The organism is Saccharicrinis sp. GN24d3, assembly GCF_052400645.1.
Taxonomy (GTDB): domain Bacteria; phylum Bacteroidota; class Bacteroidia; order Bacteroidales; family Marinilabiliaceae; genus Saccharicrinis.
In genome coordinates this window covers 1-57,671 of record NZ_JBQTGI010000010.1, presented here as the reverse complement: position 1 = coordinate 57,671, position 57,671 = coordinate 1, and the positions used below count along the sequence as shown (strand labels likewise).

General features: G+C 38.4%; 47 protein-coding genes and 1 tRNA gene (1 of these 48 running past the window's edge). 21 read left to right on the top strand and 27 right to left on the bottom strand.

Features of this window, described 5'->3' with window-relative positions; genetic code table 11:
- The 3 genes from ACT29I_RS13055 to ACT29I_RS13045 form a co-directional block, all read right to left on the bottom strand.
- Positions 1 to 2,255, bottom strand: the 5' portion of a protein-coding gene (locus ACT29I_RS13055; RefSeq protein ID WP_444793634.1) for an alpha-ketoacid dehydrogenase subunit alpha/beta. Its footprint begins 214 nt before the window's first position; the window shows 2,255 of its 2,469 coding nt (coding positions 1-2,255); it begins with the start codon at positions 2,253 to 2,255; its stop codon lies off the left edge, out of view.
- Between the two features lie 153 nt (positions 2,256 to 2,408).
- Positions 2,409 to 3,773 (bottom strand): dihydrolipoyl dehydrogenase, encoded by a 1,365-nt coding sequence (gene lpdA / locus ACT29I_RS13050; RefSeq protein WP_430933860.1) that lies wholly within the window; start codon positions 3,771 to 3,773, stop codon positions 2,409 to 2,411.
- Between the two features lie 94 nt (positions 3,774 to 3,867).
- Positions 3,868 to 5,187, bottom strand: coding sequence for a dihydrolipoamide acetyltransferase family protein (locus ACT29I_RS13045; protein ID WP_444793633.1), 1,320 nt, complete (start codon positions 5,185 to 5,187; stop codon positions 3,868 to 3,870).
- Between the two features lie 487 nt (positions 5,188 to 5,674).
- On the opposite strand from ACT29I_RS13045, the gene ACT29I_RS13040 reads away from it, so the two are divergent.
- Complete coding sequence (locus ACT29I_RS13040) at positions 5,675 to 6,394, top strand: GntR family transcriptional regulator (RefSeq protein WP_430933857.1); 720 nt, start codon at positions 5,675 to 5,677, stop codon at positions 6,392 to 6,394.
- A 68-nt stretch (positions 6,395 to 6,462) separates the two neighbouring features.
- Here the strand turns inward: ACT29I_RS13040 and ACT29I_RS13035 are convergent, their stop codons facing one another.
- From ACT29I_RS13035 to ACT29I_RS13015, 5 genes are all read right to left on the bottom strand, one after another.
- A complete protein-coding gene (locus tag ACT29I_RS13035; protein WP_430933856.1) occupies positions 6,463 to 7,617 on the bottom strand; it encodes an iron-containing alcohol dehydrogenase in 1,155 nt (384 codons plus the stop codon).
- Positions 7,618 to 7,691: 74 nt separating this feature from the next.
- On the bottom strand, positions 7,692 to 8,984 hold the full coding sequence (locus ACT29I_RS13030) for a class II aldolase/adducin family protein (protein ID WP_430933855.1): 1,293 nt from the start codon (positions 8,982 to 8,984) through the stop codon (positions 7,692 to 7,694).
- Positions 8,985 to 8,994: 10 nt separating this feature from the next.
- Positions 8,995 to 10,293 carry an L-fucose:H+ symporter permease gene (gene fucP, locus ACT29I_RS13025; protein WP_430933854.1) on the bottom strand — a complete coding sequence of 433 codons (1,299 nt, stop codon included), beginning with the start codon at positions 10,291 to 10,293 and terminating at the stop codon, positions 8,995 to 8,997.
- 6 nt (positions 10,294 to 10,299) lie between these two features.
- Positions 10,300 to 11,772, bottom strand: a complete 1,473-nt coding sequence (fucK, locus tag ACT29I_RS13020) for an L-fuculokinase (RefSeq protein ID WP_430933853.1) — start codon at positions 11,770 to 11,772, stop codon at positions 10,300 to 10,302.
- A gap of 145 nt (positions 11,773 to 11,917) precedes the next feature.
- The gene (locus ACT29I_RS13015) at positions 11,918 to 13,705 is read right to left on the bottom strand and encodes an L-fucose isomerase (protein WP_430933852.1); all 1,788 of its coding nucleotides are present in this window, start codon (positions 13,703 to 13,705) and stop codon (positions 11,918 to 11,920) included.
- Between the two features lie 156 nt (positions 13,706 to 13,861).
- On the opposite strand from ACT29I_RS13015, the gene ACT29I_RS13010 reads away from it, so the two are divergent.
- The gene (locus ACT29I_RS13010; RefSeq protein WP_430933851.1) at positions 13,862 to 14,758 is read left to right on the top strand and encodes a helix-turn-helix domain-containing protein; all 897 of its coding nucleotides are present in this window, start codon (positions 13,862 to 13,864) and stop codon (positions 14,756 to 14,758) included.
- A 1,467-nt stretch (positions 14,759 to 16,225) separates the two neighbouring features.
- Here ACT29I_RS13010 and ACT29I_RS13005 read toward each other — a convergent pair.
- The 8 genes from ACT29I_RS13005 to ACT29I_RS12970 form a co-directional block, all read right to left on the bottom strand.
- Entirely contained in the window at positions 16,226 to 17,470 is a 1,245-nt protein-coding gene (locus ACT29I_RS13005; protein ID WP_444793632.1) for a hypothetical protein, read from the bottom strand.
- Positions 17,471 to 17,628: 158 nt separating this feature from the next.
- A complete protein-coding gene (locus ACT29I_RS13000) occupies positions 17,629 to 18,621 on the bottom strand; it encodes a hypothetical protein (RefSeq protein WP_444793631.1) in 993 nt (330 codons plus the stop codon).
- 235 nt (positions 18,622 to 18,856) lie between these two features.
- Positions 18,857 to 20,626 carry an arylsulfatase gene (locus ACT29I_RS12995; RefSeq protein ID WP_444793630.1) on the bottom strand — a complete coding sequence of 590 codons (1,770 nt, stop codon included), beginning with the start codon at positions 20,624 to 20,626 and terminating at the stop codon, positions 18,857 to 18,859.
- 181 nt (positions 20,627 to 20,807) lie between these two features.
- Entirely contained in the window at positions 20,808 to 22,229 is a 1,422-nt protein-coding gene (locus ACT29I_RS12990; RefSeq protein WP_430933845.1) for a T9SS type A sorting domain-containing protein, read from the bottom strand.
- A gap of 613 nt (positions 22,230 to 22,842) precedes the next feature.
- Positions 22,843 to 25,245 carry a T9SS type A sorting domain-containing protein gene (locus ACT29I_RS12985; protein WP_444793629.1) on the bottom strand — a complete coding sequence of 801 codons (2,403 nt, stop codon included), beginning with the start codon at positions 25,243 to 25,245 and terminating at the stop codon, positions 22,843 to 22,845.
- A gap of 1,383 nt (positions 25,246 to 26,628) precedes the next feature.
- Positions 26,629 to 26,865: a hypothetical protein gene (locus ACT29I_RS12980; RefSeq protein WP_430933843.1), complete on the bottom strand. Its 237-nt coding sequence runs from the start codon at positions 26,863 to 26,865 to the stop codon at positions 26,629 to 26,631.
- 107 nt (positions 26,866 to 26,972) lie between these two features.
- Positions 26,973 to 27,188, bottom strand: coding sequence for a hypothetical protein (locus ACT29I_RS12975; RefSeq protein WP_444793711.1), 216 nt, complete (start codon positions 27,186 to 27,188; stop codon positions 26,973 to 26,975).
- A 194-nt stretch (positions 27,189 to 27,382) separates the two neighbouring features.
- Positions 27,383 to 27,457 (bottom strand) — tRNA-Pro (locus tag ACT29I_RS12970).
- A 295-nt stretch (positions 27,458 to 27,752) separates the two neighbouring features.
- Between ACT29I_RS12970 and ACT29I_RS12965 the strand changes: the two genes are divergently transcribed.
- The 12 genes from ACT29I_RS12965 to ACT29I_RS12910 all read left to right on the top strand — a co-directional run bounded on the left by ACT29I_RS12965 (position 27,753) and on the right by ACT29I_RS12910 (position 41,793).
- A complete protein-coding gene (locus ACT29I_RS12965) occupies positions 27,753 to 28,343 on the top strand; it encodes an RNA polymerase sigma-70 factor (RefSeq protein WP_444793628.1) in 591 nt (196 codons plus the stop codon).
- Positions 28,344 to 28,441: 98 nt separating this feature from the next.
- The gene (locus tag ACT29I_RS12960) at positions 28,442 to 28,588 is read left to right on the top strand and encodes a hypothetical protein (protein WP_430936757.1); all 147 of its coding nucleotides are present in this window, start codon (positions 28,442 to 28,444) and stop codon (positions 28,586 to 28,588) included.
- 44 nt (positions 28,589 to 28,632) lie between these two features.
- Positions 28,633 to 29,610: a FecR family protein gene (locus ACT29I_RS12955; protein ID WP_430936755.1), complete on the top strand. Its 978-nt coding sequence runs from the start codon at positions 28,633 to 28,635 to the stop codon at positions 29,608 to 29,610.
- A 74-nt stretch (positions 29,611 to 29,684) separates the two neighbouring features.
- On the top strand, positions 29,685 to 32,309 hold the full coding sequence (locus ACT29I_RS12950; RefSeq protein ID WP_430936753.1) for a TonB-dependent receptor: 2,625 nt from the start codon (positions 29,685 to 29,687) through the stop codon (positions 32,307 to 32,309).
- Between the two features lie 10 nt (positions 32,310 to 32,319).
- Positions 32,320 to 33,252, top strand: a complete 933-nt coding sequence (locus ACT29I_RS12945; protein ID WP_430936751.1) for a DUF4249 domain-containing protein — start codon at positions 32,320 to 32,322, stop codon at positions 33,250 to 33,252.
- A 134-nt stretch (positions 33,253 to 33,386) separates the two neighbouring features.
- Positions 33,387 to 34,382: a thioredoxin-disulfide reductase gene (gene trxB, locus ACT29I_RS12940; RefSeq protein WP_430936749.1), complete on the top strand. Its 996-nt coding sequence runs from the start codon at positions 33,387 to 33,389 to the stop codon at positions 34,380 to 34,382.
- Positions 34,383 to 34,563: 181 nt separating this feature from the next.
- Positions 34,564 to 34,809: a PqqD family protein gene (locus tag ACT29I_RS12935; protein WP_430936747.1), complete on the top strand. Its 246-nt coding sequence runs from the start codon at positions 34,564 to 34,566 to the stop codon at positions 34,807 to 34,809.
- Between the two features lie 2 nt (positions 34,810 to 34,811).
- Positions 34,812 to 35,861 (top strand): ATP-grasp domain-containing protein, encoded by a 1,050-nt coding sequence (locus ACT29I_RS12930; protein WP_444793627.1) that lies wholly within the window; start codon positions 34,812 to 34,814, stop codon positions 35,859 to 35,861.
- A gap of 163 nt (positions 35,862 to 36,024) precedes the next feature.
- A complete protein-coding gene (locus ACT29I_RS12925) occupies positions 36,025 to 37,383 on the top strand; it encodes a hypothetical protein (RefSeq protein WP_430936743.1) in 1,359 nt (452 codons plus the stop codon).
- Between the two features lie 100 nt (positions 37,384 to 37,483).
- The gene (locus ACT29I_RS12920; RefSeq protein ID WP_444793626.1) at positions 37,484 to 39,724 is read left to right on the top strand and encodes an urea transporter; all 2,241 of its coding nucleotides are present in this window, start codon (positions 37,484 to 37,486) and stop codon (positions 39,722 to 39,724) included.
- A gap of 120 nt (positions 39,725 to 39,844) precedes the next feature.
- On the top strand, positions 39,845 to 41,179 hold the full coding sequence (locus ACT29I_RS12915; protein WP_444793625.1) for a tetratricopeptide repeat protein: 1,335 nt from the start codon (positions 39,845 to 39,847) through the stop codon (positions 41,177 to 41,179).
- Complete coding sequence (locus tag ACT29I_RS12910; RefSeq protein ID WP_444793624.1) at positions 41,167 to 41,793, top strand: tetratricopeptide repeat protein; 627 nt, start codon at positions 41,167 to 41,169, stop codon at positions 41,791 to 41,793. The genes ACT29I_RS12915 and ACT29I_RS12910 overlap by 13 nt, the downstream gene beginning before the upstream one ends.
- Positions 41,794 to 42,463: 670 nt before the next feature.
- On the opposite strand, the gene ACT29I_RS12905 is transcribed toward ACT29I_RS12910, so the two are convergent.
- The 3 genes from ACT29I_RS12905 to ACT29I_RS12895 form a co-directional block, all read right to left on the bottom strand.
- Complete coding sequence (locus ACT29I_RS12905; protein ID WP_444793623.1) at positions 42,464 to 43,762, bottom strand: bacteriohemerythrin; 1,299 nt, start codon at positions 43,760 to 43,762, stop codon at positions 42,464 to 42,466.
- A 542-nt stretch (positions 43,763 to 44,304) separates the two neighbouring features.
- Positions 44,305 to 44,748: a helix-turn-helix domain-containing protein gene (locus ACT29I_RS12900; RefSeq protein WP_430936733.1), complete on the bottom strand. Its 444-nt coding sequence runs from the start codon at positions 44,746 to 44,748 to the stop codon at positions 44,305 to 44,307.
- A 20-nt stretch (positions 44,749 to 44,768) separates the two neighbouring features.
- Positions 44,769 to 45,101 carry a type II toxin-antitoxin system HigB family toxin gene (locus tag ACT29I_RS12895; RefSeq protein WP_430936731.1) on the bottom strand — a complete coding sequence of 111 codons (333 nt, stop codon included), beginning with the start codon at positions 45,099 to 45,101 and terminating at the stop codon, positions 44,769 to 44,771.
- A gap of 542 nt (positions 45,102 to 45,643) precedes the next feature.
- On the opposite strand from ACT29I_RS12895, the gene ACT29I_RS12890 reads away from it, so the two are divergent.
- The 4 genes from ACT29I_RS12890 (at position 45,644) to ACT29I_RS12875 (ending at position 50,055) form a co-directional block, all read left to right on the top strand.
- A complete protein-coding gene (locus ACT29I_RS12890) occupies positions 45,644 to 47,638 on the top strand; it encodes a hypothetical protein (protein WP_430936729.1) in 1,995 nt (664 codons plus the stop codon).
- A 155-nt stretch (positions 47,639 to 47,793) separates the two neighbouring features.
- Complete coding sequence (locus ACT29I_RS12885; protein WP_444793622.1) at positions 47,794 to 48,132, top strand: hypothetical protein; 339 nt, start codon at positions 47,794 to 47,796, stop codon at positions 48,130 to 48,132.
- A gap of 270 nt (positions 48,133 to 48,402) precedes the next feature.
- A complete protein-coding gene (locus ACT29I_RS12880; RefSeq protein ID WP_430936725.1) occupies positions 48,403 to 49,326 on the top strand; it encodes a sensor histidine kinase in 924 nt (307 codons plus the stop codon).
- On the top strand, positions 49,327 to 50,055 hold the full coding sequence (locus ACT29I_RS12875) for a LytR/AlgR family response regulator transcription factor (RefSeq protein WP_444793621.1): 729 nt from the start codon (positions 49,327 to 49,329) through the stop codon (positions 50,053 to 50,055).
- Positions 50,056 to 50,844: 789 nt separating this feature from the next.
- Here the strand turns inward: ACT29I_RS12875 and ACT29I_RS12870 are convergent.
- Positions 50,845 to 51,744, bottom strand: a complete 900-nt coding sequence (locus ACT29I_RS12870) for a 3-keto-disaccharide hydrolase (RefSeq protein ID WP_444793620.1) — start codon at positions 51,742 to 51,744, stop codon at positions 50,845 to 50,847.
- Between the two features lie 198 nt (positions 51,745 to 51,942).
- Between ACT29I_RS12870 and ACT29I_RS12865 the strand changes: the two genes are divergently transcribed.
- Positions 51,943 to 52,470: a VOC family protein gene (locus ACT29I_RS12865; RefSeq protein ID WP_444793619.1), complete on the top strand. Its 528-nt coding sequence runs from the start codon at positions 51,943 to 51,945 to the stop codon at positions 52,468 to 52,470.
- 73 nt (positions 52,471 to 52,543) lie between these two features.
- Here ACT29I_RS12865 and ACT29I_RS12860 read toward each other — a convergent pair whose 3' ends face one another.
- From ACT29I_RS12860 to ACT29I_RS12835, 6 genes are all read right to left on the bottom strand, one after another.
- Positions 52,544 to 53,110 carry an ATP-binding protein gene (locus tag ACT29I_RS12860; protein ID WP_444793618.1) on the bottom strand — a complete coding sequence of 189 codons (567 nt, stop codon included), beginning with the start codon at positions 53,108 to 53,110 and terminating at the stop codon, positions 52,544 to 52,546.
- A gap of 17 nt (positions 53,111 to 53,127) precedes the next feature.
- The gene (locus ACT29I_RS12855) at positions 53,128 to 53,907 is read right to left on the bottom strand and encodes a Mu transposase domain-containing protein (RefSeq protein ID WP_444793617.1); all 780 of its coding nucleotides are present in this window, start codon (positions 53,905 to 53,907) and stop codon (positions 53,128 to 53,130) included.
- Between the two features lie 4 nt (positions 53,908 to 53,911).
- Positions 53,912 to 54,181 (bottom strand): hypothetical protein, encoded by a 270-nt coding sequence (locus ACT29I_RS12850; protein ID WP_430937226.1) that lies wholly within the window; start codon positions 54,179 to 54,181, stop codon positions 53,912 to 53,914.
- 11 nt (positions 54,182 to 54,192) lie between these two features.
- Positions 54,193 to 54,657 carry a hypothetical protein gene (locus ACT29I_RS12845; RefSeq protein WP_430937224.1) on the bottom strand — a complete coding sequence of 155 codons (465 nt, stop codon included), beginning with the start codon at positions 54,655 to 54,657 and terminating at the stop codon, positions 54,193 to 54,195.
- A 360-nt stretch (positions 54,658 to 55,017) separates the two neighbouring features.
- Positions 55,018 to 55,560: a DUF2284 domain-containing protein gene (locus ACT29I_RS12840; RefSeq protein WP_444793616.1), complete on the bottom strand. Its 543-nt coding sequence runs from the start codon at positions 55,558 to 55,560 to the stop codon at positions 55,018 to 55,020.
- A 28-nt stretch (positions 55,561 to 55,588) separates the two neighbouring features.
- Complete coding sequence (locus ACT29I_RS12835; protein WP_430937220.1) at positions 55,589 to 55,945, bottom strand: winged helix-turn-helix transcriptional regulator; 357 nt, start codon at positions 55,943 to 55,945, stop codon at positions 55,589 to 55,591.
- A gap of 96 nt (positions 55,946 to 56,041) precedes the next feature.
- Here ACT29I_RS12835 and ACT29I_RS12830 point away from each other — a divergent pair, with 96 nt between their 5' ends.
- Positions 56,042 to 56,221 (top strand): hypothetical protein, encoded by a 180-nt coding sequence (locus ACT29I_RS12830; protein WP_430937218.1) that lies wholly within the window; start codon positions 56,042 to 56,044, stop codon positions 56,219 to 56,221.
- A 45-nt stretch (positions 56,222 to 56,266) separates the two neighbouring features.
- Positions 56,267 to 56,662: a pyridoxamine 5'-phosphate oxidase family protein gene (locus ACT29I_RS12825; protein ID WP_430937216.1), complete on the top strand. Its 396-nt coding sequence runs from the start codon at positions 56,267 to 56,269 to the stop codon at positions 56,660 to 56,662.
- Positions 56,663 to 57,023: 361 nt separating this feature from the next.
- Here ACT29I_RS12825 and ACT29I_RS12820 read toward each other — a convergent pair whose 3' ends face one another.
- Complete coding sequence (locus ACT29I_RS12820; RefSeq protein WP_430937214.1) at positions 57,024 to 57,518, bottom strand: hypothetical protein; 495 nt, start codon at positions 57,516 to 57,518, stop codon at positions 57,024 to 57,026.
- Positions 57,519 to 57,671: the final 153 nt, after the last annotated feature.

The following is a 57,671-nucleotide window of genomic DNA, read 5'->3' as shown; positions in this document are numbered from 1 at the left end:
GTAATTTTCTGGGCCATATCTTTCAAGAACGATCCTCTTTCGTTGGCATCACTCGTCAACAGAATACGCCCTGTTTTTTTCAGTGAAGCAATAACCGGCTCAAAATTAAACGGTACAATACTTCTGGCATCGATGACCTCGGCAGACATCCCATATTTCTCCTCCAATTCATCAGCGGCTTCCAGTGCCCGATATACGGTGGCACCTATGGATAAAATGGTTATATCGCTACCTTCCTTTTTCACATCCGGTTCTCCAAACGGAATCTCGTAATACTCCTCCGGAACACCACCTTGGTGGAATTGCTCACCTATGTCATAGATTCTTTGGCTTTCGAAGAAAACCACCGGATCTGTGCCCTGAAGCGCCGTATTCATCAAACCCTTGGCATCATATGGCGTGGCCGGGAAACAAACTTTTAACCCTGGAATATGTGCCACCAACGATGACCAGTCCTGAGAATGTTGCGCCCCATACTTGGAACCTACCGAAACCCTGATAACGACAGGCATCTTGATCACATTCCCCGACATAGCCTGCCACTTTGGTAATTGATTGAACACCTCATCTCCGCATCGGCCCAAGAAATCGCAATACATAATTTCGGGAATCACCCTGCCCCCGCACATGGCGTATCCAATGGCTGTTCCAACTATCGACGCCTCCGAGATTGGCGAATTAAATAAACGTTGATACGGCAAGGCTTCCGTCAAGCCGCGGTAAACAGCAAAAGCTCCACCCCAATCACGGTTTTCCTCGCCATAGGCCACTAAAGTCGGATCTTTATAAAAACGATCTACAATGGCTTCGAACAAGCCATCTCTCAATTGATATTGCTTAATTTTCGAATATGGTTTTCCATTCTTATCAAACGCGAAACGTTCTTTTTTCGCAATCTGCTGTACCCTTGGGTTTTCCGCCATAGGATGGTTCACTTCAACCTGGCGATCTTCCATCTTGTCCAGGCTTTCGTTGGAGAACATCATATCCCCAATTATTTCCGGATGTTTTACCAGGTCCATACGAGGGGAAACTTCTTCGTCGATAGCCAAGGTCATGGAATATTTCATTAATTCCACGATATCCGCCTGAATGGCATCCAAATCTTTCTGGGTGGCAATTCCTGCCTTCACCAATTCATTACCATAAGAGGCAATACAATCTTGTGCTTCCCAGGCTTCAATTTCTTCTTTTGACCGGTATGATGAAGCATCGGATGGCGAGTGCCCACTGTAACGATAGGTTAGCACATCCAACAATACAGGCCCTTTCTTCTCCTTCAACAATTCCATTTTGCGTTTGTAGGCATCGATAACCGCCAAGGGGTTATAACCGTCCACACGTTCAGCATGCATGTTATCGCGATTTACTCCTGCCCCGATACGTGCGGCAATATCGTATCCCATGGTCTCACCGCAGGTCTGACCGCCCATACCATACTGGTTGTTCATGATATTAAAGATGATGGGCAATCCTCCCTTATAGGCACCTTCCCACAATTGCTCGAACTGATCCATAGAGGCAAAAGCCAGACCTTCCCACACCGGACCACAAGCCATAGAAGCATCACCAATGTTGGCCACCACAATACCTTCTTTCCGGTTTACTTTTTTATACAGGGCAGCACCCACCGCAATATCGCCCGATCCACCAACAATGGCGTTGTTGGGATATACTCCGAAAGGTGTGAAAAAGGCATGCATTGAGCCGCCCAGTCCTTTATTGAACCCCGTTTCACGAGCAAATATCTCCGCTAATGTTCCATATACCAAGAATTTGCGCGCCAAAGATTTAACATCGCCTTTGTGATTTTTTGATACGATCTCCAAGATGGTTCCCCCAAAAAAATTGCTCATCATACCCGACAGGTCATCGTCTGACATTTTTGCAATGGCCGACATACCCTTGGCCAGGATCTCACCATGTGAACGGTGCGAACCAAAAATAAAATCTTCCGCACCCAGATGGTACGCCATACCCACAGCGGCCGATTCCTGACCAATAGAAAGGTGGGCAGGCCCGGGATGGTTATATTCAATCCCTTCATACTCGCCACGAATCTTGATCATGTTCAGCATGGTTTCGAACTGACGGATCAAAGCCATATCGTGGTAAATCCCAATCAGTTGTTCTTTGGAAAAATTTACTTTTTCCTCTTCGATGGTTTTCTCATACTGATTTACCGGAATATCTTTAATCTCAACTTTTCCTGATTTTCTGACCTGCGTAGGGTCAATAAATTGCGACTTTGGCATTTTTATTAGATTTTTAGATAAGAGATAAGGGACTTTGGACGATTTACATGCTGTTTAAAATTCTCATGTTACCATTTGTCTTTGTCCGATCTATCTACTCACTGAATTTATTTTTTCAACAAACTACTTATAAACTTATTGCTTCACAAACTACTAATGGTGCCCGAAATCGAACACCGTTTCTTTAAATATCTCGGAAACGGTTGGGTGCGGGAATACCACTTCTTCCAGCTCCTTCAGGGTTAGTTCTGCTTCAATGGCCATACAGGCACCATATATCATTTCACTGGACGGGTTGCCCAACATATGCACACCTAACACTTCGCCATATTTAGCACCTACCAGCACTTTACACAGTCCTGAGCCCCCTTCGTTCTCGGCAATAAAGCGACCTGCATAGGCCATGGGCAGTTTGGCTATTTTATACTCGATACCTTTAGCTTTGGCTTCCTCTTCTGTGAGTCCCACTCCTGAAATTTCAGGATTGGTATACACAACTCCGGGAATGGCATTGTAACGCATTTGATCCTTTTTTCCGCAAAGGTTGTTGACAACCACCTCTCCCTCACGGCTGGCTGTATGTGCCAACAATGAAAACCCGGTCACATCGCCGGCGGCGTATACATTGGGTATATTGGTTCTCATTTTTTCATCTACCTTAATGCCTCCTTTGAATAATTCGACTCCCAGGTTTTCAAGACCAAAGCCCTCGGTTACCGGCTTACGCCCCACACTTACCAATATTTTATCACCTGATACCGTTGTTACCTTTCCTTCTTTCTCAAAGGTGACCGTATTTCCGTCTACCTTTGTCACTTTGGACGAAAGATTAAAATCGATACCTTTTTTGGCATACATCTGACGCAGCATTCCGCTCATTTCCAAATCTATACCACCAAGTATCTCATCCATCATTTCCACCACGGTTACTTTGGTCCCCAAGCTGTTGAAGAAACTGGCAAACTCCATCCCTATAACGCCACCACCTATGATGACCAAAGACTCCGGTCTTTGCTTCAATTCCAAAATTTCACGATTGGTCAAAATCGTATCGTTGGGTTCTCCTAAGCCCGGAATAGGAGGTATAAAAGCTTCCGAGCCCGTACAGATTAACAGGTTGGAAGCTATTATCTCTTCTTCAGCCGTGGCAATCTCGATACCCCGTTGGGTACGACCTTTTATTACAGCTGTATCTTTAATGGTTTTCACCTTAAACATTTTCATTTTTGCTCCAACGCCTCCCACCAACTTTTTCACCACCTTTTGTTTGCGGCTCATCATTTTTGAGAAGTCAAAAGTGACCTCTTTAGCTTCAATGCCGTATTTGCTCCCGCCAATAGCGTTATCATAAAGCTTGGCGCTATATAACAGGGTTTTGGTAGGTATACATCCCTCATTCAAACAAACCCCACCAAGCTCTTTCTTCTCAATTAAAACCACTTTTAATCCTTTGGCACCGGCTCGCTCCGCAGCTACATAACCACCCGGACCACCACCTATTATTGCTAAATCATACATATTTTTCACCTTTCAGTTTGCAGGCCAAAAGAAAAGGAGCGTCTGTTAAATAACTCCTTTTCCAATGTGCCCATCTTTCTAAAAACTATATTAATCAAAAATCTATTTCCAGGTTTTCCATCTCTATGGCAATCTGCTTCAAAAATCTAGTAGCCATGCCGCCATCCAGTGCCTGATGATCGTATGTAAGACTTAATCCCATATAAGGAACGAAACCATAAACACCTCCGCCTAAATCAGCAGGTCTCGGAACTATGGTGTTTACGCCCAGAATTGCAACCTGTGGCAAATTAATCACCGGGGTAAACATTTCCACCCCATAATTGCCCAGGTTCGAAACCGTGAATGAAGCCGCCTCCGACGACAACAGTTCAGGATCGATACTCCCTTGGCGACATGACTCTGCCACCTCCTTGAATTGACGCGACAAGCCGGCAATAGATAAATCATCGGCATTTTTAATAGCCGGAACCATCAGGCCGCGATCGGTATCTACTGCCAATCCCAAGTGCACCTTATTAAAATACTTGACACTATCACCCAGGAAATGAGCATTGGCATCAGGGAATTGCTTTAAGGCTTTGATAACAGCAAAACACACCATATCGTTGATGGTAATATTTGGGGCTCCTTCTTTGGCCTTCACCTGTTGCCTCAGCTCCATGATACGACGGGCATCCGCACCTAAATGGTGTGTTAATTGCGCCGAGTTTTGCAAAGAAGCGTGCATAGCTTTGGCGATTAACTTTCTGATATGCGGCAATTTCTTAATTTCAAAATCCTCGGCATAAACAGGATTAGATGCAGTAAGGTCGGCAGCTTTTACAGAACCGCCCAAACCAGTTCCTTGCTCCGCCACTTGCAGGCCTTCTTCCTTGGCAACTTCTTTTGCCAGAGGTGTCATTTTGGGTTTGGAAGCCATATAAGCTTGTATATCTCTCTCTATTACGCGGCCTTCTGGCCCTGTCCCAACAATAGTTTCATAAGGTACTGCCTCTTTAATAGCGAGTTTTTTTGCCCTGGGCGAAATCTTCACGCTTGCACCAACCTCAACCTTCTTGGTCTGGACCGTTACAGGCTCTTCGGAAACGGTTTCCTCAACTGCTGAAATTTCCTCAACCGCTTCTTCCTTTGCCCCGGAAGCATTTCCCGGCTTGAACTCATCGATGCTTTCCCCGGCTTTACCGATTACACCGATATTTTGCAGAACAGGTACCTCGTCCCCTGCTTCGCAAAATACACCTAAAAGAATGCCATCCTCGGCGGCTTCCTCTTCAAAAGATGCCTTATCTGTTTCATACGCGAACAACATGTCGCCTTTTTTAACTTCGTCTCCTACTTGTTTAAACCATTCGGTGAATATGCAGGATTCAACGGACTGCCCTTGACGGGGCATTATAACAACTGTAGCCATTTTCAAAATATTTTAGTTCAAAAATAATTCTATCAACTTGTATTTACAAGTTAATTTGTTAAAATAGCTTAATGATTTGTATTTATGCTCTTTACAACCTTTTACAAGTTACTTGTATATACATTTAAAATTACTTATCTTTACAAAAAAGATAATTAATCATAGACAAATAAGCATGGTGAAACCTTAATTTTCTTCATAAATCACAGTCCTAAAGGGAGTGACACAAAACAATCACATCCGGAAGCTGTTGGATGGATGTAAAACCAATTATTTTTAAATCGGATTATGCATTAGAACTTCGTCATGAACATTGAAAGGGCAATCGAGTAAAGCTTTTCTGAAACGGGTCATAGCATGGTTCCGGTGAGATGAAGTGAAGTAATTAAGTGTTTTGTTTTGAAGCAATTTCAATATGCAATAGATTTCCTGATACATATTGGGTGTTTAACATGCTTTAAAGCGGATATTCAGAAAAAAAACAAACATGGTCAACAAGAAAGAATTGCCCCCGTACAAAGTCCTCTACGAAATGCTTCGAAGAAGAATTACGGATGGCTTATACACAAAGGGCGATATCCTGCCATCGGAAAACGAGCTTTGCACCACGCAACATGTTACGCGCCCAACGGTTAGAAAAGCACTGGACAGGCTTGTTCATGAAGGTTACATCAGAAAAAAACAAGGAAAAGGAAGTATTGTACAAGGGCAACCACAGGGTGTAGGAATATTATCGCTATCCGGAACCACCTCGGCTATTGGGAAAGAGAACCTGCAAACCAAAATAATTATCAAACCATATCTGACACAATTCGATGACGATGCTTTTGGTTTTCCGGTACAGGATATTGAAAAAGAAGTAGGGTGTTACCGACTGGAACGCTTGCGGATTGTGAACAAACTACCTGTATTTTATGATATAACCTTGGTTCCCAATATTAACACCCCTCGCTTTGCCAGCCGAAATTTCGAGAACCGTTCCTTATTTGAAATTATGCGTACTGCCTATCAAATTGAAGTAACCGGAGGTGAGCAAAAACTATTGGCCATTACTGCAGACGATAAACTGCAGGAATATTTTAAACTTAAACCAGGACATCCCATACTCAGGCTCGACCGCAAAATGGAAACCAACAAAGAAGGTTTCTTCTTTTACAGCCAGGTATATTGCAATACGGCAGATTATGGTTTATACGGTACTTTTTAAGTGCACACAATAAATTAAAGTGCATTATAAATATAAGGAGTCAAAAGAACTCCTTATATTTTTATCATTTACATGGCATTTTCATAAATAGCCACAGCATCATCAAAGCTCACCTCTTTGGGGTTACCGCCTGTACAAACATCAGCCAGCGCATTTTTCGCCATTAGTTCAAAATCTTCAGGTTTGGCTCCCAATTCCTTAATTCCGGAAGGAATTCCAACATCTTTTGATAATTGAGAGATAGCATCTAACGCGGCTTCTGCTGCTTCCTGAACGCCCATGCCAGAAATATCAACCCCCATCGCCTGGGCAATCTTTGCAAATTTCTCCGGACAAGACGAAAGGTTAAATCTTTCAACATGGGGCAATAAAACAGCATTGGCTACCCCATGGGGAGTATTGTACAACCCACCAAGCTGATGAGCTGCTGAATGAACAAAGCCCAATCCACAATTAGAGAAAGCCTGACCGGCTATAAACTGTGCCCAGGCCATCTTACTGCGAGCCTCCAGGTTGCTGCCATCCGCAACTGCATCTCTTAAACTTTCACTTATCAGCTGTATAGCGTATAGTGCCATATGGTCCGACCAATGGAATGCACCAGCTGTAACATATGCTTCAACAGCGTGAGTAAGTGCGTCCATACCTGTTGCAGCAGTTAGTGGAGCTGGCTTGTTCAACATTAATTCCGGATCATTAACGGCAATTGAAACCAAGCAGTTCTTATCAACCATCACCATTTTTAACTTACGCTCCTCATCTGTGATCACATAATTAATCGTCACTTCACTGGCCGTGCCGGCTGTTGTATTGATGGCAGCTATTGGTGTCGATTTTTTCTTAGAGACATGAATTCCTTCATACTCCTTAATATCTCCACCATTTGTGGCTAATATCCCGATTGCTTTGCCACAATCCTGGGGAGATCCTCCCCCAATTGTTAGAATATAGTCACAATTATTTTCTTGAAAAATAGCTAAACCACTATTTACATTAGCGCAGGTAGGGTTAGGTTGAACCTCATCAAAAATTACATATTCAATGGATTGATCATCCATTAGGTCTGTGACTTTTTTAACAACACCCAACTCATTTAAAATTTTGTCGGTTACGATTAGAACTTTATTGCATTCCAGGCCTTTTAGCTCCTCCACAAGGTCGGCAATCACGCCGGGGCCAACTAAACTCAACGGGGGTAGATAGATTCTTCTCTTTTCTAACATGTCTAATATTTTGTTTCTGGTTTAAAGTAAAAGAAAAAGGTCTTTCGCTGGGGAAAGACCACGTGGTAGTTATTTTAAAAAAATGCTTTTCTCAGATCTTCAATTTCTCCTTCGTCCATCGGGGCAAAGTTACCTAATGAAGTTCCCATCACCAATGATTTGGCACTGAACTCAGCCACCTCAAGACGGTCGAATGCTTGAAGCAAAGAGCTCCCGGTCATTAGCACCGAATCATTTTCTATAATGACGCCCGGATTTTCTTTGGATATCAGGTTCGGGATTGTTTCGTTATTCGCAAAGTGAGATCCAAAAGGTACATTCTCCATATCCTGCAAAAAGATCCAACTTTCCGGAATAGTCCTTACATCCAGCTTCTTATGGGTAACACCATACGCCATCAGATATTCCGGCTGTGTTAATATAATGGCATTAATTTCCGGGTGTAATTCGTATATTTTTTGGTGCAACCAAGTTGAACGGCTCGGTATTTTATTGGGTTCGCATTTCCCGTCTTTGACCTGTACAATATCACCGGCCTGCATATCCCATCTTGTAGCTTTGGTTGGCGTAATCAGAAAATCATTTACCCCCCATCTAACTGAGATGGTTCCATATGTACTCATCATCAATCCCTGGTCACAGGCACGACGAACCATTTCCTTAATCTGCTGACGTATCTCTTTTTCATCGGAAAAATACCTTACCTCTGCCATTTTAGGATGGTCCTTTGGTATTTGATTGTTGAAAGAATATATCTGTTCCTCGGTAAGGAAATTTGGTTCTCCAATGATCTTAGAATTAATCAGCGTTCTACAGGCAAATTCCAGCGTTTCAAAACGTTCGTAAGCCTTGATCACGTTTTTCCCTCCTACCACGGCGCCATGGTTTTCCATGATCACGGAGTCAAATCCCTTTTTAAACTGTTCCGAGATCGAATCACCTAAATCGTTACTCCCGGGGATATGGTATTTAGCATAGCCTATGGGGCCACACACTTGTTTTACCTGAGGAATTACGTTAGTATTGGGTATTTGACGAACAATACTAAAGGCCACCAATGCAGGCGGGTGGGCATGCACTACCGATTTAATATCCGGACGTTCCACATAAATCGCCTTATGAAACGGATATTCCATAGAAGGTTTATGCGGACCAACAATGGTACCATCTGCCTTTACGCACATGATATCAGCGGGTTTTAGCGAACCCTTATCTACCCCTGATGGAGTAACCCACATATCGCCACTCTCATCCATAATGGAGATATTTCCTCCTGATGTAGTTGTCAATCCTTTTTGGTATATCCTGTTGATGATCATTATAATCTGATCACGAGGATGTAATAAATTCAAATTTCTAACAGACATAGTCTCTATTTTAAATATTTATTTTTTGTGTTTTGTATGATCTATATGCGTATATCGTAATAACCAGAAAGCTGATCAGCGGTAAGATGAACGAAAAATTAACCGCTGCTAAAAAACCCACTTGCTCCATATCAATGATAGTACCTTGCAATGGAGGCATTAATGCTCCGCCAACGATAGCCATTACCAGACCGGCAGCACCCAACGTGGCATCCTGCCCAATTCCCTCCAAGGCAATACCGTAAATAGTTGGGAACATCAAGGACATAAAAGCCGATGTGGCAACCAAACAATAAAGACCAGGCATCCCTTCAATAAGTATAGCTCCACTAACAGTACACATTCCGCCTATTGCAAAAAACATGAGCAGTTTACGGGAATTAACATACTTCATTAAAAAGGTACTGATAAAACGACTACCTAAAAATATTCCCATAGCCACAATGTTGTACATTTGTGCCGTGGCCTTATCGATACCTAAATTATCTGCATACTGAATAATAAACGTCCAACACATTATTTGTGCAGCCACATAAAACACTTGTGCAATTACCCCTTCGCGATAAGTCTTATTCTTGATTAACCGTTTAAAAGAATCCAGCGGATGAATGTGCGTTGCATGTCCTGTTTGAGGCATTTTTGCGAAAGCAATAACAACAAGCATTACAATTACCACGATTCCCAAAGCCACATATGGATTGCGAATCACCATCAGGTCATTAGCGCGCATAGTTGCTTTTGTTACTTCATCCAGCGATGAAAAAATTAATTCTCCAGCTGCATTTCGCTGCTTATCAGATTCCAGTGAGGCCAGTACTACTTTTGAAGCCACATACATGCCCAATAAAGATCCCATTGGATTAAACGCTTGTGCCAGGTTTAACCTTCTGGTAGAGGTTTCTTCGCTACCCATGGATAGGATATAAGGGTTTGATGTAGTTTCTAAAAAAGCCAATCCGAAAGTGAGTATGTATAACGAAACCAGGAAAAAACCAAAAGCCTGATACTGAGCAGCAGGCCAAAACAACAAAGCCCCCGTCGCATATAAGGCAAGTCCCAGTATAATTCCCTTTTTGTAACTAAATTTTTGCACGAACAGTGCCGCCGGTATGGCCATGGTTGCATAGCCGCCATAAAATGCAAATTGCACCAAGGAGGCCTTCGCGTTGGATATTTCCATGACTGTTTTAAATGCAGCTACCATTGGATTAGTAATATCATTGGCAAACCCCCACAAGGCAAACAAACTGGTAATAAGGATAAATGAGATCAGGTATTTCTTTTCTACAACTTTTGTTTGAGTTGACATGTCTTTTTAATTTCTTTTAAAGTTTAGATAGTTACGATAAAGTTGATCGTATACTTTTCTGTTATTGGAAGGATAAATAATCTGAGGATTATAAGATATTTTATTACGTGCTGCTTTGGCCGATTTATACACGCCAGCTCCGGCAAACACAAACATAGATGCCCCTAATACCGTGGTTTCTTTTTGGTCGATTAACTGAATAGGGACGTTACAGATATCGGCTCGCAACTGGTTCCACAACCTGTTTTTCGAACCACCTCCTACACAAATAATTTTTTCGGCCTTAAATTGGCCTGCCGTTTCCAATGCTTCCAGTCCCTCGCGAAGTCTAAACGCCAGGCTTTCAAGAAATGCTCGATACAATTGACTTCTGCTCGTATTAATGGTTAAACCGGTAATCGTCCCGCTATTGGTACTTGAACCATCATCGTAAAAAGTCGAATCCACCATTACGCCCTGTGCTCCTGGCAACACTATCTCAGCCTCTTTAATCATGGTATCATAAAGTTCGTCACCATTTAATTCTGGATAGAAATGTTTCGAAAACCATTCCATCACGCCAGAACTCAACCAGTTTTGTCCTATGTTGAATATACCGGGTTCGGCGTCTAACTCGGTGGTTAAATTGCCCTCTAACTCTTTGGCAGAAGCAGTAAAAGAAGTACTTCGAGACATTAATATTTCCCAGGTACCGGAACTCAGCACAGGTTGATTTAATTGAGCACCTGAACCAAAAATGGCAAATTGGGTATCGTGTCCGGCCACAAAAACCGCTGTTCCTTCAGGAATTTTTGTAAGATTTGAAGCAGCATTATTTATTTCTCCCACCTTGTCACCTGGCTCCGCGATTGAGCCAAACACTTTTTTGTCTATTCCAATTGCATTTAATACCTTTTCGGAAAAATCTCTTTTCGCAAGATCAGCCATCATGGCCGTACCCATCATGGTAGCATCATTTTGCATAACACCGCTTAACTTATGAATGATCAGGGAAGGGATGAATAGAAAACGATGTGATTGCTCTATGATTTCGGGCCTGTTTTCCTTAAACCATATCATTTTATTGATGGTATTGAAAGCATAAGGGTAGACCCCACTAACTTTATATACTTCTTCCAGGGGAAGATATTTTTCAATGTTGTCCATGATAGATACCGTGCGCTCACATTGCCATGAAATAACCGGATAGAGAAGATCGCCCAACTCATTCACAAAGGCACCATCAACCCCAAAAGTAGTGACCGTAACTCCAACTATTCGGTTAGTATCTATTTGAGAAGTAACCACGTTGGCCGCACCACAAAGCTTCTCCCATAATTTGTCCAGATCCCAGATCCTTCCGCCCGGAGTATATGGATCTTCGTCTGTTTCATTTGGCTTTGATTGAGAAGCCAATATCGAACCATGTTTATCCATGGCAATTACTCTAACATTGGTTGCACCACAATCAAAAACTATGGCGATATCTTTTTCCTGCATGAATCGTTGATTAAAAAGGACTTTCTTCAGAACAAAAATCAATTCCCTATTCTTGATCTAAAAGAATCAGAATTTACCTTAGTACCTTTGGAGATATACTTGCCTAAAGAAAGTCCATTGTTTATATGTAATCTGGTTTTTAGTGTTATTTTATGCCATACAGCGGACCATATGTAGAACAAGCCCTATAATCTGAGCCCTCTTTATCTTCTCCAAAGGCAGACCATGCACTTGGACGGAAAATATTATCCTCAGAAACATTATGCATGTTAACCGGAATACGCAACATTGAAGCAAGTGTAATTAAATCCGCTCCAATATGGCCATAACTGATAGCACCATGGTTTGCCCCCCAGTTGGCCATAACCGTATACACATCCTTAAAAGCTCCTTCTCCATTTGTTCTGGGCACAAACCATGTGGTTGGCCAGGTAGGATTGGTTCTCTCATCTAAAACACTATGAATTTCTTCCGGCAGTTCCGTGGTCCACCCTTCCGCAATCTGAAGTACAGGTCCCATTCCTTTTACCATATTTAAACGGCACATGGTAACAGGCATTTCGCCTTGCGTTTTGAATAAAGAAGAGAATCCTCCGCCTCGAAAATAACCGTGATCAGCCGGTGGCCAAACGGTATTGTCCAAACAACTTTGAGCTTCCTTCTCGGTAATATCCCAATATGGTTTCATTACTGGATTACCTTCGGCATCTTTTTGTTGCGCTGTGGCATCCAAGGTGGTAGAACCTGAGTTTATGAGATGAATGACACCTCCTTTTGCCAGTCCGCTTAGTTCTTTTCCTGTAACTCTTTTTACCGCATCAGGACTCCAGTATGTTCTTACATCCGAGAATATTTGTGATGTATTGGTTAACAGATGCCCAAACAACATACTTACACTATTTAAGCTGTCGTTCTCCGTGGCAAAAACAAAAGCTTCTCGGATTCCATTCCAGTCAAATGAAGAATTCAATATGGCCTCTGTGAAATCAGCGTTAGGTTGGTAGTCTGTCCATTGACGTTGCCCCTGAAAACCACCTAAGATGGCATTTCTACCCAAGCCCTCTTCTCTAAAGCCCTTATTTATTAACTTTTGATTGCCGACCATCATGTCACGACAAATCATTGTCATTTTAATTACCGTTTCCCACTGAGCGTCTTTACTTGCCTGATCAGATTGTTCTTCCGGTTTGTTTCTATCCTCACCTTCCTTACAGTTTTCTTTGGTCCAGGCTAGCGCTTTCTGGAATTCTTCTTCGTCGTAAATACCTTCATCAATTCTCCGAAGGATTTCTACGGATTCCACAAACTCCGTGCGTATTCCTAAATATTCCTGAAAAAAGTTGGTATCTACCATGGATCCTGCAATACCCATTGAACTATAACCCAGCGAAAGGTAGGACTTACCATTCATTTGAGCAACTGCAAGTGCCGACTTCACGAAACGCAAAAGTTTCTCCTGAACATCATGGGGAATGCTGGTATCACCGGCATCTTGTACATCGCGACCATAAATACCAAAAGTCGGTAATCCTTTTTGCGTATACCCGGCCAATGCAGCAGCCAAATAAACAGCTCCCGGACGTTCCGTTCCGTTGAAGCCCCAAACAGCCTTAGGCAACAATGGGTCTGTATCCATGACCTCGGTACCGTAGCACCAGCAAGGGGTAACGGTAAGGGAAACACCTACACCCTCTTTCTTGAATTTGTTTGCACACATGGCTGCTTCAGCCACTCCTCCAATACAAGTATCAGCAATAACACATTCTACTTTTTCTCCACTTGGAAACCTTAAATGATCTTCAATAAATTTAGCTGCTGCTTTCGCCAGCTCCATTACTTGTGATTCCAATGATTCTCTTACTCCATTTTCTCTTCCGTCGATTACCGGTCTGATTCCTACTTTCGGTAAATCTCCTATTAACCTGTTTGCCATTATCTTATTTTTTAATTCTTAATTTATCAATAGTTCTCAGCATAATCCTTTAGTTCAATGCTGGATGAAATATTCACATTACAAATATGCGTTTCCTTAAAATAATTTAAAATGTTTATTTATATTATATTTGTATCTGTTTTAAACATCGCGAATATGAAACTTATCAAAACTAAACCTGACAAAGGCGATCCTTCAGAAATATCACAGCATTTTCCAAGATTTGATTTGCAATTACATTGTTGCAGATATTGGTGGTTGCAACACTGGGAGTTCGGGGAACTATCCTTCCCCTTCTGGAGAATATATCACAATAATTACCAAGGAGGTGTAATTATCTACGAAGGTAAAGAATATACATTAACCCCCGACAAAATTGTAATGATTGCCCCGAATACTTCATACGCCACTCGATTATATAATCATCAAATCCCTAACTCTGGATTCTTGATAAAGGGCAATCGTGTGAATGCAGGACTTCCCGTTAAAAACAATTACATACTTCACCTTTTTATCCATTTCAATCTAGGAATCCCATACGACAACATCAAACCTGGTTTATTTTCGTTTGAATTGACGGATCATATAAAAGAAAAACTGGACATTATCATAAAGCACTTAAATTACGAACATACCAAGTTTAGCTTTTACCCAACCTTGGTTATTCAATCTCTTATTACTGATATGCTTAGTTTTCTGCCAGAAGAAAGTTGGAGTTTAATTACTGAGGATACCAGGCTATTGAAAACACTAAGGTTTATCGAAGAAAATGTTTGCGAAGACTTGTCAAATACTATATTAGCCAACCAGGCCAAGTTGGCAACAAATGCATTTACACGATTATTTACTCAAGAAATAGGCAGTTCGCCGCAAAAATATGTCAAAAAGAAAAGAATTGGCAAGGCCTGTGTTTTACTGCACCACTCAGATAAATCAATAGATGAAATTGCTTTCCGTTGTGGTTTTTCAGACAGGTATCATTTTTCCAGGATATTTAAACAAATCACGAATATTTCACCTGCCAGTTACAGGAAAAATTTCTTGATTAGTTAGGACATTTACTCCATCCTTTTTTTTCAGCCCTCGGCAACAGCTGTATATCCGCACTGGGGATGGCAATTCACTCCCAAGTTCAAAAAAGCTGCCATCGAACCTTTTGTCAAAACGAACATTCAGCTCTCGAGAGTATATTGGAGTCAGCTCATGTCCAAACATAGATAAAACCCGGTTGACTTTATATAGGTTCAAATTAGTTTTGCCTTGTTTAAGGCATACGAATGAAAGTTAACACCCTATGTTCCTTCTGCCAGTTCTTTTTGATTGCGATAAAATGCTTTCCCCAATTCTTTAACCAACTTGCTAAATACCGCAATGGCCTGGCAACGTAAAAAACTTACCATTGTAACCCGCAGATTCTTTCCGAAGCAAATACCATTTTACTGGAAGAATTCCAGAAATTTTTCATCTCATACAGCAAAAAGCTTTCTGAATCCGCGAGCAATTCTATTTCTCCTTACTCTCCTTTTTTTGATTTAATACCAACCGGGGGCCAAACTGTTAAAAAACTTTTTCTACTGGGCATGAAATAACGCTGAATTGATTGGATCACCATTATCCAATGCGACAATCCTGCCATTTCCTGCAGGTAGGGCATCAGTCTGGCTTTTAGCCGGATTATCGTACCAAAGAGATTGTGAACGATCTGCATATTATATCCATTCGGGGAAACCTAATGCCAAAACCAAAAGAATAGCTAAACGGATAAGATTGTCTTTTTGTCGATTATTTTATGATATTATATATTCATTACTTATTTAATAATCAACAACTTAATTCCATCATCTGCTCACATTGCTCATCCATTTGTCTTGTTCTTTGATCGCCAGTAACATGGCTGAATCAAAACTTGGGCATATAAAATTCCGAGAGGCTTTTTCAAAACGTTCACTTGCTGAACTTTACTTTCTTTGGAATGGGATATTGCTCAATCTTACTTAAATAGTCGTCTCGTATCCATTCTGTCTCCTTATTTTCGGGCAGAGACTTCCAATCCAAAACATTACCATTGCGAGTGCATACCACCATTCCCATCTATCATATATTCTTTAGACCTGACGGTTCGCTGCTTATTCAGATAACTAAAGATGTATTCGCTGCCATGATAATTTTGACCTGATCATAATGGACTAAAGCTCTTCTCCATTGCTTATAATTCTGCAGAAGCAAATGTTTTATCAAACACAAGACTAGTCCCTTCTGTGAATTAAATAACAATCGGAAATTCACACCCCCTTTGGCCTTTTACTCCTCGACAAGCCTACACGCAGTTTCCACTAAACAGAGAAACATTCAAATAATTAGCAACATTTCCACTTAACTAACGAAATTGGTAGTACCAGTAATAAAATAGTTCTGCTTATCAAGGTACCATCACATATTGCGGGGTAAATGCGCAAAATGCATTCACAAAATGCCTGGCTATTCGGAATAACCAGGCATTTATTATTCTTGAATATTGTTTTAGTAATCTACCACATTAACGATAACCGTACTTGCGTTTAATATATTTGGTTTATCACTGTTAACAGGTCTGATATCGGCAGTTAAGGTATAGGGTATTTTTTTGCTTAACTTTTTGTTGAGATTAAAATTATATACTTTATTGGCATAACCAGCGTAGGCTGTAAACATAGTTGATGCTACCTTTTTACCTTCCGCATCTTTTAAAGTAAAATGTATTTCCCGGTCTTGGTTGGCTTTGTAGCATACTGGTATCTGCAAAGTTTTACTAGGTGTTGCTTCTATGGTAGCAGCGTCGAGCATCACATCCTCATAATAGAGATTAATTTCTTTTTCGGGGGGTGTTTCTCCGGTGCCAATTGGATCATCGGCATCTACTAATTTATAGCCGCGAACCCAATCGTAACGCACCACATTTTTAGCAGTATCAGCCAATTCTTCATCGCTTGGTAAAGAAATCCAAGGAAAGGGATAAGTCTCACATACCAATCGCATGAACATGGGCTGGTCGAAGGGTTTCTTGCTTACTTTATTATAAAACTTCTGGTACTTAGGCTCACCGTTGTCATAGTAATAACTGGCCATGGTTTCATCATGCCACCAACCTCCGTATACATGAAAATCCTTAGAGGCTAGATCCCTGTCCTCAAATTTCACCTGAGGTGCCCTGTAGTCGTGCTTTTCTCCTTCACAATCAGTATACCAGTAATGTGAGTTGGAATGCATACCGTTAGCAAAATAACTTCCTTTGAAATCCCCGTTTCTTCCAATACACTCCTGAATATCCCATTCCAGTCCATATTGGTCACAACCGTTAGGAGCGTCATATCCTTTCCCCGATGAAAACCAGAAAGTAGTTGACATGGTTGTTGCAGCTGCCTTCACACAACATTCGTAATAACCCAGAAAAACGGACTTTTTGGATACAACAGCACCTCCTTTTATATTATATGTCAGGTCCTTTCCATAAGCATGAATAACGGTATCCTTATCCATTTTTTCGCCTCTGATTTGCAAATAACCATCGGCAACTGATATTTGCGAGCGCATAAACAACCCAGGTTCCCTTCCTCTCCAGGTTGGATGATGGTCGAGCCATTTGGAGGTATCTAAAGCTGAACCATTAAATTCGTCGGAGAAATCCCTGTTCATTACCCAACGCTTGCCTTTAGGCGGCTTTGGAGGGTCAGCAAGTAAGTACGTTGATATTGAAACCAATAATAGAAACGTAATAATCTTTTTCATTTTTGTAGAATTTGTTTTTATAAAGAGATTGATATATTTATTCAAAATGTATGGTGACAAATTATTGTATATTTAAAAAATGGAAGAGGCTTTTTATGTAAAAAAAGAGGGGAACATCCAATTATATAACCTCTGAATGTTTTTTCTATTCACATAGATTACTGTAATTTTTCTTCCCAGGTTAATTTATCAATACTTACACCCATATCAGGATAAACAACACTGGAAATATACCATTGTCCATCTTCACCCTTAAATACCTCGGGAGCATGAGAATTTAATATGGTAATCTGCTTTTCTTCATCAATCCCAAAATCATTTATATTATCCGATAAATACACGTGCGCTTTGTGCGTATACGCACCCATTAAGTTTTCCCTGTCCCACTGAGCGTCTTCCCAAGAACATACAAATAGATAAAATGAGTTGTTATGAAAAATTACTGACGGTGATTCCGGATCGAAATTATTGGTCGTAAGAATGGTTTTGGCATCACTCCAATGGATAAGGTCTTTTGAGATTCTCGTCCGCACACACTTATCGGAACAATAGGTAATATAATAGATTCCTTTATGAAAAATTAAATTAGGATCACGTGCCCCTTTTTCTTCAACAAAAAGATTTCCTTTTGGCGTCCAATTATATAAGTCAGTAGAGGTAGCCAACCGAATTGGGCTATGACCATAAACCATATAATATAAATCTTGTTTTTTCACAATATATGGGGCATGATTGGCCGCTATTTCACCTGGTCTCTCATTTGGTGGAAGTACTTTAGGTAGTTCAGAATAATGATGCTCCCTAATCGTTTCGTGAAATGCCGTAGCGGATGACACCGCATGAAACGAAGCATACTCCCCTTGATGAATATTCCCTTTTTTAGGATCTGTATAAGGATGTGTAATTCCGAAAATATGCCATTTCCCATCCTCTGCTTTTATAAAGCAATGGTCGTTTGGGATCCACCTGTCGTACCACTGGCTTTCTTTTAACAGCTCAGTATCCGGGCCAAAGAAATAATCCCCCGAAGGTTTATATATGCATGTATATTGATTGGCTTGCCTGGGAACTAATATTTTTTTTGAGTTTGACTGTTTACACTGAGCTAATAGTAAGATTACTCCCAATGATAAAATTATTATGTATTTCATCTGTTTAAAAATCATCATATCACTGATATTCCGTATTATATATATAATAACCCACCTGTGTGGCCTGATTATTTGCTCCGGTCATGCCGGTTTCTGTTTAAAAATTAGACAATACCTGCCCGGCGCAGGCGGGGACTACGAACAGAATATACTGAGCGCAGAGTTTTTCGTATTCATTCCCGAATCAAGTTGGGGAAAGGCTATTGCGATAAGTCAAGTGGCTTTCAGCTCATTTTTAATTAGAGGATTTTCGAACATAAGTATAATAGACACCATAGCTTTCCTCCCCTTCAACAAAGTCATTGGTCAGCATTGTCTTTCCTTTCTTCAAACTCACTTTAAATATTACCTCTTCATCCTCCTTGCCAATCTCTTTCTCAAAAACCTGCTCGGCAATTTTAATTCTTACTTTATTAGCATGGATGGCTTCATAGTCAAACCGGTTTTTAGGGTTTACATCAGGAATGCCTGCCACTGGACCGGGACACTCTTTAGGCCATCTGCAACAGGAAATAATATACTCACCATCTTCCTCTATTTTTAAAACATGGGTATTGTTTTTGTTTTTCATCCCTGCTGCCACCTGTTCACATTTCCAAATTCCGCCATCCTCGCCAATAGCATGCTGAATGGTTAGCTTGATTTCCGTTTGAGCATCATTCCCGACAATTTGCACAGGCAACTCTTTATATTCAGGATAAGTTTTAGAGACTTTTAGGAAAGAAGCATTATCTTTTAACAGTTGCCGTACCACTTCGGGGTAGTATTGGGCCACATTGTTTTTCTGCTTGGGATCTTTTATGATATCATACAGTTTCGTGCCATTCACCAAGCGCCATGGGCCTTTTAGAACGCACGTTTCATCTACATCCTTGGGTTGGCGCCAGTCCTGTCGGTGGTGAACAAACACGGAACGGTTTGGAAGTTTTTTGTTGCTATCGGTTAATAGCGGAGAAAAATCCACTCCATCCAACCTAACTTTTTCGGGAATTTTCAAATCGCATAATCCTGCCAAGGTTGGAATCAAATCAACATGAGCTGCCAGCTCGCCGACATCCTTTCCGCCTTGTATTTTTCCATTGGGCCAGCGGATAAAAAACGGAACAATATGACCGCCTTCATGCTTACTTCCTTTTATTCCTCTATAACCTTTGTTGTATCCCAATTTGCCATTATAACCATAACGGGTTCCATTATCGCTCATATAAATGAGAATGGTATTTTCAGCTAAGTCTTTCTTTTTCAGAAACTGGTCGAACTTCCCGAAATTCTCGTCTATATTGGCAATCATGCCATATAAATTGGCATCTATAATTTTATCCCCCTCCAGGTGTTTGTATGGTACAGCATATTTTTCGGCAACAATTAAGGGGTCGTGAGGAGCATTGGTAGGCAAATAGATAAAAAATGGTTTGTCTTGGTTTTTATCAATAAACTTCATGGTTTCGTTGAACCAAATATCGGTACAATAACCCTCAAACTGCCGGGGCTCGTTATTCACATAATACACATCATCAAAGTAACTGTTTCCCCAATAATCGGACAGTTCCCCAACACCTCCGGCTAAATGATGAATGGCGGTATCAAAACCACAATCGGTAGGACGGGTTGGGTAATTATCGCCCAGATGCCATTTGCCAAACAATGCGGTTTTATAACCGTTTTGCTTAAAGATATCAGCCATGGTTAGGCAATTTTCCGCTAAAGCATCTCTTCCTTTAAAGGTAGCCCAAGCGCCATTGTTGATAGGATATTGCCCGGTCATTATTGCTGCACGCGTTGGGGTACAAAGCGGGCTAACATGAAAATCGGTCATGCGAACCGCCTCATCGTAAAAAGCGTCGATATGGGGTGTTTTTAACCACGGGTTACCATGACATCCCAGATCTCCAATTCCCTGGTCGTCGGTTAAGATTAATACTACGTTGGGAGGTGTTTGTATTTTAGTTTCCGTGCAGGAAAGTAGTAAAACAGAGGTCAGTAGAATTAATAAGTTTTTTATCATGGTTTTATTTAAGATTTAACACCATTGCATTGAAAACACAAATAATCATTAAGAAATAAGAAGGAATAATTTGAAGTTATCCAACTATCATCCCCCCATCCCCACTTCTTTAACGTGGTACTTCCCCCTTGCCTATGGTCAAAGGGAAGATCATAAAATATTATTATCTAAATATTTGAGATTATATTTTAATCAGTTTCAGCGATGCGATATTGTTACCAGATTTTAATTGAAGGATATATGTACCAGACGACAAGTCTGATATATCAATTTTAGAATCTTTTTCGCCTGTTATTCCTCTATTTAATAACTTACCTGTAATGGCATATAATTCAAAGTCAGTTGGAGAATCCAATCCTTTAATAAACATGACCTCTCCAGCTGGATTAGGGGCAATTCTAACCGTTTGAGCACCTAATTTCCCCACCGCCGTATCGTGGTTGATTTTCAGACTAAACTCTGCTGTATTTAAAACAGAATGGTCACTATTACTAATTAAAGACACTGCAGCAATATAAGTTCCGTTTAGTTCCGAATCTTCCATTTCCATTAAAAGATTTCCGTAACCCGCATAAAGCTCCTTCTCGCTGCGTAGAACAACGGATCCATGCTCATCCTTTATTTCCAATACAATTTTATTGTCGCCATTGCTTTGGTAATTTACATTAAAACTCAAAGCGTCAGCTTCCAATGAAGTCGGCTTTTGCGAGAACATTATCTCTTCAGAAAAAACATTATTACTTTCACTCGCGCTTTGTTCATCAACAGGCAAATAAGAATAGGTTCGTACCCAATCATAAAAGGTCGTTCTTTCTTCCCAGGTACCAGTCATTCCACCATCAGCAGGAACGGGACTCCAATCGTAGGTTTCACAAACCAACTTGATATACATCTCAATATCGAAATTAGCTATAGGTTTGATAGTGTACTTATATTCACCATTCAAATAAAAGAGTATTTCAGTAGCGCTTTTCCACCAAACGCCATAGGTGAAATAATTATCGTAGACTTTACCATTGGTTTCTGCGTGATTCCCTTTTGAACCGGCCGGAATATGTGCACATGTTTCCGGTATTCCACGGCTGTGGGTATTGGACCCCATCTGGGTTGTTTTTGCATGCGTAGCAGGGTAACCGATACATTCCTGAACATCCAGCTCTGTTGTTCGTCGCTGACAGTCGGTACTTTCGTTGGAATAATTAATCAGCCAAAAGGTAGACGACATAAAGGTTTTATTGGCTTTCATTTTACATTCTACAAAACTACCTAGTTTAACCTTGTTTTTTGAACGTACATGTGCTCCTTGATGCGTCCATGTTTTTCCATTGACTACACGTGCTTCCGAAAAAACATCGGTAGTCAGCCTCAGGTTTCCTTCACCCACCGTAACTGCTTCGGCGGTAAAAAGTCCCGGTTCACGACCAATCCACCGCGTGTCTGTATTTTGCCAAACGGTTTCATTTAATGCACTGGTTCCATCAAATTCATCCGAACATTCATTGTTTAACACCCAGCGGTAACCAAGTTCGGGAAGAGCGGGTTGGGCAAATATGTTAATGTTGATTAATAATAGAACCAGTGTAGAGATTTTTGATTTTTCCATATTTGAAATAAAGATTGTTTTAGTACATCCTAAAAGTAATTAATGGTAGTAGCAAACCCGCTGTTGATTTCTAATCAAAAACTATACAAGCGGAAAAATAATAGGTACTTCGGTCAAGGTAATGCAGGTTAATATGATTCAGGTTAAACATTGTATATAAAAATAAGCTAATTAAGGGGGTATTTTAAATTTTCCAAAAGAAGATGTCCGAAACTGATATTGCTTAACTGCAGAACTTACAATTTGCAAAGCAGGTATGCATGTAACCCCTATCCCCGCATCTGCGATGCGGTACTTCCCCCGGTCTCAAGACCAAAGGAAGAACCATATATAAGGCCTTACAACTTAAAGTTTGATCAAAATATTTATGACTTTTGATGTCAACCCTAATAGCACTCCGTTTCAATAGCCTACAAACCAACTTGGCTTTTGCCCGCATTGGGGCAGTTATTTGCATGGTGCTATCCATAGGTCGATGCCCTATGTTGGTCTATAAGCCCGTTGGGCTTTATTGAAATATGAGAGAGTACAAACATTGTTCATTCTTAAAGTTAATCGCATTAGGCTCTATGCCGGGGAAGCGTTTTTTACATGATGTATTTATTTTTACCTTCTACCTTTGTAACACCATCTTCCTAGTATGCGACAATCCTTCTCCTTTTATATTTAGGATATAAATTCCGCTTGAAACAGCCGAACCCAGACTCATATCAAATTCTCGATTGGAAGGATTTACTGTTTTCCGTTCTTTTTTAACGACTTGTCCTCTCAAATCAATTAATGAAACTTCTAACTTTCCTGAATAATCGCTGTTACTAATAATTTGAAATTTAGAACAGCTTGAATCTGGATAAACCAACCAATTGTTTTGCGAGGATATATTATCATTTACCGAAACGTCTTCTGGTTTGCCGTTATAAGCCCCAATGTTTACTTTCCCGGATTCCAGATTTATAGGATTTCCATAAAAATCGACTGTTGGATAAGGAGCTATATCTTTAAAAACGCCATATCCTGCATTTATAACTACTGGACCTGTAATATTAGTTCCTTTATCGATAGCAGGACTACCCTCCTTCAGTTGATATGCCAATTTATCAGCACCGGTACCTGTAAACATCGGATCGCCTTCTACAGGATTGGTATCCATGTTTACCCATTCGGTATTAACGTTACCTTCATAAAGGTTATTGGTCATTGTAAACGGGGTGTCATTGTCTCTTACTGAAAATTGCAAATGCCCCATAGTAGCGCCATTGGTGGATGAAAAAATATTGTTATAAATAAACATATTTTTGGCATCTACATTAAAGGTGGTGGTAAATTCCTTATCAATAACTACTGTATTATTATATACATATACACCATCGCTTAACATCAAGCCACTATCAACCCATCGGTCAGAATAAATATAAACAGTACTACTTCCTGCTTTCCAGTCCGAAACTCCTTCGGTATACCTAAAACCACTATTCACACTCACATTAAAACGGTAAACTGCATCTATATTGTTAGCCAAAATTTCAACAAACCCGCCAATACAGTCGTCCATATAATTGTACTGAACAAAGGTATTGGTATTATGCTTATCAATATGAATACCATAGGAATCGAGATAACCTCGGGTACTTAAGCACATGTTATACTGTATCACGGTATTCATTGCCTTGTAGTTCCATACCGAACTACCGCGAGCGGGCATGCGAGGGTCTGTAGATGCTCCGGGATGATCAAAAATATTGTTTTCAATCAGGCAGTTGTAGGTACCATTGGGCAACACTGCTGTTCCGCCATTATAGGAGAATTCATTGTTACGCACAACCACATTCATGATACGGTTGATGGAATCGTTGCCAATACCTTCGTTTCCTCCACCTCCTCTAAATTGGATACCTAAACGCTGTAGGTTGGTAAAATAACTGTCTTCAATAATAACCCCGTTGATGTTTTTTTCCTTACCGGCCACTGTATTTTTAGCACTGGTAAACCTGATACCGGAAACCTGGATAGCATCAAAGTCTTCGGGACTAAGCATGGGCTGCACGGCAAAAACATCTCTGACGGTAATATTACGAAAAACCAGGTTTTTCATGGTTTTATCACTGCTATTATGAATGGAAATACCAAAGGCATCGGTATCTTTTACTCCGGACCTGGCAACCAAACGGTCGTTTTTCACCTCTATCCCATCAAATATTATGTTGCCGCAATTCTCTATCCTGATCGCCTCCTGATAGTCGCCACCCGCTTCGGCTCCAACCTGTCCGTTTATAATAGGTTTTTCTCCTTCGCCATACGCTGTAATTACAACAGGATCATCTTCGCTTCCGGAACCATTGACACTATAATGTCCCTTAAACTCATCCCCACTTTTAAATAAAACGGTATCACCTGGCATTAGGGTGGTGGCACTAATTTTATCCAACGTAAGCCAAGGCTCCGCCTTGGTACCTGCATTATCATCATGCCCTTCTGAACTGCTTAAATAGTAAGCTGTTTGCCGGATGGATTCTACTACTTTAAAATGATCTATATCAATCGTTCCCGACCAATAATGATACAAGGCGATTTTTACCTGTGCAGCTCCATAAGGCACAACAAAGCTAACTTCCAGGTTTTTCCATTCTTGTCCTTCGGTATCGTTGGCTGGTTTATAATCTGCAGAAGAAGCTATTATATCGTCACTTGTAGACAATACGCGTAGCTGCCTTTTAAAAGGACCTTTGCTATCCAAGCTGTACAAATAAGTCTTACCGGATTCTACATTTATGGTTTTGGCCATTTGCATTTTTGCACCGGCATTTACATCCGCTACCATATGGGCAAATTTATTCCCATTACTTTCTGTAACAACAGACGTAACATTGCCGGTATACGCATCGCCTTTTGTCAACACATATCCTTGTGTGCTTAGGTCGGTACCTGTGGACAAATTTTCAAAATCTTCTTGAAAAACTGTTTGCGCAGATAAGTAGGTGGCTAAAAAAAATAAAGTGGCAAATAGGACTTTTTTCATTATCTAATCGATTCATTTTTCAATGTTCTAAAAATACAAACCCCTTCCGGATATTCAGAGGGGGTTATTGCCTTAAAACAAGTGTGTTTTTATTATTTCGGTGATTGTATTGCCTGCATAATATAAACCGAAGCGTGACTTTTGATGTTCGAAAAGAGAATTATAATTGGCGAAATTATCTAAGTGCTTATGCATATAGAGTTCACAGGCTGATAACTTCCCATCCCCAATCCAACTCATGCCTTTTATTTAAGAAGTTAGTCTCCTACTTGGTTAGGCGGCCAATGTTGGGTGATTCTACATATCCCAGCCTACTCATTTCATAGTATATTAGCATTTTGTTAAGAAATGCATGGATGGCATCGTAACGGTGGCTCGGGATTAACCACCATAATTTGTTGGGTTGCTTTTATTGAGCAAAATCTATATCGTTTACGACCATAAGTACACCAGCAACGAGTAAAACTAATTATCTCGTATTTATATCATTCAAACTTTAAAATAACTATCAGGAATTAACTAAAAGCCACTGTCTATTTGGGTCAATAAAGCATGTGTAATATGGGAGCAATGAATCGACCAAGTATATCATTAATTATTAATGCAGTAAACCAACAACATTAGTTTTACAAGCTTAAGTACAGTAAACAGATACGGTAAAAAGGTGTATGTGAATAATTAAAGTATCGGATTAACAAAGGCTAAATTGTCATCCAAGACCAAAGTGCACTTGATACTGACAGACCTTTAGTACATCGATTGGGAAACGAGTGGAAACAGATAGTATATTATCTAATAAACTATTAGATGTATTCTCTACTTAATCCCAACATAATACTCTTGCATCACATCCCCTGCCTTTTGTGCTGCCTTTTATCCGACAAGAGTCTTTTCCGGTGCCAGCCTTCCTGATTGCTTGGGTGACGACGATAAAGTGAACGAAAATCGAAAAGCGCCCATGGAGTGGTTCCGCAGAAATTTTGAATATTTTTAAACACGCCCCGATTCTTTTCATACCGGTTTTTCTGATTACCTAAGCTCCACGAATAGACCTTTTCGCCATCACCTTTTTTCCTTACAAACTTTCACAACCAAATTCGGCAAATATCAATGGCTTGACGTTAGCCACATTCCATTTCATTTCAGAAGAGTCAACAGGCCAGAGAACATTCCATCACTAAAATTCATTTACACCTAGTTACATCCACTACCTTGGAAAGATCATCTTTATTTTAACCGTAATGCTTTTCGCATTGAACCCGCAATATACATTAGAAATCCTATTACACATTGAAATTACTTTAAAACAAGACACTTCGTTGCATCACTTCAACTCACCAGAACGATGCTCCTGAAAGTAATCGGGACAAGTTATGCCTCGTTTCAGTAATGCCTTGTTTTATTGTACTTGCAATGCTCATGACGAACCTCCAATACATTATCCGGATTGAAACGTGAATTATCAAATGCAGGAACGACCAATCCTGTACCATGTAAATCGTGAGCCAGATTAATTAAATCGGTCAACACTTTGTTTCTATTAATTATTTGGACTGGTCCCGTCGGCAGCCCTCCAGATAATGATCCATGCTCTGTTTTTATCGAGATAAATCCTTTCATGCAGCATCGTGATCGCTTTATCCAGCACCACAGGAATTTTAGATTCGATACCTTGTCAAAGCAGGAATTCTTCACACATCGTCAACATAAAACACTTTTTAAAGCCATTAGCTCCTGATAACGGTTAACGATATCTTCATGAATTTTTTCCAACTGTGAATTAAAAATTCTAATCTCGTCACTTTTACCTCTTGCTTTCCTTTCCAATTATCCCATTTTTCTGGATTAATGTACCTCTTTAGTAAAATTACACAACCCCTACCATCCACTGTAATAAGTAAATAAACAGGAACTTTACTTCCTTTTACCTTTAGTTTCTTCAGAAAAAAAACAGACCAAAAGATATTGTTAAAGCCGTCATACCTTCTTTAAATTTAAATAATTTTCTCAACTCTGTGTAACCGAATAGGTCGCATTTACATTGGTGTTTTTTGGTTTAAATTGATATGGCCAAAAACAAAAAAGCCCGTAAACAGTAGGTTTTACGAGCATTTGTTTTTCTTTGAAGAGTAAGTTGTCGGGATGACAGGATTTGAACCTGCGACCCCTGGTCCCCCAGACCAGTGCGCTAACCGAACTGCGCCACATCCCGAAAAAATTAGTACTATTCTTGCATTAGGGATTGCAAATATATAAAAAACTTAATCTTTTAATAAAGCTTACAACATAAAATATTTCCTTTTCGTTACAAAAACCCTTAACCTGTTTCTTTATCAAATACATACCATTTTGTCTTTATTATTTTAATATTCGCATGCAACCTTTCATATTTTTTGTTGTCTTATAACCAAAATTTCTAAGTTCAACCACAAATAATTACTGTTGATACCATTTTTATTTTTGTTCAACCATTTTTTAATATTTTTGCAACTGACTTAAAACGCAGCATGAAAGACAAAGATCTATTACAAAGATTATCTTCAGGTGATTCAAAAGCCTTTCAAGAGATTTTCATGCGTTATTACCAACAGTTGGTTGTATTTGCGAGTAAATTGGTTTATGACCTTGATCAATCGCGGGATATAGTCCAAGAGGTTATTGTTAATTTTTACGAAAAACGAGATAACATACAAATTCATACCTCATTAAAAGCACATTTATATCAATCTGTCCGAAACCGTTGCTTAAATTATCTAAAAAGGGAACAAACTATTCGCACGCATCATTCTAACATCTTTGAGGAACGAAAAGAACATCACCAAGAATTTAAGGATCTGATGGAAGAGACGGAATTGGAAAATAGAATTTATCATGTTATTAATTCATTACCAAAGCAGTGTCAAAAAATATTTGAAATGAGCCGTTTCGACGGAAAATCAAATGCCGACATTGCGGAGGAGCTAAATATTTCGAAGAGAACTGTTGAAACTCAAATTAGCAATGCACTAAAAAAAATAAGAATAAAACTTTTTGATCACATGACCGTTGTAGTTATTTCACTCTCCTGTGTATTTCTCAAAATCCTACTCCATGGTTAAGATTCATTCTAAATAAACCTGTATTCAATATTTTTTGTACGTGTTCAACAATAATCAGTTGTCTTAATAAAACAAAAATAAACCTTAACATCACTATTATGGAATTTTTACTTCAATTATTGGCAGAACTTATTCAAGGTAACGAAATTGAAAATAGCGTTCATACGAATAAAGAACCAGAAATAGCTGAAGTTAAAGAAAACGAAGAGTTAGAGAATATTTTTGGCATGATGCATTTTCATTGATACTTTATATTTTTTGACCGTTTTTATTTTATATTGCAGGGAGAGTGAAAGAGAATAAAAAAAATATGATTCAGCATATCGTTGGATGCTTAACCAGGGATATAACAAACGATGAGTTGTGTAAACTTGACGTTTGGAAAAAAGACGCGGCTGAAAACCAAGAACAGTTTGAGCAGCTGGAGTCAGCATGGGTCAAAAGCAAGAACCTGCATGTTTTCAGCCAAATAGATGTTGAAAAAGACTGGAAACGAGTATGCGACAAAATTGGGAAAAATAAAAAGAAAAGAAATAACCTTAAAAGAATTAGTATATCTGCGAGAAAAATAGCCGCCATATTTATCCCACTTATGTTTGTGGCAATTTCAGGTGTTTTATTTTGGAACGTTCCCGGTTTCGGAAGATTAAGCGCCCATAAAAGCAGTTCAACCATTCATACAATAACCTTACCCGACGGATCAAAAGTTACGCTTAACAAATACAGTAAAATCATTTATCCGAATAACATCGCATCTTCGGAATCGCGGGATATTGAGCTAAACGGGGAAGCTTTTTTCGAAGTTTTCCATAATAAAACTCCGTTTAACGTAGAGGCAGGCAGCCTATTGGTGCAAGTGTTGGGAACCGAGTTCAATATACAGGAAAATGGTTCTGAGGTAGCTGTTTCCGTCATTTCAGGAAAGGTAAATATTTCTGCTAACGACAAGCAATTACAGTTGACCAAAGGAAAAAGAGCTGTATTGAGCGGCGGTATTTTAGTAGAGGAACATGGCGAAACAGAAAACGATATTTATTGGTGTTCAAAACACCTGAAGTTCAACCAAGCCAATTTGGTAGATATTTGTAAGGAATTACAAAAAAGCTTCCAGGAAATCAAAGTGGTTAAAATAAATACCAAAGATCTAAGTACCAAGGTTACTACTTCGTTTAGGAACCAAAGCTTACAAGATATTTTGGCAGAGCTGCAAATTCATTTCAATAAAAAAATAACATTTGACGGTGCAACCTTGACGGTCTCTGATTAAAAATCCATATTTTTACGGGATTCATTAATATCTGAATGATCAAATCCCGCACAATAAGAATATACATCACAGTAATGCTTCTTGCTTTCAGTAGCACAGCATGTGTGCTTGCACAATCAATTCTGGATAAGTTTGTGTCTATAAACATCGATAGTGGTTCCACCTCCGAAATTTTAAATGCCATAGAAGCTGAAACAGATATTTCGTTCGGCTATAGCAATAAGGTATGCATTGTCGATTTTATTCAGCTTACTACAAACAGAAATACAATAAAAGGTTTTTTAAACGAGGTATTTGCGGCATGTGATATAGAACTAACCGAGAAAAAAAGAAAAATACTAATCCTTCCGAAAAGCCCCAAAGAGACGGAGAAATTTGTTATTAGCGGTTTCGTAAAAAACATTAAAAATGGAGAAATCCTTATCGGTTCTTCTATTTACGACGCAGTATTATGGGAAGGAACCACCTCCAATAATTTTGGCTTTTATAGTTTAACCCTCCCCAAAGGAGATGTTATACTGAATTGCTCTTTTGTTGGTTATCATTCGGTACAACACTCCTTTGCACTAGACAAAGACACAACAATAAATTTCGATTTGTTGTACAATACCCAAATAAAAGAGGTGCCGATAGTGGGTTTTATTTCCAAAGAGGGTATCAATACCACACGTACCGGTACGATTAATGTACCGGTTGAGCAAATCCAGAAGTTCCCTTCATTTCTTGGCGAAGTGGACGTTATTAAAACCCTGCAACTCTTACCTGGAATAAACAGTGGCAGCGAGGGTGTCAGCGGGCTGTTTGTAAGAGGTGGTGGGGTGGATCAAAATCTGTACCTGCTCGATGATGTTCCTGTTTATAATATCTCCCACCTTTTCGGTTTCTTCTCCGTATTCAACGCCGATGCACTTAATAATATTTCGGTAACCAAAGGAGGCTTTCCCGCCCGCTATGGTGGTAGGTTGTCTTCGGTTATAGACATACGAATGAAAGATGGCAATAATGAAAAGATCGGCGGAACGGTAAGTTTAGGGATGATGTCATCTAAACTAGCCTTGGACGGCCCATTGTACAAAGATAAAACCACGTTTAGCTTTTCGATAAGAAGATCATATTTCGATGTTTTTGCCTTGCCCCTTCAGGCACAACAGAATACCCGTACGGCTTTTTATTTTTATGATGCCAACGGAAAAATAACGCACAAATTGTCCGAAAAAAGTAAGCTATATATAAGTTATTATGGTGGTAGGGACCGTTTTTTTTCGAAATATAATTTCAACGAAGTACGCGACCCTAACCAGCCTGCCGATGAAGACCAAACGCTAAACATTAATGATCAGGGTTATTCGGGCTGGGGCAATGCGGTCGGTTCATTGCGTTTGAACAAAATTCATAACGAAAAGCTATTTTCCAATATATCTTTATCCTTTAGCAACTATTCGTATTTTGTGGGCTACGAAGAGCACTCCATCACACCTGGCATTTGGAACTACTTTGAGCAGAGATATCACAGTGGAATATTAGATGTAATGCTTAAGGCCAATTTCGATTATTTTATGAATCCCAGACATCATGTACGGTTTGGAGCTTCCTATACGAACCATACCTTTAATCCCGGTGCCGATGTTCTGCGCAGAACCCAAAATACGACTACCGTGCTGGATTCAACAATTGGTGGCGACAAAGTTTACGGTCAGGAAATGTTTTTATACGTAGAGGATGATTTTGCCATTAGTCAAAGCCTCAAGGTTAATTTGGGAGTACACACCTCAATATATAACACCGAGGATAAAACCTATCATTCAGTGCAACCCAGAGTGTCGGCACGATTATTACTGCACCCTAAATTTGCTATTAAAGCGGCCTTTTCAAAAATGACACAATATATGCATTTGCTAGGTTCCTCATCCGTTTCGTTACCCACCGATCTTTGGATTCCGGTAACCAGCAATATTGCGCCGCAACATGCCAATCAGTTGGCGCTCGGATTTAAATGGCAATGGCGGCAAGGGTTCCACTTAACGGTTGAAGGGTATTCGAAAGATTATAAAAATCTATTGATTTCAGTGTATAACAGGTCCGTTATAAATGATAATCCAGACGCATTAGATGATTTAACATATGGAAGTGGGTATTCCGAAGGTATAGAGCTTCTGGTGCACAAAAAAACCGGTGATCTGACCGGGTGGATAGGTTATTCGCTCTCTAAATCCAGACAAAGGTATAGTCTGATAAATAATGGGAAAGATTTTCCTTCGGCCAATGACAGGGGTAATAGTGTGGGTTTATTCAGCAACTATAAATTTAACAACAAAGTTGACCTGGCCTTAACATGGTCCTTTGGAACAGGAAACGCAGTTACATTGCCATCGCAAAAATTTTATACGCCAGTGCTTCCAACACAAGGAACGCAGAGCGAATCTAACACCTCCTATTCAGAATACATTGGAAACATAAATAACTACAGGATGCCTAAATTTCACAGGTTAGATGTAGGCGTTAATTTTAAAAAGAAAAACAAGCTAGGCCAAAGAACATGGAGTTTTGGGTTATATAATGCATATGGTCAGCAAAATGCCTTTTCAATATATTTTTCAACCGATATAGATGAGAATACAGGTGAAGTAACCCGACATCTTAAGCAGTTGAGCATATTCCCGGTACCCCTTCCTTATATTCGTTATACTTTAAAATTTTAATCCTGGCAGGATGAAACCATATTATAACATATCAATTTCATTGACAGTACTTTTTTGTTTGCTTCTGTTGGTGGCTTGCGAAAAAAAATTGGATTATCAATTGACCAATCAAGAATCTCAGGTCGTAATGTATGCTTTCCCCATGCCCGACAGCACATTGAAACTGCATGCCAGCTATTCCACAAATGTTCTGACAACCAGTGACTACAAAGGAATTCAAGGACTAAAGTATAAAATTGCCGTAAATGGAACAGAGGTAGCTTCTGGAGAATATCCTTTCGGAGAAAAATGGTTAAACCTGCCGGAAATCACCTCTAATACCCATGAAAACTACATCATCAGCTACCTACTCAACGATGGCACCAGCATTATTGGAAGTACCACAATCCCGCAACAAGTTCCAATTGAAAGCCTGGATACGGTGAGCACTTCATATGCCAACAAGGAGGGCGATGATGAAGAAATGTTAAGGTGTACTTTAAAACTGAATGATCCGGTTTCTGACGAAAACTATTACCAGGTAAGAGTTGATTATATACAAGATGTTGTTTCCTCACCTCAATCAAGCACAATAGAAACGATAGACTTTATAAAAGAAGACAAGGTATTTTTAATTAGAGACGATGAATCGGTTCTTTTAACGGATGTAGATTTTCAAGGAACTTTTACCGACCATTTATTTAACGGACAAAGTTATGAAGTTAGCTTTTTGATACCCGAAGAATATTTAAATACTAATTCTGAACTCATCCCCTCTCGTTTAGTCATTCATTTATATACACTAACTCCCGAATATTACCAATTCCTTCGGTCAACTATTGAAGAAGAAGCGTTCAGGGATTACCCAATATTTGAACCGGTAAACGTGTTTACCAATATAAATAATGGGATTGGCGTAGTTGCAGGATTGGCAGTTGATACGTACACCATCTTTTTGAAATAATTCTTACGCATGTATTTTTGTCAGTGTTTTTGGTGACAAATTTTAATTTATTTGCTTTATTCCAAAAAGGCATTAATTTTGAAATGTAGAAATGTAAATATATAAATGAATAAAAATAAAATATAGATAGAATTATGGCAATGTTTGAAAAAATGGATTTAGGATCAGATAAAAACGCTTCGGAAGAAGTAACAGCAACTGAAAAAGTGAAGGTGTTAATCATCGGTTCAGGACCTGCCGGATATACAGCCGCTATTTATGCTTCCAGAGCTAACCTAAGCCCTGTTTTATATGAAGGAATGCAGCCTGGAGGTCAGTTAACAACAACTACCGAAGTTGAAAATTACCCCGGTTATCCTGAGGGTACTTCGGGTCCGGTAATGATGGAAGACCTGAAAAAACAAGCTGAGCGTTTTGGTGCTGATGTTCGTTTCGGATATGCCTCAGCGGCCGACCTATCGGAACGTCCATTTAAAATAACAGTGGACGGAAACAAAGTGATTGAAGCTGAAACGGTAATTATTGCCACCGGCGCTACAGCCAAATATTTAGGTATTGAAGATGAACAAAAATATGCCGGCTCGGGTGTTTCCGCTTGTGCCACATGTGATGGTTTCTTTTACAGAGGAAAAAAAGTTGCCGTAGTAGGCGGTGGCGATACTGCATGCGAGGAGGCATTGTACCTTGCTGGTTTAGCTGAAAAGGTTTATATGATTGTGCGCAGGGATGAGCTTAGAGCTTCAAAAGTCATGCAACAAAGAGTATTTGACAACGATAAAATAGAGGTTTTATGGAAACATCAAACCAAAGGGTTGACAGGAGATGGCGTAGTTGAGGGCGTTGACTTATATATTAATAAAGGAGAGCCAAACCAGGAAGAAGTACATGTTGCTATTGATGGGTTTTTTCTGGCTATTGGACACACCCCTAATTCCGAAATTTTCAAAGATTATTTAGAAACGGACGAAGTGGGTTATATTCAAACCATTGCTAACACAGCAAAAACTAATGTTGCCGGAGTGTTTGCTTGCGGCGACGTTATGGATAACCAATATCGTCAAGCCGTAACAGCTGCCGGTTCAGGATGTAAGGCTGCCATGGATGCGGAAAGGTTCTTGGGTGAAAACTAATACAGTTTATACAATTTAATATGCAAGGCTTTCCTTTGGGTTAGCCTTTTTTTGCTTTCCGGTTTATTATATGCTCGATTCGTTGATGAAATCTGCGGGTTTGTTGAATGCTTTTGGGTAATATTAATACTTAAATTACTTTTGATATAGGCATTAAAAATCCACCATATAATCATACCCCATGAAAATAAGAAGTAACATATCCATTAGCGAATCCGGCTTCGTGTTTGATGCAAAGACAGGGGAATCATTTTCGCTGAATCCTACCGGAAGAGAGATACTCCAATTAATTAATTTGGGCAAGAACGATCCTGAAATTAAGGAGTATATGATGACCAAATATGAAGTATCCGAAAATATTCTGGATCGACATCTAGACGATTTTGTACAGATGCTTCGATTGTTTAACCTTGCCGAAATCGAATAGCCATGAGCGATAAACTAAAGATTACGATAGCGGTTACCGGTTTGAACAATACGGACAACCCGGGACCCGGGATTCCGGTTATCAGGGGGATCAGGGATTCGGAATTGATCGAAGCCCGTATCATCGGATTATCCTACGAAAATTTGGAGCCCGGCATTTACATGAGGAATATGGTTGATAAAACATATATGATACCCTACCCTTCAATTGGTGTAGAGACATATATGGATCGGATCATTCAAATTCATGAACAAGACCCTATTGACCTAATTATACCAAACCTGGACGCAGAACTGCACACTTTTATCAAGGCCGAGAAACTTTTAAAGGAACACCATATAACAACCTATTTGCCTTCGTTCAAACAACTTGAAGAAAGAAATAAAGGTAATTTGCTTTCATATGGTGAAAAATATAGCATTCAAGTTCCCAAAAGCATTTCCGTCACTTCGTTCAATGATGTTGACCATATTGAAGATGAATTCTCCTATCCTGTTTTGGTAAAAGGAAAATTTTACGATGCCTATGTCGCCCAAAATTCGGAGCAGGTGATGACAGCATTTAATAAGATTAGCGCCAAATGGGGACTGCCCATCATTATACAACAGTTTGTTAAGGGAACCGAAGTTAACGTAGTAGCATTGGGTGATGGTGAAGGCAATACCGTTGCCGCTGTACCCATGCGCAAACAGTATATCACCGATAAAGGAAAGGCATGGAGCGGCGTGACCCTCGACGATCCCGATTTAATGGAAATAACCAGGCGTTTGATTAAAGAGAGCAAATGGAAAGGCGGTATGGAACTGGAAATGATACGAACGGAAAACAACGAATATTTCCTGATCGAAATTAATCCCAGAATGCCGGCCTGGGTATATCTGTCGGTGGGTGCCGGACAAAATATACCAGAAGCGTTGACCTTATTGGCTATGGGAAAAGATGTTAAACCAATGACAGCATATGATGTGGGAAAAATGTTTATCCGATATTCATATGATTTAATTGGTAATTTGGCCGACTTCGAAAAAATATCAATGCAGGGGAATCTTTGATCAGTCATCTGTTGGAGCGAAGCGACATCCCGTATCCTTAAGTTATTTAATTTTGCGGGGCATCAGTTGGCAGTCTTGCTAACGATTATTCAAACAAGTAAAATCCCGTATCCTTTACCATTAATTTCTGCGGGACCGAATACCGATTGTTAAATTAAAAATCATGGAAAAACTAGCGTACGAAAAACCGATCATCAATAAAATAAGTGCAGGTGTACCGGATAAGTTTGGACTGGGTTCAAACATTCAACCCGTATCCACCATCAATGGAATTCCTGTAAAAGAATTGGTTGAACAATATGGTTCTCCTCTTTTTGTGCTTTCGGAAAAAACGATTCGGGAGACCTATCAGAAAGCGGTCAATGCTTTTAAAATCAGGTATCCAAAGGTACAGTTTGCCTGGTCGTATAAAACCAACTATGTAAACGCCGTTTGTAATATCTACCATCAGGAAGGCTCCTGGGGAGAGGTTGTCAGCGGGTTTGAATACCAAAAGGCAATTGCCAACGGCGTACCTGGCAACAAAATTATTTTTAATGGACCGGACAAAAGCAGGGAAGATTTAACTATTGCTATCAATAACGAGTCCCTGATTCACCTCGACCATCAGGATGAGTTTTACGATATTCAGTCCATCACAAAAGAAACAGGAAAAAAAGCCAAGGTGGCAATTCGTGTAAATATGGATACGGGAATACACCCTAAATGGGTGCGTTTTGGATTTAACCTGGAAAATGGGGAAGCTTGGGCCATTTTAAACAAAATAATGGTGGATGATGGATTTGAACTTATGGGCCTTCATACGCACATAGGAACATACATTATGGATACCAATGCTTATGCCATAGCTACAACCAAGCTTGCACAACTGGCCGTCCGTATCCATCACAAATACCATCATCATATCAAATATATCGATTTAGGAGGTGGTTTCGCTTCCAAAAACACATTGAAAGGAGCCTACCTGCCAGGCAGCGATACTTGTCCCACCTTTGACGAATATGCCGAGGCCATTACAAATGCTCTGCAACATTCCGATATTCAGTACAATCATATGCCTATGCTGATACTGGAAACGGGTCGCGCGCTCATCGACGATGCCGGATTTTTGATTGGTACTGCCCTGGCTAACAAAAGGCTACCTGATGGACGACGTTCTTTGATCATTGACATAGGTGTTAACTTGTTGTTTACCTCCTTCTGGTACGAACATCAAATAGCACCTGCGCAGTTAACAACCCCAAATACCGAGGATACCATTATTTACGGCCCATTATGTATGAATATCGATGTGATTAGGGAAGCCATTAAGTTTCCGGTGGTGGAAAAAGGAGACCAAGTGGTTATCAGTAGAATTGGCGCTTATAATATGACCCAATGGATGCAGTTTATTACCTATCGACCCAAGATTATAATGATTGATACCAATGGTAAAACCCATGTGGTACGCGAAAATGAGAATCATGATACCATGAACGCCTTGGACCATATCCCAGAACATTTGAAAGATATAAACTTATAAGTTGAACTAAAGACGCTCACTTCACTTGTTGTAAGGTACTTCCTCCTTACTGAGTGTAAATGACGATTGCCTTTGGGCCCAGCAGAAACTTATTTAAACGATGTACAAAAATATCCATACATTATTAAAGTCCGATAACGCCAGTTTATTTGCGGATAGTCTGCTAAACAGCTATTCTCAAATATTCTTTTCTACCTACAAGCCCTTTGCCGTGTTGATTATGCTGGTTACGTTTATCGATTTTTATACCGGATTAACCGGATTATTGGCCGTCATGGTTACTTCTGTTGGCGGATTTTTGTTGAATCTGGATAAAAACAACATTGCCAAAGGGTTATACGGTTTTAATGGATTGCTGGTGGGCCTTGGGCTAGGTATTTATTATAGCTTTAGCTGGTATTTAATATTTATAGTGGTAATGGCCGCAATTCTAACTTTATTTATTTCGGTAAGTATGCAGGGCATTATCGGTAAATATAATATTCCGTACTTAAGTATACCTTTTTTGTTGGGCATTTGGATTTTTACCATTGCCACCAAACATTTTGATGCCTTAGGCATAAGCGAAAGGGGCATCTATACCATGAACGAGCTGTATGTAATTGGAGGACATTCGCTGGTTAAAGTTTACGAGTATTTTAACGCCGCGGAAATCCCGCCCTTTTTAAAGGTCTATTTTATTTCGTTGAGTGCCATATTGTTTCAATACAATGTTTTGGCTGGTTTAATTTTATCCATCGGCCTGTTATTGTTTAGTCGTATCGCATTTTCGTTGTCGTTAATTGGATTTTTTATCGCTTACTCATTTTATCGGAGCATAAATGCCGATATCACTCTCATCGAATACAGCTATATCGGTTTTAATTATATTTTAACGGCCATTGCCATCGGAGGTTTTTTTCTGATACCTTCTCCGCGTTCTTATGTGAGCGTTGGTATTCTGGTACCTTTGGTAGCTATTCTTTCCATCAGCCTAAGTTCTGTACTCCTGGTTTTTAACCTGCCCATTTATTCGTTACCCTTTAACGTTATGGTGTTGATGTTTTTATATGTACTTAAGTACAGGATGAGCTACTCTTCAAAGCTGGCCGAGGTGTATTATCAGTATAATTCGCCGGAAGCAAACCTCTACACCTACGTCAACAATCAACAACGTTATCAATTTTTAAACTATACTCCTGTAAAATTACCATTTATGGGCACATGGAAAGTGTCTCAAGGGCATGATGGAGAATACACACACCAAAAAAAGTACAGGCATGCCTGGGATTTTGTGATTACGGATAATGAAGATAAACAGTTTAAGAATGACGGTGATTTCCTGGAAGACTACTATTGTTACAATAAACCGGTGATTGCATGCGACAAAGGTGTGGTAGAGGAAGTGGTGGATTATATAGATGACAATGTGGTTGGTGAAGTTAACCTGGAACACAATTGGGGAAACACCGTTGTTATTAAACACAACGATTCCGTTTACTCCAAGGTAAGCCACCTGAAAAAAGATAGTATTACCGTAAAAAAGGGAGATTCTGTGGGTTTTGGCCAGGTTATCGGAAAATGTGGTAATTCGGGCCGTTCGCCATACCCTCATATTCATTTTCAGCTTCAACCGTTTCCTTATATTGGTTCAGAAACACTCGATCATCCTATCAGCAATTTCTTAATTTATAATAATGGCTCCATCTCATTCAACAATTACACGGTGCCCAAACAAGGAGAACTAATCTCCAACATAGAAACCAACGAGTTAATAAAGCAGGCTTTTCATTTCGTGCCCGGACAACAGATAAAGTTCAACGTTGAAGGAAACAAGGTTTTAGAGCTGGTTTGGAACGTAAAGTTAACACCTGCAAATGAGACTTACCTGGAATGTACGTTAAGCAAATCAAAAGCTTATTTTGTATCTACCGACAACCTGTTCTACTTTACCCATTTCGACGGGAAAAAAGAATCGCTGTTGCATCATTTTTATTTGGGTGCATTTAAAATACAAAAGAGTTTCTATACCCATCATCAGGTAAATGATGATATTCCTTTACATCAATATTTTCCTAAAAAATATCTGTGGTTCCTCGATTTTATCAGTCCATTTATACGTCTGGCCAAATCCAGGTTCAGCCTGAATTATATAAGTGTGGACGATGTTTTTTCACCTTCCAGAATTGAGTTACAGTCGACAACCATGAATACTTTTATCGGTAAAAAAATAAATGATAACCAGTATATTATACAAATAAACCAACATGGATTAGAAAGTTTTAATATTAAAAAAACAAACAAACATATCTCACTTAAAAGAATCTTGAATAACGAAGTCAGCTTGGCCGCTTATCCGTGACTGACAGAACCGCTTGCCGGCGGGCAGGCAGGGGGCAGATAATTTGATGATAACCCCACCCGTAACGTTACGGTATTGAATATTGTATTCATTATCAAGGTTCTGCTTATTTTTTATACTATGAAATCAAATAAACTACAGAAATACCTTTTATGTAAACAGATAATTACTCTGACTTTTGTTTTATGGATGTCGTCCGCACAAAGCATCGCACAAACCAAAACTTATGCACAAGTGGACAGCACCACCTATGCGCTTTATTTGAACGGAGATTGGCATAATTTAATTCAAGAAGGCCAACAAGCTATTGATTCAGATATCGATTACTTCTATCTGAGAATGCGCATGGCCTATGCCTACTTTAAAGTGGGTAAATATAGAAATGCCATTCCCCACTATCAGAAGGCTTTGGGTTTTAACAGTAGAGATGCTAATGCACAATATTTCCTTATGCTTTGCTACGAATATTCGGGAAGAAAGAACGATGCCTTAAAGTTTTCGGCCCACATAGATGAGAAATTGCTACCGGATATGGCTAAAAGATACAATAATGCCATTTATGCGGCCGGAATAGTTTACTCGTACAGCTCAACCAACGAAAGTTCTATAGAGGATGAAATAGTAAGCGATAACAACCTGGACAATGATGGGGTTCAAATTGCCACCAACTATTTTCATGATATAAATACTTTTGTTTCGCACAGATTGGGTAAAAGTATAATCGTACACCATGGATTGGAATACTTGTACAAAAGCGATTTTAGATATTTAATTTGGGAAGGTGAGGAAGAAACAAATACCGACAGGTTAGTAAAACAATGGAACTATGGAATCAAATTACAGGTAACACCCTGGGATGGGGGTTCCTTTACTCCCGGCATAAACTTTGTTAATGTAAAGTTACCGAATTTGGAAACCGATGATAATAGCCTCGAATCAACCTTATACAGCTTTAGGTTTGACCAGAATTTATCAAAGTTTAAACTAGGCACATCACTGTTTAGTGCTGAACTTAATTCCATTAAAACCACTCAGATTGGAGGTCATTTAACGTGGTTCCCTCAATCAAACTTAAACTTATATTATTCGTTGGATGCGTACTGGCACCAACAAAAGTATGGTAGCATTCACGAAATTTCCTTTAACCATAAGCACATTTTAGGCTTTAAAATAACAAAAAACTGGTGGGCGGAAGCATCGGCTTTATTTCCTGAAGTCATTAATTTTTACGACTTTAGTATAGGCGCATTACACAATAGCCTGGAAGGAACAAAAAACACCTTTGGCCTAACCCATATATTCTTGCTTAATAACTCAAATCTATCGTTTATTGCCGGAGCGAATGTAAATACCGGGGTTTCAAAATTTGTACCGAGTGATTTACCTTTAACAAAGTCCGGTTCCGTCAATTATAACAGAATAACTTTTTCAGGAGGATTAATATGGAAACTCTAAAAAAACTAGCATTAAGCGTGTTATTCGCTTTTACATTAAGTGTAAGCTATGGTCAGAATGGCAACTACGAAACAATGCGTCAGGCATTTAAAACCAGTTACGAAAAAGAGGCTTTTGAAAAATGGCAGGATGCCATAGATGCCCTTGAAGCTGTTTATGTTTCAGATTCGTACGAATGTAACTTGCGTTTAGGGTGGTTATATTACAATGCTGGTAACCAAAATGAATCGAAGACCCATTATCAAAAAGCGGTAGAGTTAAAGCCTTTTGCTATTGAAGCCAAATTCGGCCTTATTTACCCCATTTACGCCATGGGCAACCTGCAAGAGGTCATCAGGCTGTACGATGAAATCATTACCATAGCACCCAATAATACACAAGCCCTTTACCAGCTGGGGTCGGTTTATTTCTATCAAAAGCAGTACGAAAAAGCCAGCAAGTATTTTTCAAAAGTGGTGGATTTGTTTCCGTTTAGCTACGATGCACTAATTATGCTGGCCCATACCAATTTCCATTTGAAGAAATTCAGAGAAGCTCGGGTCCTTTACAACAAAGTTTTGTTATATAACCCTGATGACGAGGTAGCCTTGGAGAGTTTAGCGTTGTTGGATTAACTTGTTGAAGAACTGAGGAACGAGGGGACTATTTTGCTTGGTTTTCAGTCCCCGATAGATCGAGATATTTTATTTTATTATAATTTAGAGTTTTCTCGAAAAACTACCCCAATTAAAAATTGTTGTTTTTCGGGATAATCGGCGATGGATATTCAGTATTGTGCTATATTTCCTTTCGTTACAATCTCAGTAATACCCATTTTTTTGAATCTATTCTAAACTTTCTTACTAAGAACTAAAGTTCTTTCAACAACCATGCGAATACAGGAGGTAATTTCAAAAAATAAGGCCATCAGGACAATATTTCCATACAAAATTTCTTGTAACTGTTGATTGCTTTCTCATTCTTGCCAGAAACAGTGAAATTTATACGATCTTTTATACTAAATATTTTATTCTTTTTTATTTCCAGTATAACCCAAAAACAATTACCTACTTCTTCTATTTATCTGATTAATTCTTCAGTTTATGATAATTGCGTATCCCGTATCCTATAACGATAAGTTTAATACACTCTACAACGAACTCATTGCCCCAAATGATGCAAAGAACCGAACAGTACAAGACCTTAAAGTTGGTTGGCCTCGAGCAAAGCATCATGATAAATAGTGAGCGGTGCACCAGTGGGCTATCAGCTTATCGGCCAACTACGATTAGAACTTGTATTTTCCTAATTACGGTTATCTTTTATATATTTGGCATAATGTCTATCCTCCTTTAATGTATGATTCACAATCCAATCAATAAGTAATGTTTGTATTCTAAACATGATGAAAGTTTTACTTTTAATATTTGATTTGATTTCTGACTTTAATAATTCAAAGGACTTGATAAAATTTAAATGTTGGCTCTTCTGATGATCAATGAATGGGTAATTGTTATCCAATAGATATTTTTCTTCAGTCTCAAAATGATGTACTACATAATTATCTAAAAATGCTATTAAATTATCTATTTCTGAACTACCAACGCCTGATTTGATTGCATTTAAAAGTTTTACGGAGTTATTAAAAAGCGCCAAATGCTGTGAGTCAATCTTGTTATCTCCTACATCAAACTCATAGTTCCATTCAATTTGTTGACTTAACTCCTTTGCTCCGTCGTGAAATCCTTCTTTGGAAAACAAAAGGCATCTTTCTAAATATAGCTTAGCAGGATTATCATTGGGATTTAGTGCAAGACATTTTTCTAATAATTCAGTTGCTTTATTAATTTTTTTGTAATGATAATATGCCAAAGCTTCTTCAAATAATGGTTTTGTTTGATCTTTCAATTTTTTAATTTCTTCCCCGTCATTATCATAAATTTCATAGATAGATTGAGGTTTGGTCTTTCCTTTTACAACAACCCTATCAATAAACCGAATCGAATACTTTGAAACATCTTTTAGGTTGAAATATGTATTTTCGCTTATAAGAAGCTGTACCCCGTATTTCTTAGTAAGAGACTCCAGTCGAGCTGTTAGGTTAACTGCATCACTTATTACTGTAGTTTCTAACTTGTTGATTCCGCCAATAATCCCCAGCATGCATAAACCCGTATTTAATCCGATGCCAATTTTTATAGGTAATTGATTTTCAATCTTACGTATTGCATTGATTTGATCTAGTTTATTAAGCATCAGTAAGGAACAAATCACTGCGTCATCAGCATTTGTTGGAAATAAAGCCATTATGCTATCTCCAATAAACTTATCAATTACTCCCTTATGATGGCTAATAACGTGATCCATTTGTTCTAAATAGGAATTAATAAAATCAAAACTTTCTTTTGGTTTTAATGATTCCGAGATCTTTGTAAAATCCCTAATATCAGAAAATAGAATAGTTAGTTTAATTTCAGTCTGGTCTCCAAGTTTCAATTCAGAAATGCTGTTTTTACCAAGCAAACTATACATTTTATAAGGAACAAATCTTTCATAGGCTTTTCTGAGACTTTCTATATTTACTTTTTTATCCTGATTGTTCATTTTATTTATAAAATTTATACTACTTATTTTGAAGCTTACATTAGTATTAGTTCTTCTTTTGATGTATTCTGATAGTCCATGGGATTGTATTTTAGCATGGTCCTGGTTCGGAGAAGCAACCGCGGTTCGTTCAAGACAGGCTAAGGTGGCACCCGCAGCCTTACACAGAATCGCACATGCCGGTGTCCCCTCATACGGCTCTTTTGAATAAACAAGTACCAATTAACCAAATTCATTCTAATTTTCCAAAACAGAACAAACAAAGATGCTGATTCCTTGCCTTTTTAGGCTCCTATAGGCTATGTTCTTAACATATTGTAACTATTCCCTTATAATTATTTGTGTATTATTCCATTATTGAATTTAATTAACTGGTTTATAGGTAAAAACAAACATGGCACACTGCATTCCCGAGACATAAAAAACGCCAAAAACCCGATTAAAATACCTGGCAGGTATCTAAACCGGGTTGTAGTTCAACCTGAAATAATCGCTGGGTCTTTCAGACCGCTCATATACTCTATTTATTGTGCAAAGTTGTTTTACTGAGCCTCAATCATATTCTTTCTTGTATTCATTAAACTTGCATTCCTGAAGTGTCGGTTTACTTCATTAATCAGTTTGTAAGGGCGATTAAACGTCTCTTGCGAGAGTTTAAAATAATCAGAAAGTTTACGAATCGTATCTTTGGAAAGTCCTTTGTGATAATTTAAGATCTTTGAGATTGTCCCTTTGGACAAACCCAAAATATCAACTAAATCTTTAGCCTTTAGATTATGTTCATCCATCAAACCTTTCAAAATCGCGATGGGATCGGAATCTTTGAATGTATTATGCTCATTATCCCATTTCTCAATCAGAAGTGCAAGAAGATCTATTTCATCTATTACTTCCATATCATCCTGAGCAATCAATTCTTCTAGAACGTCACAATACTTATCGTATTGATCCTTGTTTTTTATTACCGTATATTTTAAAGTCTCCATTTTGGTCATTTTTAATACAATCAATAAGCATTAATATCATACTGTCGCCCTTCTTTGCAGAGCTTATCATACTCAGCGTGTGTTCCAATCCATTTTACGAACAAATGAACTTTTATATTTCCAAAGTGGTATTTGCAAATTATCCTGTAATTATTACCTCCGATATTAAATACTACTCTGTCTGAACCTTTACCCAAAATATCACAACTGTTAAAAGTCGATACAATTTCGTTTGGTTCGTTCCAATCAACTCGTTTTAAAAGCGACAACCATATCTCAAAAGACGGCCTACTTCTCGCATTCTTTTGGACATAATCCTCAATCGATTGTTTTTTTATTAGATGGACTCTCATTATCTTGATTACAAAGATACAAGAATAGTTTCACTAAAGGAAACTTTATTGTCAGATTATTTCGCGATCAAGTTAGAATTCGCGTCTTTACTAATTTTGCAGTAGAGTAGAGCCTGATAGCTTACTCCAATTAATACCCCTAAAAGTAATAATTATATGTAAACTATCAGCGCCCCCTGCATCAAACCGTATCCCGATGTTCGGGACAAGTTATGCCTCGTTTCAGTAATGCCTTGTTTTATTGTACTTGCAATGCTCATGACGAACCTCCAATACATAATCCGGGTTTAAGATGGCCAACCTTTAAAGCAAGAGACCTCCCACAGCCCCGTGCCGTTTTAGTTTATTACGGTATTCCGTAATAATCCATCTATGACCACGCCATCCCTATGACTCCGGTAGACCGTTGTATTTCATTTTGATAAAAATCAAACGTCGAAGAAATTCATTTATATTTCTAAATTTCAACCTCATTAGTCTAATAAAATTGTAATACAGTTGTAGCTGCTTTTAATTTGCAATATTAATTAAAATTGAAAGAAATGAAGTTTCCTAAAAGTATTCTATTCGTGTTTTTTGTCGTTATAAGTCTCCAAATAACGGCACAGCAAAAGAGTAAATTTACAATCAGCAGTTCAGGTGTTAAGCCCGATGGTTCATTATCCATTGAATTTACAGGTGAGGGAGAAGGCGTGTCTATGCCTTTGGAATGGTCTAACGTACCAAAAGGTACAAAGTGTTTTGCAATAAACCTGTGGCATCATCCACACCCAACTGATTCAACCGAAGTAAAATCGTATTGGGTGGTTTACAATATCCCTGCTAACATTAAAAGAATTCCAAAAAATGCGAAAGGGTTTGGAATCGTTGGATATAACGATAAAGATCAAACGAAATATGACCCTATGAAGTCAAAAGGTCCTGGAGTAAAGGAATATAAGCTAACTATTTATGCCCTTGCAGAAATGCTGGAATTCAACAACGATAAAGTTTATCGTGCCGATTTACTGAAAGCTATAGAAGGAAAAGTACTTGGTAAAAGCACGCTAAAATATACTTATGAAACAGGCAAAACGGGGGAGGCAACTCAAGCTTTAAAGGGTTCTGAAGAAAGTAGAGAAGAAAAGACAGAGGTAATTACAGAAGCACAAAAGGAGAAGGTCAAAGCCATTCTTTCACATTATAATGCCGCCACATTAATGGCCAATGATGCCAAGGCAATACAGGAGGCATTCCGTGAAGCAGGTTTGCGAGGCGGACCAGCTGCGGAAGGAACCATACGCGAGGCAGGATTCAATCCTGATAAACTACGAGATTTAGCTCCACCGCCAGATATGGGAAAAAACAATCAGGAAGATAAGCTTCAAGAACCCGATCAGAAGAAATATTCCATTGAACAATCTATTTCCGACAGGGCACAACTAACAACTATTGGATTTTCAGGTTTAGCTTTTATAACCGGAGATTTCGGAGCATCAACATTTCTCCCTCCCGGTAAAGCGTGCGACTATTTTGGCTTTCAGTATATGCGTGATATTGATGCAGCAGAAAAAGGGCACAATCCAATGTTTGTTGACAGGGTTGTTGGTAATGTATTATTTATTCTTAACGACAAACAAAAACAACTGTTCCGTGACCTTGCAGAAGAACAAGTTTCTCAACTAGAAGCACTAGCCGAAATGCGCCTACCATTAATAAAAAGTTTTCACATGGAATTGGATGGAAATATTCCGAAAGGTAGTGATGGACTGCACAAGCAAACGGTAATGCATTATGTGGGTGATATTTTTGAACTGGATGCAAAACTTAGTATGCGCCGTGCAGAGGTTTTAGCTGAAGTGGCTAATTCACTTACAAAAGAGCAAAAAGAATATTTGGGTAAAATGAAGTTTGGCGATTTCAACACCTGGCCCGACAAAACAGAGCTGGCTCATCTTGACATGAAAAAATCGAAACTGTACAATGTGGCTTATATGACCTATGCCAGTGAGTTTTTCAGTTGGTATGCCGGTTCAGTGGAAGCTGATACTTACATCTGCCCCGAGAGACAAGGGACTTATTTTGGAGGTTTTTACATGAAGGATATTGCGGCTATGAACCATCGCGATTATGACATAAGCACTTCAATTACCGGTGATAGTGGTGAAGAATTCTTAAATAATGTACTAAATGAAACACAGAGAGGATATATTACTCAAATCCTGAATGATCAACGAAAAATACTAAAAGAGGTGGTTGATGTGCGGAGGGAATTCAGTACAGAGCTTCGTAAACTACTTAATGGTCAACAACCTGATAAAAATAAGCTATTGGCACTTGGGCAACATTATGGAGAACTTGATGGAGAACTATCATGGAATTACACAATCGCATTTGCTAAAGTAAATAAGTCTCTTACGAGTGAACAAAAATCGGAATTAATGGAACTCCGCAATTTGGATGGATTTGAGAGTGCCCCTTATTACATCTATTCAAGTCCTGTAAACAAGCAACCGGTCATTAAAAATGTCAAGCTGTTTTTTAAAGCTCCGAAATAAGGAATACATCGCTGAATTTATCTAAAAATAAGATCCAAATGAAAAAAAAGGATATTATATTAATAAACTGCATAAAAATTGGGGATTAAACGATAAGCTTTAAATCCTATTAATACATGAACAATTTTTATTATTAATATTAAATTTTTACAAACATGAAAAAACAAATTATAATTATTGCATTAATTGGTTTTATATCAATGAGTTTTATCTCATTAATGGCTCAGGAGCAACCTGATAAAAAACCAACACAAGAACAAGTAGACACGCTTACAGTCAAGCAAATAAAAACGGTTAACAAAATTTTATCTGCTTATAATAGTGAATTACTGTCAGCAGACGATGCCAAAGCTATTATGGATGCAATCAGAGATGCAAAAATCCCTGGAGGGAAAGGTGTTGAAGATGCTATTACTGGGGCAGGCTTTGATTACGAAAAAATAAAAAAACTTGCTCCGCCACCAGCCCGACCAGATGAAAAGCAAAAAAAATAATTAAGGCATATAAAATCCCCAACAAATAAGTCTTGTTGGGGATTTATTTCATAATAAGTTGCTTGTATCAGAGAATTGCGCATCAAGCACAGAATGTGATCTATAAAAACGATAAATTTGTTTATGCATTTATTAAAAAATAAAATAGAAAAATGGTCGCCGCATTTTATTGGCTTGCTTTTATTTCTAATTCTGCCAATTTTTGTTTTTGACAGGAATAATGATCGGGCTATCTATTGGATGTATAGCTATTATTATCAATTGGCATTTATGATTGTAGCTTTTTATGTAAATTATTTGATTATTGTTCCTCGCTTTTTTTTCTCAAAGAAGAAGTTTTGTTTCTTTGTTATCTTATTCTTGTTTATTGTTTTATTGCTTGCCTCTTCACAATACATTTATCATGCTTTTCAATTAGAAAACTTGCCTCCTGACAATAATATCCCCAGAGAAAGTATTCGACCAAGGAGTAGTAACAATTTTGGCCTAAACCCTAAACTTGTAGATAATTTCTTTTTGTTATTAATTGTTTTGGGTTTTAGTAGTGGGATGGCTATTATTCAACATCTCCGAAAAAACGAATCCAAACAAAAAGAAATTGAAAAAGCGCGTGTTGATTCAGAACTGGCATTCTTAAAGAATCAAATTAGTCCTCATTTCTTTTTTAATGCACTAAATAATATTTATGGGCTAATTGCTATTGACAGCGACAAAGCACAACAGGCGGTAGAAAAACTTTCAGGCTTGATGCGCTACCTGATTTACGATTCAAATATTGACACAATTGAATTGCATAAAGAATTCGATTTTACTTTGAAATATATTGAGCTGATGCAACAGCGTTTAAGCTCCAAGGTTAAACTCAATATAGACATATCGCCAAAAATTCCAGAAGGACAAATTCCTCCGTTATTGTTTATTCCATTTATTGAAAATGCATTTAAACATGGCATAAGTTATCGTGAAAACTCATTTATATCTATTCAGCTAAAAGCAGATAATAGCAAAATCGTTTTTGAATGTACGAATAGCATCCCTTCTAGCAATGAACAAAAAGGCAATAAAGGAGGTGTTGGCATTACCAATATACAAAAGCGATTAGACTTAATATATGGTACTACCTTTAATTTTGATATTCGTAAAACGGATAAAGAATATCATGTGCAATTAATCGTGCCCTTTAAACTTAAGTAAATGAATAAAATTACCTGCATAGCAATTGATGATGAACCGATCGCATTGGGAATAGTTGTTTCTCACATAAAGAAAATACATTATCTCGAATTGCTTGCAGAATTTGATAATCCCATTGATGCTTCAGAGTTTCTGCAAGAAAACCCAGTTCAGCTTATTTTCCTCGACATTAATATGCCCGACTTATCGGGCGTTGAGTTTGCCCGAACACTAGACAAAAACAGCAAGGTAATATTTACCACAGCTTACGACAAATATGCCGTGGAAGGCTTTCAGCTTCATGCACTCGATTATTTATTAAAACCCTTTAGTTACGCTGTATTCGCCATTTCGGTAAAACATGCTAAAGAGTATTTTGATTTAGTAGATTCAAAACAATCTGAAATACCAATAAATACAGGCGATGATTACTTGTTTGTAAAAGCCGAATATCAGATACATCGAATTGAATTTAGTGATATTCTATATTTCGAAGGATTAAAGGATTATGTAAAACTTTATATTGAGGGGACATCAAAATTAATCGTTTTTTATTCAACCATGAAATCCTTAGAAGAAAAACTTCCGTTAGATAGATTTATGCGTGTACACCGTTCCTTTATTGTTTCATTAAATAAAATCAAAACTATTGAGCGAAACCGAATTATATTTGGTGATAAACGGATTCCAATTAGTAAACAGTATAAGTCTGGATTTGATGAGTTTGTTAAGAAGAAGTTTCTGTTGTAGGAAGGTTGTTTGTAGTGTCTTCGAGCGTCAGCAAAAATAGCTCTTTTGCAAATTTAGGTCGTTTTTGCAGAGGTATAATAAAACAAAATAAATTTCCATCAAAGTTGCACTGTCCTGTCAAAAAGCTTTACTCTTTTATTTTTCAATTTGCAATATCGTATTCATATACTCGACTGTTCCTTTATACTTGTTGCGTAGAGTAGAGCCTGATAGTCTACTAAATTACTGTGACTAAAAGTAATAATTAAATGTAAACTATCAGCGCCCCCTGCATCAAACCGTATCCCGATGTTCGTGGACAGGCTGTGCAGTTTTCCCTCATATGCTTACACTTGCGCATTATGGCTTGGTCATTTGAGCATACCGGCTTAACTGTCGGCAGCCCAATATCTGAACAGTACATTATTGCGATAAGAGAGAGCAGAATCAAGCTTGCTTGAATTATGCCGAACGGAGCAATGATCTTGTGAAAAATTATTTAGGTAGGATTTACACCTACTGGATTACCACAGCTTCGTGGCACACTATCGGTTGCGGTAAAACATCGTTGCGCATTTCATAGCTCTTCGCTCTCGGGTTACCACCGCCGTTTATTAATTGTATTAAAGCTTAAATATACTACTTGTCGCGCAATGTGATTTAACGCGTGTTGTGTACTGTTGTTTTCATCAAGCAATTTTATATCAAATTTTAATCTATTAGATTTATGTAGTTTTTGCAAATGGTTTCATGTTAACATGATCACGTTCACCAATTTTTACACTAATTTGTTGCAGTAATGAACAAAGTTTAGAAAAGTGCCAATTGGGAACTGCTTAGTGAATCAATTTCTCGAATTTTAATGTCTTTAAAAAATATCTCTGCAGCTTCACTTTGTAACTGAATTTTACCTTTTGTTAAAGGCTTTGTGTTGGCCTGCTCATCCGTATATCTTGAGTTTTTTAAAATCATAACAACATGTCCATTCACAACATGTAAACTCTTATCTTCAAAACAATATAAATCCAGCGTATTCCATTCATCGTGTTCTTTTTCATAATTCCCACTTCGTAAACAATAGTTTTTATAAGGACTTTGAAAACCTATTGGTAGGAAGTCTTGAGAAGAGTGAGCCATCGGATTTAAATTTCCTTCTGGTTTATATGCCCTAATATCAATTGCCGATGTTAACTGGCTCCAAAAGTCTCCAGTATGTCCTTCCATAATCTGAAACTCTTGTGATAGCATCCATGATCTCCAATAATCAACACCAATTGGCCCTATTGAATGGTATAGAATACCAGCGTCTTTTAATAAATTCTCTCTATAAGCCCATTTTTTATTTCCCCATTTATATTTTAGTTGGAAGTGGTAATTTTCATACTCTTGTTTTGTTACCAAACATCCATAATACTCACCTGAATTTTTTACTATTAAATTATCACCTTCCTTAATCGTAGAAAATACATTATAGGAAGAATTGTTTAATCCAATGGGCTCAATAAGGTTTCCTTGCTCATCTCTAGGCTGTGCCCCATTGTAACCAGGCTGAATTTTATAACTTAAATAAACATCCCATTCCGAAAGATTTTGATCAACTAAGTTTTCCCATTCGTATTTGCTGTTCGGATCAGAAGGATGTTTCTTGACAACGTGAGTACACGATGTTAATATGAGCGTAATGATAATCGAAAAATAGATAATCTTCATTTGAATATAATTAAACTTGATTCAAGTTGTGTTTTTGTTGTAAAAAGATTCTGTATCAATTGATATAGAAATCCACCGAAAATACAATCTCTTTTTCATATATTTGATACAATCCAGAATATTATTTAAAGTTTATGTACATTACAATTTCTATTTTGTAAAGACTATTTTGTGTTAACTATGAAAAGCAATAATGAAATGAAAAGAAAAGAGCATACCTGTAAATTTAATTTTTCATATAGGTTTTTATGCCTTGTAGTTTTCGTAACAGCAAGTACAGTTTTTAGTTCTGCTCAGAATTCAGAGCAACTTATTGCAAACGATACTAGTAAAGTACAAGCACGGGTTATTGGATTAAAGAATATTTGTGTACATGTATTAGAACTTGAAAAAACTTTAAAACTTTATCGTGAGATTTTAGGTTTTAAATTAGACGATGCAGAAGTATTTCAAGGCAAAGGTATCGAGGGGATGTTGGCAATGAAGCTAAAGGCAAATGACCTTACAATAACATTATCACTCACAGCTCCAGAATATATACATACCATTGGCCCTGTTGGAAATACCAACCATAACCACTTTATGCTTCAGGTGAATGATATTGGACCAATAGGAGATAAGTTGAAAGAAGAAGGTTACACGTTGGAAAATGAAAATTACGTCCGCGACAAATATACTTTTTTTGTAGGTCCGAACGGTGAAATTATTGGACTTTCAGCATGGTAAAAGCCTAATATATAGAAGTTCGTATGTTGTAAAGAGTTCTAATCATTATTTAGTAAAATCATCATAAAGACTTTTACCAAATAGTACAATCAAGCAGCATCGTGCAAACTTTGGCATCCAGTTTTTTCAAACCAAAGTCATCAATGATCAATAACTTCTGTCGGGCGATAGTATCTATAAGCTTAAAGTAGCTGCCATCAGCTTTGGCAAGTACTAACTGATCGAATAATTTGTTGGCCGTAAAATACCTGGTGCGGTGTTCGTTAATACAAGCCTGATGCCCAAGCGCACATGCCAGGAACGATTTTCCTACACCAGTTGGACCGGAAATAAGTATGTCCCTTGATTTGGCCAGCCAGTCGCAATTTTGCAGGCGGAGTATATTGTTTTTGTCCAGACCTCTTGGATGTTGGAAGTTTAATTGTTCAAAGCTGGCCTGCTGTTTGAAACGGGCTTGCTTTATAAGCCGGCTGAGCTTCTTATTGTACTTATCATCATGCTCGGCATCTACCAGATGTGCTATCAGTTCGTCTGCTGTAAATTGCTCCTGTTGGGCGTTGTCCACGATGTTACGGTAAGCGCGCTTAAAGCCATGTAAACACAAGGTGCTTAACTTTTCTAAAGTTGCATTAATGTTCATTGTGATATGATTTAAAGTTAATTGTAATATTCTTTCCCCCTGAAGTTATCATGAAAGGGGATGGTAAGGTTGATGAGTTCCTCTTCTGTATCCAGATTGAACGTTTTGTTGACAAGCGTGTTTTTAACAAACTTGTACTGTAGGCAATTGACGGCCAATGCCTTTTTACACGCTTTTATAAAATCTTCCCGTCCGTATTTCTTTTCCAGTTGCAAGATGCCCATACAGCTTTTATAAGCTTGCTCGGGATGTTTCCTGCTATCCAGCACTTTAGTGATAAGCTCCCCGGTTTCAGTACTGATATTATTGGCCCACTTGATAAAGCGTTCGGGAGACCATTCCGATACATAACGGTGGTTCTGGGGCATATGCCCTGGCACGGTGGTGTGCCTATAGGCATAACGCCCCTTTTTGTGGTTTGCGATGCGGACATTGTTGAAAAACACTTCTACGGTGCGGTTGTTATAGGCCACCGTTACCCTCTTGCCCACATAACGGAACGGCACGCTGTAATAGTGTTTGTGGTCGCCCAGGTAGATGTGGTAGTTGTAATGTACCTTCAACATATTAAAGTGCCTGAGTTCGTAATGCTCGGCAGGAAGTGGCTTTAAGTGCTGCTTTTCAATCTGGTCGAACAGGTTCTGGCGCGAATGGTCTTTCCCTTGGAAATTCTTGTTGTTATAAGCGTGGAGTTTTTCTGTTAAAGCGGCGTTCAACTCTTCCAATGAGTAAAAGGTCTCGTTACGCAATGGGGCATAAATATGCGTGTAAGCATTGCGCACAAAGTTTTCGGCCAAGGATTTAATCTTTCGGGTGTAGCGCCCTTGCCGGCAGTATAACGGTATTGTAGTGGTTGGCAAAGTCGGTATAGGTCTCGTTTAGCTTGGGCTCATACTTATCGGCCTTAATAACAGCGGACTTTAAACAGTCGGGGACAATGGCCGCCGAACTCCACCGTAGTATCGCAAGGCGTTTTGATTGACCGTTATCCAGTCCGCTTTCGTTTGGCTCGGGACTGCTTCGATATACGACTGTCCGCTTGCCCCGAGTACGGCTACGAAAACTTCGCATTCGATCAGCTCTCACGTTTCTACATCTGTATAAGATAGTTTCTTGCCCGTATAATCGACAAATAGCTCATCGCCGGCTTTATGCTCCATGGGCATACTTACCTTCTGATCGTTGCGCCACTTGTAAAAGTGGTGGCAAAACTGACTATAGGCATAACTTTCTGCATGAGTGTTTTTGTACTCTTGCCACAGGAGCTGTAGCGTGACCCCGGTTCTATTCAGCTCTTTCTCAAAATAGACAAACTGCCCATAGAGTGCTTTGTAACGGGTGTTCCCGGTTTCTTTTTGCACATTGATGGCTTGCAGCAGGTCGGTATCCGACAGTTTTTCTACGCACGTGTAATCAAGGCCGCTGTTCTTAAAACCTGAAATATATTCGCTGGCCGAGGTTTTTCCTATGCCAACAATTTTTGCCCCTTGTCGGGCGCTTTGTCCTTGCGTGAAATGTAATCGTAATAGTTCACGTACTTTTCTCATATCAATCCTTTTGTTTGCCATAAATGCTTGCTTAAAATTTATGGCAAATGTGATGAGAAAAGTGTCCGCATTAAAACAGAACGGGTGTCCGTTTTGCTCCGGATTTTGCACCAAAAGCATACATTATCAGTAAAACTAACGGCTAAAAGCTGGTGTATAAGTAAAAACAAACGTAGTGTCGCGTATTCAAAAGCTATAAAATAACGCAAAAAACCTATTAAAGTACCTGGCAGGTATCAAAGCCGGGTTGTAGTTCAACCTGGAATAATCGCTGGGTTCCCGACTTTCGGGACAGGCATTGCAGACCGATATCCCTATTTATTGTACGCTGGCTATATTCAGTCTTTACAATCAATTAGTTTATTTTAATAAAAATGCGCCAAAATAAGTTACAGTATTTTTACCGTTAATGTAATCCATATTACATTCCTTAGCTAATGAAGAAACGTTAATACAATAAGCTTCTAATGAAGCTCTTTTCTTATCAGGATATTTGCATGGGTCATTATCAATAACAGAACATTCTTCACAAACTTTACAAGGACCAGCTCTTAAATCAAGATGCTTTTCAAAATATAAAGTAACTTTTTTGTCTATCTTATCTGAAACTTCACTATGTCTTTTAATTGAATTTTTCATTCCGTCATAATCAAAAGAATCGGTTAGGTTGCCTATTGTTTGATAAACTAATGCCTTATTATAGCTTTTTGCCTCTTCGATTACATCTTTAGTCCCACCAACATGTGGAGGACAAGCATGGTTTTTTCCATAGTAGCCACATTGGTTTACTTCACAATAATCACGTAACCTTTCATCAAATGATATGTTGTCAACACTAATCATGTGTGCTTTAAAAGCTCCATGTTTTAAACATATATCTATCAATTCTTTTTCTTCAAGCATAAGAATACTTTGGATATATTAATCCATCCTAATGCATTTTTACCAATACTTTTTGTCGATAGTCAGTTCCCCATTTTTGAAACTGAATAATAATCGGTACAAGTTCAGTACCTATATCGGTTAATGCATAATTTACTGACCTTAAGTTATCATTTACCTCTGTTCGACTAATTATTCCATACATTTCCAATTCCTTTAACTCTTTTGAAAGAATCCGAGGAGAAATTTCATGACAATTCTTTATTTCGTTAAATCGTTTGGTTTCAGATGCAATACAAAGAATGAGTCGCATCTTCCACTTTCCGTTCAACACACGAAGTAAATCATTCAAAGGAAGAAAAAAAGAATCACAATCTCCCTTTCCAGAGCATTTTGTACAAGTCATATTAAGTTACACATAGGTTACTAGTTACATTTTAAATACTTTTGCAAAAGTAGCCATTTTTGCATTTAACTTTGTGTTGTATTAAAATAGATTATTATGAAAGAGCATAATTGTGAAAACTGCAAGCGAAGGGCAAAGTATGATAAAAATCCGAAATCATTTGGAGGTAGAATTTGGAGATGGCACATAAATTGGTGTCCAGGGTGGAAAGGATATATTAATTCTTTAAGTGAAGTTGATAAAACTAAATTGAAAGAAAAATATCAATTGAAATAGAATATACTGTTACGTTCTAATCTAGAAATTTAACTCTTAATAATTATGAAAATACCAGAAGAAGTTATCAAACTATTGAATAATCAAGAAGCAACTAAGGTTCTTACTTCTGTTTCTACAACAGGGATTCCACATACGGTTGTTATCGGAAGTACTATGGCGCCACAACCTGATTTGATTTGTGCTGCTGAAATTATGATGCACACAACTGCTGAAAACTTTAAAAACAATCCCAATGTAGCAGTTTTAGTAGTTAAAGATATGGAGTCATATCAAGTAATTGGAAAGGTAAAAGACCACCAAACTGAAGGAAACCTCTTCGAAACTATGAAAAAGGAACTCGAAAAAATGGGGCTTCCTTGCAAAGGTGTGTGGTTATTTGAACCATTGGAAGTATATGACCAAAGTGCAGGAGCTAATGCAGGAAAAAAGATTGCGTAAATCTAATATAGACTTTTATCATAGGCTTGAATAAAGAATGGAGTTTATAATATCTGTTCCTTTTTTTGTTACTCAAATATGCGCTTAAGTTTATAAATGATTGTTGAATAATTCTGAACGTAACGCCTTTCTTTGCATTGGTGGTAACGGTCACTGGATGAAGCGTAAGGGAGGAAAAACCAATTTAACGCCCCAAATCACAACAGAGCCAAATTTACGTTTTGAAATTTTACCTTAAACTTAATAAATTTTTGGGACGAAAATTTGGCGCCCCCAGACACCTTACAAATACCCAAAACATTACTGCCTCCGCATTACGTATTAGCTTTTGTTGTAGCGTGGTTATTTCTTCTAAATGGGTTTACTCCCTGTTTAACACGGGTCTTTTAAGTTCTAAATATTCCTCAAACTTATTTCTTATCCTATTTCTCAAATAGTTACCAATTGGGTAACAAATTAGTCCAAAAACGATAAACCCGATTCCTACACCCAAAGCCTCTTCATCTGTTTTTCCAAAATCAGTTGAAATCAAAGCAATCAAACCAACTAGAGGAAATAGCAATCCAAATAATGAGAATATGGAATTAGGTCTTACTGTTACGTCAACAATAATTCCTTCTTTTGAATCCTTAATTTTTCCTTTCAAATATGCTGGGTCATTTTCAAAACTGCGAATGTAAATTCCAATTGTCCATTTGTCAGTCGCTTTAAAGTCGAGTTCTGTAGTAAATTTTCCAGACAAATTATATTTGAATCCTTTCTGGTCAAAGATGCTGCTTAGTCTTGATTTGAAGTCATGAATAGACATTTTACTTTCGTATTCAATTCTTTGAAAATTTAATATTTTGTCAATCATGTAATGTTTTTCTGTGTAATATTTTATAATGCGCTACAACGTTCAGGCTATGAAGCGTAAGTGAGATTTAACCCCAACTCACTTCCAAATTTCACAAAGCCAAAGCGTTGTATTTGTTTTTATCTTTTTCATTACAAAAGCTAAATCAACGAT

Bases quoted from the DNA above. Each gene is read 5' to 3' on its own strand.
- lpdA (WP_430933860.1), bottom strand. From the start codon at position 3,773: ATGTATGATTTAGCAATAATAGGTGGTGGTCCGGGTGGTTATGTAGCT.
- ACT29I_RS13045 (WP_444793633.1), bottom strand. From the start codon at position 5,187: ATGGCTACAGTTGTTATAATGCCCCGTCAAGGGCAGTCCGTTGAATCC.
- ACT29I_RS13040 (WP_430933857.1), top strand. From the start codon at position 5,675: ATGGTCAACAAGAAAGAATTGCCCCCGTACAAAGTCCTCTACGAAATG.
- ACT29I_RS13035 (WP_430933856.1), bottom strand. From the start codon at position 7,617: ATGTTAGAAAAGAGAAGAATCTATCTACCCCCGTTGAGTTTAGTTGGC.
- ACT29I_RS13030 (WP_430933855.1), bottom strand. From the start codon at position 8,984: ATGTCTGTTAGAAATTTGAATTTATTACATCCTCGTGATCAGATTATA.
- fucP (WP_430933854.1), bottom strand. From the start codon at position 10,293: ATGTCAACTCAAACAAAAGTTGTAGAAAAGAAATACCTGATCTCATTT.
- fucK (WP_430933853.1), bottom strand. From the start codon at position 11,772: ATGCAGGAAAAAGATATCGCCATAGTTTTTGATTGTGGTGCAACCAAT.
- ACT29I_RS13015 (WP_430933852.1), bottom strand. From the start codon at position 13,705: ATGGCAAACAGGTTAATAGGAGATTTACCGAAAGTAGGAATCAGACCG.
- ACT29I_RS13010 (WP_430933851.1), top strand. From the start codon at position 13,862: ATGAAACTTATCAAAACTAAACCTGACAAAGGCGATCCTTCAGAAATA.
- ACT29I_RS13005 (WP_444793632.1), bottom strand. From the start codon at position 17,470: ATGAAAAAGATTATTACGTTTCTATTATTGGTTTCAATATCAACGTAC.
- ACT29I_RS13000 (WP_444793631.1), bottom strand. From the start codon at position 18,621: ATGAAATACATAATAATTTTATCATTGGGAGTAATCTTACTATTAGCT.
- ACT29I_RS12995 (WP_444793630.1), bottom strand. From the start codon at position 20,626: ATGATAAAAAACTTATTAATTCTACTGACCTCTGTTTTACTACTTTCC.
- ACT29I_RS12990 (WP_430933845.1), bottom strand. From the start codon at position 22,229: ATGGAAAAATCAAAAATCTCTACACTGGTTCTATTATTAATCAACATT.
- ACT29I_RS12985 (WP_444793629.1), bottom strand. From the start codon at position 25,245: ATGAAAAAAGTCCTATTTGCCACTTTATTTTTTTTAGCCACCTACTTA.
- ACT29I_RS12980 (WP_430933843.1), bottom strand. From the start codon at position 26,865: ATGAAAGGATTTATCTCGATAAAAACAGAGCATGGATCATTATCTGGA.
- ACT29I_RS12965 (WP_444793628.1), top strand. From the start codon at position 27,753: ATGAAAGACAAAGATCTATTACAAAGATTATCTTCAGGTGATTCAAAA.
- ACT29I_RS12960 (WP_430936757.1), top strand. From the start codon at position 28,442: ATGGAATTTTTACTTCAATTATTGGCAGAACTTATTCAAGGTAACGAA.
- ACT29I_RS12950 (WP_430936753.1), top strand. From the start codon at position 29,685: ATGCTTCTTGCTTTCAGTAGCACAGCATGTGTGCTTGCACAATCAATT.
- ACT29I_RS12945 (WP_430936751.1), top strand. From the start codon at position 32,320: ATGAAACCATATTATAACATATCAATTTCATTGACAGTACTTTTTTGT.
- trxB (WP_430936749.1), top strand. From the start codon at position 33,387: ATGGCAATGTTTGAAAAAATGGATTTAGGATCAGATAAAAACGCTTCG.
- ACT29I_RS12935 (WP_430936747.1), top strand. From the start codon at position 34,564: ATGAAAATAAGAAGTAACATATCCATTAGCGAATCCGGCTTCGTGTTT.
- ACT29I_RS12930 (WP_444793627.1), top strand. From the start codon at position 34,812: ATGAGCGATAAACTAAAGATTACGATAGCGGTTACCGGTTTGAACAAT.
- ACT29I_RS12925 (WP_430936743.1), top strand. From the start codon at position 36,025: ATGGAAAAACTAGCGTACGAAAAACCGATCATCAATAAAATAAGTGCA.
- ACT29I_RS12920 (WP_444793626.1), top strand. From the start codon at position 37,484: ATGTACAAAAATATCCATACATTATTAAAGTCCGATAACGCCAGTTTA.
- ACT29I_RS12915 (WP_444793625.1), top strand. From the start codon at position 39,845: ATGAAATCAAATAAACTACAGAAATACCTTTTATGTAAACAGATAATT.
- ACT29I_RS12910 (WP_444793624.1), top strand. From the start codon at position 41,167: ATGGAAACTCTAAAAAAACTAGCATTAAGCGTGTTATTCGCTTTTACA.
- ACT29I_RS12905 (WP_444793623.1), bottom strand. From the start codon at position 43,762: ATGAACAATCAGGATAAAAAAGTAAATATAGAAAGTCTCAGAAAAGCC.
- ACT29I_RS12900 (WP_430936733.1), bottom strand. From the start codon at position 44,748: ATGGAGACTTTAAAATATACGGTAATAAAAAACAAGGATCAATACGAT.
- ACT29I_RS12895 (WP_430936731.1), bottom strand. From the start codon at position 45,101: ATGAGAGTCCATCTAATAAAAAAACAATCGATTGAGGATTATGTCCAA.
- ACT29I_RS12890 (WP_430936729.1), top strand. From the start codon at position 45,644: ATGAAGTTTCCTAAAAGTATTCTATTCGTGTTTTTTGTCGTTATAAGT.
- ACT29I_RS12885 (WP_444793622.1), top strand. From the start codon at position 47,794: ATGAAAAAACAAATTATAATTATTGCATTAATTGGTTTTATATCAATG.
- ACT29I_RS12880 (WP_430936725.1), top strand. From the start codon at position 48,403: ATGATTGTAGCTTTTTATGTAAATTATTTGATTATTGTTCCTCGCTTT.
- ACT29I_RS12875 (WP_444793621.1), top strand. From the start codon at position 49,327: ATGAATAAAATTACCTGCATAGCAATTGATGATGAACCGATCGCATTG.
- ACT29I_RS12870 (WP_444793620.1), bottom strand. From the start codon at position 51,744: ATGAAGATTATCTATTTTTCGATTATCATTACGCTCATATTAACATCG.
- ACT29I_RS12865 (WP_444793619.1), top strand. From the start codon at position 51,943: ATGAAAAGAAAAGAGCATACCTGTAAATTTAATTTTTCATATAGGTTT.
- ACT29I_RS12860 (WP_444793618.1), bottom strand. From the start codon at position 53,110: ATGAACATTAATGCAACTTTAGAAAAGTTAAGCACCTTGTGTTTACAT.
- ACT29I_RS12850 (WP_430937226.1), bottom strand. From the start codon at position 54,181: ATGCGAAGTTTTCGTAGCCGTACTCGGGGCAAGCGGACAGTCGTATAT.
- ACT29I_RS12845 (WP_430937224.1), bottom strand. From the start codon at position 54,657: ATGAGAAAAGTACGTGAACTATTACGATTACATTTCACGCAAGGACAA.
- ACT29I_RS12840 (WP_444793616.1), bottom strand. From the start codon at position 55,560: ATGCTTGAAGAAAAAGAATTGATAGATATATGTTTAAAACATGGAGCT.
- ACT29I_RS12835 (WP_430937220.1), bottom strand. From the start codon at position 55,945: ATGACTTGTACAAAATGCTCTGGAAAGGGAGATTGTGATTCTTTTTTT.
- ACT29I_RS12830 (WP_430937218.1), top strand. From the start codon at position 56,042: ATGAAAGAGCATAATTGTGAAAACTGCAAGCGAAGGGCAAAGTATGAT.
- ACT29I_RS12825 (WP_430937216.1), top strand. From the start codon at position 56,267: ATGAAAATACCAGAAGAAGTTATCAAACTATTGAATAATCAAGAAGCA.
- ACT29I_RS12820 (WP_430937214.1), bottom strand. From the start codon at position 57,518: ATGATTGACAAAATATTAAATTTTCAAAGAATTGAATACGAAAGTAAA.